Annotated in this window: 52 protein-coding genes and 2 tRNA genes (2 of these 54 cut by a window edge); 22 read left to right on the top strand and 32 right to left on the bottom strand. The window is 44.1% G+C overall.

The genetic code is table 11. The features are described 5' to 3' along the window. From EII32_RS00525 to EII32_RS00450, 16 genes are all read right to left on the bottom strand, one after another. On the bottom strand, window positions 1–32 hold the 5' end (the start) of the coding sequence (locus EII32_RS00525) for a tetratricopeptide repeat protein (protein ID WP_233582267.1). Its footprint begins 661 nt before the window's first position; only the first 32 of its 693 coding nucleotides appear in the window; the start codon lies at window positions 30–32; the stop codon falls past the left edge of the window. Next, window positions 29–1072 carry a vWA domain-containing protein gene (locus tag EII32_RS00520; protein WP_125233508.1) on the bottom strand — a complete coding sequence of 348 codons (1044 nt, stop codon included), beginning with the start codon at window positions 1070–1072 and terminating at the stop codon, window positions 29–31. Before EII32_RS00520 ends, EII32_RS00525 begins: the two co-directional genes overlap by 4 nt. Before the next feature lie 11 nt (window positions 1073–1083). Continuing rightward, the gene (locus tag EII32_RS00515; RefSeq protein ID WP_125233507.1) at window positions 1084–2082 is read right to left on the bottom strand and encodes a vWA domain-containing protein; all 999 of its coding nucleotides are present in this window, start codon (window positions 2080–2082) and stop codon (window positions 1084–1086) included. Further along, on the bottom strand, window positions 2070–3134 hold the full coding sequence (locus EII32_RS00510; RefSeq protein WP_125233603.1) for a BatD family protein: 1065 nt from the start codon (window positions 3132–3134) through the stop codon (window positions 2070–2072). The genes EII32_RS00515 and EII32_RS00510 overlap by 13 nt, the downstream gene beginning before the upstream one ends. An 80-nt stretch (window positions 3135–3214) precedes the next feature. Beyond that, entirely contained in the window at window positions 3215–4084 is an 870-nt protein-coding gene (locus EII32_RS00505; protein WP_125233506.1) for a DUF58 domain-containing protein, read from the bottom strand. Between the two features lie 164 nt (window positions 4085–4248). After that, window positions 4249–5244, bottom strand: coding sequence for an AAA family ATPase (locus EII32_RS00500; RefSeq protein WP_125233505.1), 996 nt, complete (start codon window positions 5242–5244; stop codon window positions 4249–4251). Window positions 5245–5445: 201 nt separating this feature from the next. Then, a complete protein-coding gene (locus tag EII32_RS00495) occupies window positions 5446–6819 on the bottom strand; it encodes an HU family DNA-binding protein (RefSeq protein WP_125233504.1) in 1374 nt (457 codons plus the stop codon). Then, on the bottom strand, window positions 6812–7105 hold the full coding sequence (locus tag EII32_RS00490; RefSeq protein WP_125233503.1) for an HU family DNA-binding protein: 294 nt from the start codon (window positions 7103–7105) through the stop codon (window positions 6812–6814). Before EII32_RS00490 ends, EII32_RS00495 begins: the two co-directional genes overlap by 8 nt. 46 nt (window positions 7106–7151) lie before the next feature. Then, window positions 7152–8453, bottom strand: a complete 1302-nt coding sequence (rimO, locus tag EII32_RS00485; RefSeq protein ID WP_125233502.1) for a 30S ribosomal protein S12 methylthiotransferase RimO — start codon at window positions 8451–8453, stop codon at window positions 7152–7154. A gap of 25 nt (window positions 8454–8478) precedes the next feature. Next, the gene (gene ftsY, locus EII32_RS00480; RefSeq protein ID WP_125233501.1) at window positions 8479–9435 is read right to left on the bottom strand and encodes a signal recognition particle-docking protein FtsY; all 957 of its coding nucleotides are present in this window, start codon (window positions 9433–9435) and stop codon (window positions 8479–8481) included. A gap of 140 nt (window positions 9436–9575) precedes the next feature. Next, window positions 9576–9734, bottom strand: coding sequence for a DUF4295 domain-containing protein (locus EII32_RS00475; protein ID WP_091818262.1), 159 nt, complete (start codon window positions 9732–9734; stop codon window positions 9576–9578). Between the two features lie 16 nt (window positions 9735–9750). Further along, window positions 9751–9939 (bottom strand): 50S ribosomal protein L33, encoded by a 189-nt coding sequence (rpmG, locus tag EII32_RS00470; protein WP_125233500.1) that lies wholly within the window; start codon window positions 9937–9939, stop codon window positions 9751–9753. 5 nt (window positions 9940–9944) lie between these two features. Continuing rightward, on the bottom strand, window positions 9945–10208 hold the full coding sequence (gene rpmB / locus EII32_RS00465) for a 50S ribosomal protein L28 (RefSeq protein WP_125233499.1): 264 nt from the start codon (window positions 10206–10208) through the stop codon (window positions 9945–9947). 143 nt (window positions 10209–10351) lie between these two features. Continuing rightward, window positions 10352–12469, bottom strand: a complete 2118-nt coding sequence (locus EII32_RS00460) for a T9SS type A sorting domain-containing protein (RefSeq protein ID WP_125233498.1) — start codon at window positions 12467–12469, stop codon at window positions 10352–10354. Window positions 12470–12478: 9 nt separating this feature from the next. Beyond that, window positions 12479–14614: a T9SS type A sorting domain-containing protein gene (locus EII32_RS00455; protein ID WP_125233497.1), complete on the bottom strand. Its 2136-nt coding sequence runs from the start codon at window positions 14612–14614 to the stop codon at window positions 12479–12481. A 105-nt stretch (window positions 14615–14719) separates the two neighbouring features. Beyond that, complete coding sequence (locus EII32_RS00450; RefSeq protein WP_125233496.1) at window positions 14720–15526, bottom strand: MBL fold metallo-hydrolase; 807 nt, start codon at window positions 15524–15526, stop codon at window positions 14720–14722. 121 nt (window positions 15527–15647) lie between these two features. Between EII32_RS00450 and EII32_RS00445 the strand changes: the two genes are divergently transcribed. Further along, the gene (locus EII32_RS00445) at window positions 15648–16112 is read left to right on the top strand and encodes a hypothetical protein (RefSeq protein WP_125233495.1); all 465 of its coding nucleotides are present in this window, start codon (window positions 15648–15650) and stop codon (window positions 16110–16112) included. Here the strand turns inward: EII32_RS00445 and EII32_RS00440 are convergent. Genes EII32_RS00440 through lepA form a run of 3 tightly spaced genes read right to left on the bottom strand, consistent with a single transcriptional unit; the run spans window position 16066 to window position 20726 of the window. Next, window positions 16066–18288, bottom strand: a complete 2223-nt coding sequence (locus EII32_RS00440; protein WP_125233494.1) for a BamA/TamA family outer membrane protein — start codon at window positions 18286–18288, stop codon at window positions 16066–16068. The two genes, EII32_RS00445 and EII32_RS00440, sit on opposite strands and share 47 nt — an antisense overlap. A 7-nt stretch (window positions 18289–18295) precedes the next feature. Next, on the bottom strand, window positions 18296–18898 hold the full coding sequence (locus EII32_RS00435; protein WP_125233493.1) for a Crp/Fnr family transcriptional regulator: 603 nt from the start codon (window positions 18896–18898) through the stop codon (window positions 18296–18298). Window positions 18899–18944: 46 nt separating this feature from the next. Further along, entirely contained in the window at window positions 18945–20726 is a 1782-nt protein-coding gene (lepA, locus tag EII32_RS00430) for a translation elongation factor 4 (RefSeq protein ID WP_125233492.1), read from the bottom strand. Window positions 20727–20836: 110 nt separating this feature from the next. Between lepA and EII32_RS00425 the strand changes: the two genes are divergently transcribed. Further along, window positions 20837–21223, top strand: coding sequence for a hypothetical protein (locus EII32_RS00425; RefSeq protein WP_125233491.1), 387 nt, complete (start codon window positions 20837–20839; stop codon window positions 21221–21223). Window positions 21224–21393: 170 nt separating this feature from the next. Here EII32_RS00425 and EII32_RS00420 read toward each other — a convergent pair whose 3' ends face one another. From EII32_RS00420 to EII32_RS00390, 7 genes are all read right to left on the bottom strand, one after another. Then, window positions 21394–22119 carry a YebC/PmpR family DNA-binding transcriptional regulator gene (locus EII32_RS00420; protein WP_125233490.1) on the bottom strand — a complete coding sequence of 242 codons (726 nt, stop codon included), beginning with the start codon at window positions 22117–22119 and terminating at the stop codon, window positions 21394–21396. A gap of 40 nt (window positions 22120–22159) precedes the next feature. Further along, complete coding sequence (pheT, locus tag EII32_RS00415; RefSeq protein WP_125233489.1) at window positions 22160–24622, bottom strand: phenylalanine--tRNA ligase subunit beta; 2463 nt, start codon at window positions 24620–24622, stop codon at window positions 22160–22162. 105 nt (window positions 24623–24727) lie between these two features. Further along, entirely contained in the window at window positions 24728–25351 is a 624-nt protein-coding gene (locus EII32_RS00410) for a TetR/AcrR family transcriptional regulator (RefSeq protein ID WP_125233488.1), read from the bottom strand. A gap of 48 nt (window positions 25352–25399) precedes the next feature. After that, complete coding sequence (locus EII32_RS00405; RefSeq protein ID WP_125233487.1) at window positions 25400–26110, bottom strand: DUF2461 domain-containing protein; 711 nt, start codon at window positions 26108–26110, stop codon at window positions 25400–25402. A gap of 28 nt (window positions 26111–26138) precedes the next feature. Further along, complete coding sequence (gene nth, locus EII32_RS00400; RefSeq protein ID WP_125233486.1) at window positions 26139–26774, bottom strand: endonuclease III; 636 nt, start codon at window positions 26772–26774, stop codon at window positions 26139–26141. 215 nt (window positions 26775–26989) lie between these two features. After that, window positions 26990–27595: an OmpH family outer membrane protein gene (locus tag EII32_RS00395; protein WP_125233485.1), complete on the bottom strand. Its 606-nt coding sequence runs from the start codon at window positions 27593–27595 to the stop codon at window positions 26990–26992. Window positions 27596–27599: 4 nt separating this feature from the next. After that, entirely contained in the window at window positions 27600–27821 is a 222-nt protein-coding gene (locus EII32_RS00390; protein ID WP_125233484.1) for a hypothetical protein, read from the bottom strand. Window positions 27822–27915: 94 nt separating this feature from the next. Here EII32_RS00390 and EII32_RS00385 point away from each other — a divergent pair, with 94 nt between their 5' ends. Both EII32_RS00385 and htpG read left to right on the top strand, forming a co-directional pair. Then, complete coding sequence (locus tag EII32_RS00385; RefSeq protein WP_125233483.1) at window positions 27916–29370, top strand: aminoacyl-histidine dipeptidase; 1455 nt, start codon at window positions 27916–27918, stop codon at window positions 29368–29370. 165 nt (window positions 29371–29535) lie between these two features. Then, window positions 29536–31590, top strand: a complete 2055-nt coding sequence (htpG, locus tag EII32_RS00380; protein ID WP_125233482.1) for a molecular chaperone HtpG — start codon at window positions 29536–29538, stop codon at window positions 31588–31590. Window positions 31591–31900: 310 nt separating this feature from the next. On the opposite strand, the gene EII32_RS00375 is transcribed toward htpG, so the two are convergent. After that, window positions 31901–31974 (bottom strand) — tRNA-Arg (locus tag EII32_RS00375). A 595-nt stretch (window positions 31975–32569) separates the two neighbouring features. On the opposite strand from EII32_RS00375, the gene EII32_RS00370 reads away from it, so the two are divergent. The 4 genes from EII32_RS00370 to EII32_RS00355 all read left to right on the top strand — a co-directional run bounded on the left by EII32_RS00370 (window position 32570) and on the right by EII32_RS00355 (window position 34564). Then, a complete protein-coding gene (locus EII32_RS00370; protein WP_125233481.1) occupies window positions 32570–32854 on the top strand; it encodes a hypothetical protein in 285 nt (94 codons plus the stop codon). Window positions 32855–32977: 123 nt separating this feature from the next. Beyond that, entirely contained in the window at window positions 32978–33316 is a 339-nt protein-coding gene (locus EII32_RS12805; RefSeq protein ID WP_158611091.1) for an HNH endonuclease signature motif containing protein, read from the top strand. A gap of 6 nt (window positions 33317–33322) precedes the next feature. After that, window positions 33323–34360 (top strand): HpaII family restriction endonuclease, encoded by a 1038-nt coding sequence (locus tag EII32_RS00360; protein ID WP_125233480.1) that lies wholly within the window; start codon window positions 33323–33325, stop codon window positions 34358–34360. A 128-nt stretch (window positions 34361–34488) separates the two neighbouring features. Beyond that, window positions 34489–34564: transfer RNA gene (locus tag EII32_RS00355), tRNA-Pro, on the top strand. 182 nt (window positions 34565–34746) lie between these two features. Here EII32_RS00355 and EII32_RS00350 read toward each other — a convergent pair. The 3 genes from EII32_RS00350 to EII32_RS00340 all read right to left on the bottom strand — a co-directional run bounded on the left by EII32_RS00350 (window position 34747) and on the right by EII32_RS00340 (window position 41401). Then, on the bottom strand, window positions 34747–35934 hold the full coding sequence (locus EII32_RS00350; protein WP_158611090.1) for a clostripain-related cysteine peptidase: 1188 nt from the start codon (window positions 35932–35934) through the stop codon (window positions 34747–34749). A gap of 124 nt (window positions 35935–36058) precedes the next feature. After that, window positions 36059–38797 carry a valine--tRNA ligase gene (locus EII32_RS00345; RefSeq protein ID WP_125233478.1) on the bottom strand — a complete coding sequence of 913 codons (2739 nt, stop codon included), beginning with the start codon at window positions 38795–38797 and terminating at the stop codon, window positions 36059–36061. Window positions 38798–39478: 681 nt separating this feature from the next. Then, on the bottom strand, window positions 39479–41401 hold the full coding sequence (locus tag EII32_RS00340; protein ID WP_158611089.1) for an outer membrane beta-barrel protein: 1923 nt from the start codon (window positions 41399–41401) through the stop codon (window positions 39479–39481). An 847-nt stretch (window positions 41402–42248) separates the two neighbouring features. Between EII32_RS00340 and mazG the strand changes: the two genes are divergently transcribed. The 8 genes from mazG to EII32_RS00300 all read left to right on the top strand — a co-directional run bounded on the left by mazG (window position 42249) and on the right by EII32_RS00300 (window position 47929). Beyond that, on the top strand, window positions 42249–43076 hold the full coding sequence (gene mazG, locus EII32_RS00335) for a nucleoside triphosphate pyrophosphohydrolase (RefSeq protein ID WP_125233476.1): 828 nt from the start codon (window positions 42249–42251) through the stop codon (window positions 43074–43076). 4 nt (window positions 43077–43080) lie between these two features. Continuing rightward, a complete protein-coding gene (locus EII32_RS00330; protein WP_125233475.1) occupies window positions 43081–43644 on the top strand; it encodes a hypothetical protein in 564 nt (187 codons plus the stop codon). 9 nt (window positions 43645–43653) lie between these two features. Further along, a complete protein-coding gene (locus EII32_RS00325; RefSeq protein WP_125233474.1) occupies window positions 43654–44568 on the top strand; it encodes a ribonuclease Z in 915 nt (304 codons plus the stop codon). A 71-nt stretch (window positions 44569–44639) separates the two neighbouring features. Further along, a complete protein-coding gene (locus tag EII32_RS00320; RefSeq protein ID WP_125233473.1) occupies window positions 44640–44948 on the top strand; it encodes a T9SS type A sorting domain-containing protein in 309 nt (102 codons plus the stop codon). 70 nt (window positions 44949–45018) lie between these two features. After that, complete coding sequence (locus EII32_RS00315; protein ID WP_158611088.1) at window positions 45019–46518, top strand: L,D-transpeptidase family protein; 1500 nt, start codon at window positions 45019–45021, stop codon at window positions 46516–46518. A gap of 12 nt (window positions 46519–46530) precedes the next feature. Next, window positions 46531–47091, top strand: coding sequence for an RNA polymerase sigma factor (locus tag EII32_RS00310; RefSeq protein WP_125233471.1), 561 nt, complete (start codon window positions 46531–46533; stop codon window positions 47089–47091). A 12-nt stretch (window positions 47092–47103) separates the two neighbouring features. Then, on the top strand, window positions 47104–47469 hold the full coding sequence (locus EII32_RS00305; protein ID WP_125233470.1) for a hypothetical protein: 366 nt from the start codon (window positions 47104–47106) through the stop codon (window positions 47467–47469). 16 nt (window positions 47470–47485) lie between these two features. Beyond that, the gene (locus tag EII32_RS00300; protein ID WP_125233469.1) at window positions 47486–47929 is read left to right on the top strand and encodes a hypothetical protein; all 444 of its coding nucleotides are present in this window, start codon (window positions 47486–47488) and stop codon (window positions 47927–47929) included. A gap of 81 nt (window positions 47930–48010) precedes the next feature. Here the strand turns inward: EII32_RS00300 and EII32_RS00295 are convergent, their stop codons facing one another. Together EII32_RS00295 and EII32_RS00290 are read right to left on the bottom strand one after the other, a co-directional pair. Next, window positions 48011–48631, bottom strand: a complete 621-nt coding sequence (locus EII32_RS00295) for a trimeric intracellular cation channel family protein (protein ID WP_125233468.1) — start codon at window positions 48629–48631, stop codon at window positions 48011–48013. A gap of 18 nt (window positions 48632–48649) precedes the next feature. Then, on the bottom strand, window positions 48650–49927 hold the full coding sequence (locus tag EII32_RS00290) for a replication-associated recombination protein A (protein ID WP_125233467.1): 1278 nt from the start codon (window positions 49925–49927) through the stop codon (window positions 48650–48652). 468 nt (window positions 49928–50395) lie between these two features. Between EII32_RS00290 and EII32_RS00285 the strand changes: the two genes are divergently transcribed. The 6 genes from EII32_RS00285 to EII32_RS00260 all read left to right on the top strand — a co-directional run. Continuing rightward, on the top strand, window positions 50396–52102 hold the full coding sequence (locus tag EII32_RS00285) for a glutamine--tRNA ligase/YqeY domain fusion protein (protein WP_125233466.1): 1707 nt from the start codon (window positions 50396–50398) through the stop codon (window positions 52100–52102). A gap of 15 nt (window positions 52103–52117) precedes the next feature. Continuing rightward, complete coding sequence (locus EII32_RS00280) at window positions 52118–53485, top strand: tetratricopeptide repeat protein (RefSeq protein ID WP_125233465.1); 1368 nt, start codon at window positions 52118–52120, stop codon at window positions 53483–53485. Window positions 53486–53502: 17 nt separating this feature from the next. Next, complete coding sequence (locus tag EII32_RS00275) at window positions 53503–54150, top strand: DedA family protein (protein ID WP_125233464.1); 648 nt, start codon at window positions 53503–53505, stop codon at window positions 54148–54150. Between the two features lie 36 nt (window positions 54151–54186). Continuing rightward, the gene (locus tag EII32_RS00270) at window positions 54187–55443 is read left to right on the top strand and encodes a cofactor-independent phosphoglycerate mutase (RefSeq protein WP_125233463.1); all 1257 of its coding nucleotides are present in this window, start codon (window positions 54187–54189) and stop codon (window positions 55441–55443) included. A 462-nt stretch (window positions 55444–55905) separates the two neighbouring features. After that, the gene (locus tag EII32_RS00265) at window positions 55906–56511 is read left to right on the top strand and encodes a riboflavin synthase (RefSeq protein ID WP_125233462.1); all 606 of its coding nucleotides are present in this window, start codon (window positions 55906–55908) and stop codon (window positions 56509–56511) included. A gap of 116 nt (window positions 56512–56627) precedes the next feature. After that, a protein-coding gene (locus EII32_RS00260) for a TolC family protein (RefSeq protein ID WP_125233461.1) crosses the window boundary here: on the top strand, window positions 56628–57671 show its 5' portion. 288 nt of this gene lie beyond the right edge of the window; 1044 of the gene's 1332 nt are visible here — the first part of the coding sequence; its start codon is at window positions 56628–56630; its stop codon lies beyond the right edge, outside the window.

Below are 57671 nucleotides of genomic sequence, written 5' to 3'. Positions count from 1 at the left end.
AATAGCATTAAAATGAATATCTTTCTCATCATCTGTTGTTCCCTAAATTCGTTTTTCTCTTAAACAGCCTTATGTTTCTAAGCATCGGATTTCGACTTTCCATGATGCACACCTCTGCTATCAAAAGCAGCAGAACTATTATGGCGACGGCACGGAACTGTTCGTCATACTCACTGTAAATAACACTGTCAAACTCTCCTTTCTGTAGTTTTGCCAGTGCAGCATTGAGTTTCTCTTGTGCCACATTGGTGTTATCCACATGAATATATCCTCCCCCGCCTGCTTCGGCTATACGCCTGCACATATCCTCGTTGAGTGCTGAAATTACATCGGAGCCGGTATCGTCTTTGACATATCCGCCTTGATCGTCGGGTATAAGTGAACCTTTCGAAGACCCCACGCCAAGCACAAAAACATTCATTCCTTTCTTCTTGGCAGCCGCGGCAGCCTCTTCCGCACCGCCCTCATGGTCCTCTCCGTCGGTAATAATTATTATTGCACGACCGATATTCTCTGCTTTGGTAAAACTGCTCGACGCTATCCTTAATGCCTCACCGATGTTGGTACCCTGCGATGCGATAAGGTTCGGTTCGGTATTCTGCATGAACATCTTTGCCGAAACATAGTCGCTCGTTATCGGCAGTTGGATAAAGGCATCTCCGGCAAACACCACCAATCCCACTTTATCGTTAGTGAAGTTATCCACCATGTTCTCTATCAGCATCTTACTCTTTTCGAGTCGCGATGGCATCACGTCCTTCGCCCGCATTGAGTTGCTAATGTCGAGGGCTATCACCGCCTCTATTCCGTTACGTTTATCGTTGCTTATCTTTGCCCCCAACTGCGGTCGTGCAAGCATGATTATAATCATTGCCAATGCCGTCTGCAATATCCAAAACTTTACCGTGCGCCTTATCTTGGATACGTTGGGCATGAGTTGAGCAAGAAGAACTGCATCGCCGAACTTTGCAAGTTTCTTCTTTCTGCTCCGCATCATAAACCATCTGACGGCAGCCATTATCGGAACGATAACCAAAAGGTATAAATATATGGGGGCTTCGAATCTGAACATCTGTTTTATTTTTACGGAATGCGGCGGAATATCGTAAGTCGGAAAAGCATCTCGAGCAACAATGCCAACAGTGCAGCCAATGCGAACGGCTGGTACATGTCGTAGTGTCGCGAGAATTTCTTCACGTCCATGCGCGTCTTTTCCAATTTGTCTATATCCTTATAAATCTGTTTCAACTCGGTGTTATTCGTGGCACGATAGAAATGCCCGTTCGCGGTGGCGGCTATTTTACTAAGCGTATTGGTGTCAATGTCTGCCTTGGCGTTGACATACTTGGTTATACCTCCCACCTGTACAGGATACGGAGCAACAGTCTTTGCACCCACGGCAACCGTATATACACGAATGCCGAGACTTCTGGCGATATTCGCCGCCGTCAACGGAGAGATGTCGCCCATGTTGTTGCTGCCGTCGGTAAGCAAGATAACGACCTTGCTCTTGGTCTTGCTCTCTTTCAACCTGCCCACGGCATTGGCAAGTCCCATTCCTATTGCAGTACCGTCTGCAATCAGCCCACGCGCCGCAATGTCCGTCCTTACGTTTTGCAGCAAGTTCAGAAGCGATGTGTGGTCGGTCGTCATAGGGCACTGCGTGAAAGCCTCTCCGGCAAAAACCGTAAGTCCGATATTATCATCGGGTCGATCGGAAATAAATTCCGTGGCCACTTCTTTTGCTGCTTCGATGCGGTTAGGTTTGAGGTCTTCTGCGAGCATACTCGTCGAAACGTCCATCGCAAGCATTATGTCAATACCCTCCACCGTACGGCTTCCCCACGATGTATTTGTCTGCGGACGGGCAAGTATTATTACAACCAATACGAAAGTGAGCACGCGCAACGCATCGGGCAGCCACATCAGCCTCATCTTTATGCTCTTTGCGGCATACCGATAGGCATTTGTGTCGCTCATCTTAATTGTCGGCTCGCTCTTCTTGCGGTAAAGCACATACCACAGGAAATATGGCACGAGCAGCAGCAACAGCAAGAAGCACTCTTTATTTAGAAACTCCATATCTCAATTTCATACGACAACAATACTGCCGCGTTATATATTATATACACCAATATCCCAACGCACACACCGGCAAGAATGCCTATCGACCATTTCAGCACCCGCCGCCTGCGCATGCCATGCACCTCCTCGGTTGTGAGTTTCGGCTCAACGCGTTCCACTTGCGGTTGGTCTTCTTTCTTGGTAGTGTTTATGAAATGTATGGCATTCACGAGATTTTCGTCGTTCTCGTTGGCAAGAGTAGAATGCTTGGCAAACTTGACGAGGTCTGCGGTATCGAACAGTTCGCCCAGTTCTTTTATCATTTCGCTGTCGCCGTTGGCCTCCAGTCCCGATATAATTTCGGAACTGGTCATCTCCATTGCACAGAATCCGAACCTCTCTTCTATATACTTACGGAGTGTTTCCGTAAGTTTGGTGTAGTATTCTTTCTGGTTTTCCGAGGATGCAAGGTTGTCTGCCTTGATGCGTTCAATCTCGCTCATGGCCTTCTTATGAGGCGGTATGCGTTTTACGAATCTTACTTTTGCCATGACGGGCTTATTCTCCCTGAGCCGGGTGTACAGATAATACAGCACTACGGTAAGCACGGAAAGCAGCACGCCCAACCAGAAAAGCATACTCCAATCTTCCCATTTGAAAGGGTTGTTCTGCACATCTTTGGGCGGATAGAAGTTTTCCGGATGCAGTGTGTCTACCTCTACCGTAAACACTTTCAAGGCAAGTTCGCGACTTTTGTAATCTTTGCCGTCAACATTTACGTTCATCGGCGGAAGATAATATATGTTCTCGTCAAAAGACGTCAGGGTATATATCCTTGACACTTTCAGCATGCCGTCCCCAAACCTCAATGTGTCTGCAACGCTCTGTTCAAGGACTTCCACGCCCGGTGTGATGTGTTGCTGCGGCTTGAATTCGGGAAGTACGAGTTTCATTCCCTGTCTTATCGTAACGTCGAGGGTAATATGTGCCTGCTGCCCGATATATATCGAAGCAGAGTCTATACTCGATTTAACCTCAACTTGAGCAAACACGGGCAAAGCACTAATCATCAATACGATTACTGCAAATATCTTTCCTGTCACTGTTAACACTTTATATATCAAAGCCAATTCTATAATTCATTATACATCTACCCTCGCATGGCAAACAGTTGCATGAGAGATTTAACATAATCATCGGTCGTTGAGACAGACACGTTATCCACTCTGCTCTTGACAAATGTCTCGTTCAGTTTGCGCTGTCGCTTCAACCAATAGGCATGATGGGCAGCCCGCAGTTTCTTGCTGCCGGTGTCTATATACATCTCGTGCCCAGTCTCGGCATCGAGTACTTTCATAATGCCTACGTCGGGGAGTTCCCTTGCCCGCCGGTCATACACCTGAATGGCAACAACGTCGTGCTTGCGGTTGCAAATGGTTAGGGCATTTCCGAAATCGCTACGGTCGTAGAAATCGCTCATGAGGAATGCGGTACAGCGGCGTTTCGTTACACTCGTGAGAAACTCCACGGCATTCTTAAGGTTTGTTTTCTTGCTTGATGCTTTGAAATCAAGCAACTCACGGATAATATACAATATGTGCTTGCGACCTTTTTTGGGGGGGATATACTTTTCTATTTTGTCAGAAAAGAACACCACGCCAATCTTGTCGTTGTTCTGTATCGCGCTGAACGCAAGCGTGGCGGCAATCTCAGTTACCATGTCACGCTTCATACATTTATCCGTTCCGAAATCGAGCGAGCCGCTAACGTCTATCAACAGCATAACGGTTAATTCCCGTTCTTCCTCATATACTTTGACATACGGACGATGGAAACGAGCGGTTACATTCCAGTCGATGTCGCGCACATCATCGCCGAACTGATATTCACGAACCTCACTGAATGCCATGCCGCGCCCTTTGAATGCCGAATGGTACTGACCCGCAAATATGTTGCGGCTCAATCCACGCGTCTTTATTTCTATCTTGCGAACCCTTTTCAGTATGTCCTGCGTCTCCATTTAATCTGTTTTGTCTGCATTAAACATAAATTACATTACAACCTGCTTTTCAAATTCGGCAGGATTGCTCGACAAATTCGGCGAAATTACCAAGTAAAATCGGTGAAATTGGTTTGCAAATTCGGCGAAATCACTTATCATCATCCCGTAAGAAACGTTACGAACTACGGCACTTCAATCTTGTTTATGATACTGCTCACAATTTCCTCGCCGGTAACATTGCTTGCCTCCGCCTCGTAACTAAGTCCGATGCGGTGTCGGAGTACATCGTGTGCAACGGCACGCACATCTTCCGGAACGACATATCCTCTGCGTTTTATGAAAGCAAAGGCGCGGGCGGCCTTGGCAAGGTTTATCGAGGCACGGGGCGAACCGCCGAAAGTTATCATGTCTTTCAACGACGTGAGACCGTACCTGTCAGGATAACGCGTTGCAAAAACGATGTCTGCGATATACTGTTCTATCTTTTCGTCGATATACACCATTCTTACCACTTCGCGGGCATTGAGTATCTCGCCGGCGGAAATAACGGGTGTTACCGTTGGTAACGCACCTTGCAGATTTTCGCGAATGATGAGTTTCTCTTCGCTGATCGTCGGATAGTCGATTATCACTTTCAGCATGAAACGGTCAACCTGTGCCTCGGGCAGCGGATATGTCCCTTCCTGCTCTATGGGGTTCTGCGTTGCCATGACGAGGAAAGGGTCAGGCAGGGCAAACGTATCACTGCCGATGGTTATCATGTGTTCCTGCATCGCTTCGAGCAATGCGCTCTGTACCTTTGCCGGAGCACGGTTTATCTCGTCTGCCAATACGAAATTGGCAAACACCGGTCCTTTCTTTACATGGAAATTCTCGTCTTTCTGCGAATAGATGAGTGTGCCAACGACATCTGCCGGAAGCAGGTCGGGAGTAAACTGTATGCGACTGTAATCGGCATTGATTAACTGTGCCAATGTCTTTATTGCAAGTGTCTTTGCCAGCCCGGGTACACCTTCAAGCAATATGTGACCGTCGCTGAGAAGTCCTATCAGCAGGGAGTCTATCAAGTGTTTCTGCCCCACAATCACACGATCCATTCCCGAGGTAAGGGAAGTAATAAACGAACTTTGTTGCTCGATACGGATGTTAAGTTCGCGTATATCAAATGCTTCTGACATAGTTTTTCTCTATTTTTGTTTGTTTTCTTTATTTAACCGCAAAAGTAATACATTCGCCTTTCATAGTCGAAAAAACGCGACTAAAAAGTATTAAAAAAGTTTCTCAAAACTTACTTTTAAGAAACTTTATGCTTATTGTCATTATAAAACTGCGCTCCGCACCCTTGAAGCCGTTGCCTGCAAAGGTTCGGAGCGTATTTTTCATTTTCTCGTTTTCTTCTTCAATTTCAGTTTGGGTATCTTCAATTTCTGCCCTTCCGTCAGTGTTGTCGTTCCGTTATGCACCTCGATGTAGCATGCCATGTCTTTGCCGAGCCACACTTTGGCAACAGATGTCATTGTTTGTCCTTTTTTCACGGTTATCACTCTGTCTGTTCCCACAATGTCGTATGCACCGTACTTCACGAGTCTTCTTGATGATTCGAGTGCTTTTTCGGATGCTTTGGGAGCAACCACATGTTTTTCCGGCTTTTTCTTTTCTGCCTCCGGCTTAGGTTTGGGCATTGTTTCCGCCGCCTTCCTTGCCTTTTCTTCTTTCTCTTTCAATGCAGATGCCGCCACCGAGTCTTCAATCTCTTTATTACGTTTTGACTGCTTCACGGTGTCTTCCTTTGCAGTGGAATCTGCGACATGCTTATCAACGGTTTGCGAGTCAACGGTCATAACTTGACTGACTATCATTTGTTCTCGAATCTCAGATTCTCTTTTGTTCGAGAAATCAAATAAATAATACGAAAGAGAACCAAACAACGCAATTAGGACAATGACAATAATCCAACGTTTCCAAGCATTGTAATCATTGTGATTTGAAAAGTTTCCCATATCTTTTTCTTGTTTTTCATATTGTCTTTCAGGGGATATAGAGTCTGCATCAGACTCTTCTTCTGTTATTTCACACTCGTTTTCCACCGGTTGCCCGTCGGTAACGGTAGTATCTTCGGTGTCTTTTTCGTCTAAATTGTGGAGGTTCTCACTTTTCATGTCGGTTTTGTCTGCGACATCGGTACAATCTGTTTCCGTTGATGTCGTTCTCTCATCGCTACCGGCATCTACGTTCATAATGTTACAAACCGGAACGGCATCACTGAAAGACTCGTCAGACACAGAAATGGCTTCATCGCTGTCTTCCGGCATTTTTTTGTCATCAAATACTTCTTCCTGCAATGCGTTATCCGGAACCTCGTCTTTGACAACATTTTCTTCGCGTGTGACATCTTCGTCTGATAATGAGGACTCAAAATCGGAAAAATCGACACCGTCGTTGAGCGAAACTGTCTCAAACTGCGAAAAAGGCTTGTTTACCAAGTCTTTCATCATTGCGTCGGGAGTAAACGTGATTTTTTCACGACCGTCGATGATAATCTCTTCGCCGGTGTTCACGTCAACACTTTTGCGTTGCTTTACCTCTATTACCTTGAAAGTTCCAAGCCCCTTTATTTTCAACAATTTATCCTTGTGCAGCCCGTCGTTTACGGTGTTCAGTACTGCCGACAAGAAATCTTGCGCCTTGTCAATACTTATACCTTTACGCTCGGCGAGCCGTGAGGCCATTTCTTGAAATGTCACCTTAGCCATTGGCTGCCCCTCCGTTTTTTAGTTTCTCCTTCACCGAAGCAACGGGTTTGAACCCTAACACCAATTTAGGCGGCACGAGCATACGCTGTTTGGTCGCCGGGTTTATCACGACACGCTCCATACGCTTCTTTACCTCAAACGTTCCGAAGTTCGGCATTTGCACTGAGCCGCCCTCTTGGAATATGTCTCCCATGATGTCTATTGTCTTGTTCATGGTTGACTGGGCTTCATCTTGCGTCATTCCCAACCTCTGTGCAAGTTGTTGTATGAAGTCTTTATTGTTCATATAGATAAGGTTTTTCTTTTTTCAAAGGAATAATACGTCCGGCATTTCAAAACACCGTGGTGGCATAAAGGTCAAATTCCTCGGAACCGGTTATCATAACATCGTAGAAATTTCCTTTACGAAGCACGCGTTCGTCTGCCTTTATGAGTACCTCGGGGTCAACCTCCGGCGAACTGAACTCTGTCCTCCCGATGTAGTAATCACCTTCTTTGCGGTCTATTATCACCTTCATTACCGTGCCAACCTTCTCCTCTTCGAGTTCGGCACTTATCGATTGCTGTAGCAACATCAGTTCGGATAGGCGTTTCTCTTTTGTTTCATCGGGAACATCATCTTTGTAGTGAATTGCTCCATAAGTCCCTTCTTCCTCCGAATAGGCAAAAGCCCCCATACGCTCGAAACGTGCCATGCGCGTAAATTCCATGAGTTCGCGGAAATCTTCGTCTGTCTCACCGGGAAAACCGACTAACAACGTGGTTCTGATTGCTATTCCGGGAACTTCTTTACGAATCCTTTCTATGAGCCGGTATGTTTCCTCCTTGGTGATATGTCGGTGCATGGCGGTAAGCATGTTGTCGGAGATGTGCTGCAATGCGATGTCAAGGTATTTGCAAACATTCTTTTTCTCGCGCATGACATCTAACAACTCGTAGGGAAATTGAGCAGGATATGCGTAATGAAGTCTTATCCATTCAACACCGTCTATGTCTGATATGTCGCTTACGAGTTCGGCAATGTGTGCCTTGCCGTCAATATCCTTACCGTAGAACGTAAGTTCCTGGGCTATTATTTGGAACTCCTTGACTCCCTGACTGACAAGCGATTTAATCTCGTCTGTTATCTCTTGCATCGGACGGCTCTTGTGCCTGCCGGTCATTATTGGTATCGCACAGTATGCGCAATGGCGGTCGCAGCCCTCGCTTATCTTCACATAAGCGTAGTGACCGGGTGTGGTAAGCGTGCGCCCTGAATATTGTTCGGGGATTTCTACCATGCCGAGGTCGGATATTAATTGCTTGTAGTCGAACTTGCCATAAAACTTATCAACCTCCGGAAGTTCTTCTTCGAGTTCTTTCTTATAACGCTGCGACAGACAACCCATTACGAAAAGTTTGTTCAGTTTGCCCTTTTTCTTGCGTTCGGCATACTCCAAAATGGTATTTATGCTTTCTTCCTTGGCATCGCCTATGAAACCACAAGTGTTTATTACGGCTATCTCGCCACATGGTCTCTTGCTGTCATGCGAGCAGGAATATCCGTTCAATTCAAACTGCTTCATAAGGATTTCGCTGTCAACGAGATTCTTTGAGCAGCCGAGCGTTACTATGTCAACATGATTTTGCTTCAAAACTGTATCTTACCTTTCTTGATATTCATTTCGAATTAAATAAGGAATCCACGAATTGTCGTCTGTTAAACAACTGCAGGTCTTCCATTCCTTCTCCCAGTCCGATGTATTTCACCGGCACTTTCAGTTGGTCGCTGATACCGATTACTACCCCGCCCTTTGCCGTACCGTCAAGTTTTGTTATGGCGAGACTCGTTATCTGCGTAACGGCAGCAAACTGCTTTGCTTGCTCGAAAGCGTTTTGACCGGTGCTTCCGTCCAACACAAGCATTACCTCATCGGGCGCATTTGGCACCACTTTTTTCATTACTTCCTTGATTTTCTTTAATTCGTTCATCAGTCCCACTTTGTTGTGGAGACGCCCTGCGGTGTCTATCAGAACCACATCGGCTCCGTTTGCCTTTGCCGAACTCAAAGTGTCAAATGCCACGGAGGCAGGGTCGCTGCCCATTTGCTGCTTTATTACCGTACAGCCTACGCGTTCGCCCCATATACATAACTGCTCGACGGCTGCGGCACGGAATGTGTCGGCGGCACCAAGATAAACTTTTTTGCCGGCACTCTTAAACTGATGTGCAAGTTTGCCAATTGTCGTTGTTTTGCCAACACCGTTCACACCAACAACGAGAATAACATACGGAGTATGATCGGAGGGTAGATCCCAGTTGTCGTTGTCATCGGTATTGTTTTCAGCAAGAAGGTTTGCTATCTCCTCGCGAAGGATATTGTTAAGTTCGGATGTTGATACATACTTGTCACGAGACACTCTTTCTTCAATCTTCCGTATTACTTTCAATGTTGTCTCTACACCGACATCACTCGTTATCAGTACCTCTTCAAGGTTGTCTAATACGTCATCATCAACCTTTGACTTGCCCGCAACAGCTCTTGCCAATTTTGAGAATACGCTCTCCTTGGTCTTCTCGAGTCCTTTGTCGAGTGTTTCTTTCTTCTTCTTGTTGAATAAACCGAAAATTCCCATGTCGTATGTTTTTGCCTACAAAATTACATAAAATCTTTTATTAGAGCAAATATGGACAATCTTTTGTGTAAAAAACAAAAAAAACGAGCCGCAAACATTAACAATGCTGCGGCTCATTTCAATAGTATATATTAAGAAAATTAATTCTTGAAGAAGTCTTTGACAGCCTCGTTAGGAACCATCTGCTCATCAAAGATGTAAGCACCGGTTTTCGGGCTTTTTACCATCTTGATAACCTTTGAATATGCACGCCCGTCCTTAGAACCTTCGTGGAGGGTGGCGACAGTTTTCTTTGCCATTTCGCTTCTATTTTAATTATTTAATTTCCTTATGTATGGTCATACGCTTAAGAAGGGGATTGTATTTCTTAATCTCCAAACGCTCCGGCGTATTCTTACGATTTTTGGTCGTGACATAGCGACTCGTTCCGGGAAGACCGCTATTCTTCATCTCTGTACATTCAAGTATGACCTGAACCCTATTGCCTTTTGCTTTCTTTGCCATGATACTTATACTCCTATAACTTTAATGTCTTTCCAGTCGCAGTATCCCTTGGCAACGGCCTTTTTAAGAGCTGCGTCAAGACCCACTTTGTTAATAAGGCGCAAACCTGCCGCACTTATCTTAAGGCGTATCCAGCAGTTTTCCTCTACATAGTAGAATTTCTTGCTGAACAGGTTTACATCAAAGGTACGCTTGGTGCGGTGCTTTGAGTGGGAAACATTGTTGCCAATCTGCGCCTTCTTTCCCGTAATTTGACAAATCTTCGACATTGCTATCTACTTTTCTTGATTTTTGATACTTATTCCAAACAGGGTGCAAAATTACTAACTTTTTCCCGATTAACAAAATATTTCTTTTATTAATATTGGTAATTAAGTTTTTTTTTGAGTTCGCTTAATTGGCAAAATGCTTATCAGACGGTTATTTTCTTTAGAAATACGTGTCCGTCATCTGTTGTTGCTTTGACAATATAAATACCGCTGGGCATTTCCCCTGTTTCTACAACGGCTGCATAAGAGGTTTTCACGCATCTTCCGTCAAGACTGTATATTGCCACGGAAACGGGTTGTGAGGATATGATGCGACCATCAAAATATACGATGTCATTACATTCGCTTTTGTCTATTTCGTTCAATCCGCTCGTGTTCCCTTTAACAAAGAAAGCCGGCATCAGCGTCTGTGTGTGGGTATTGCCAACTGCATCATCAAGTTTTATGCGCAAGTCGTACCATTTTCCTTTGCCATTGACAGATGCCAACGATGCTCTATAGAAATATCCGAAACCCGGCATAAAGAAATTTTCAGGCACGACGTTGACTTGCAATGTCATCCAAGTGTCTGCTTCATGCTCCGAATATGACACCTCTATATTATTTATTGGTTTGCAATCATAGTAGCGCATATATGCGTAATTGTCGTCATGATGATACTGCATGTCACCTGCAACGAACTCAAGCATGCCGCTACCGACATCGTCAATACGGTCGGTTATTTGACCTTCGGATGTGATGAAACGCAACATCTGTATAGAAGGGGCTGTTATGTCATCACCTTTTGTCTTGTGACGCAGCACGGTGACATTCTTACCTGTCATGCCATCAACCTTCACATTCTCCTGAGTAAAGGTGTGAATTTTAAAATCTCCGTCTGTATTTTCACTTTTAACCACAGTCTTCCGGTCGGATTCATATATTTCTCCGTAACGTCCGAGATAGGTAAGAAGTTTGGTACTTTTTCCGTTGTAATCTTTTGATTTCACAGATAATAACGGACAACTGTTCCCGTATATATACCGACTTGACGTTCCATAAAGTTTCCATGACAGAGCGGGATTCCCGGGATAAACAACCGGTGTTCCGCCACCCACGGGTACAATAAATCCGTCGGTAATATCGTAGCCGTAGTCAATAAAATGCAAGCCGGTTTTAGAATTTCCGGCAACCGGAAGTCCTATAATATGATGGTATTGCTTATTTGCCTCAACATAAATATCACCCATCATGGGATTGACCATTACGTTAAATCCGCCATTCTCGTTTTCGGGCAGATCTATATAGAAAACTGTTTCGTGATTTGGCAAGATCATGTTCTTGTTCTCCGATTTGCTGCTAAGCAACCATTTTCCATTGTATGTACACCATACGCGACAGCCATATATATGTGCATTTGCATTTTCATCTCCTGCCGGAGTGGGAACGAATTTCTGCTTGTAGCATTGTAAATCTTCCGGTTTGCTTGAGATGGTGGCAGAAGCATTAAGCGGAGTCTCAAACTTGAAGAAATAGGTTGCATTATTGATCTTAGAGCGCATGTTGGCTGTATGTAACAAAGTAAAACGATCGCTTACCGTATTAACATAATAATCTACATCATAACCTTTCACTCGATACGGTCCTCCTATTATAGTATGAACAACTCCCATTCCTTTTAGAGAAAAGAATGTGTAACTGCGATAACTGTTGACATTACCGGCAACAGCCACGGTACCATTCTCGTATTGGTCTAAAGTGAGAGGTGTGCCATTCTCGTCAAAAAAATTAAAATTGAACGGAACATTTGCCTCGTCTTTTACAAATGTTATCGTTACGCCATCAGTAATTTCGACATTCTCTTTGAACACTGTATAAGTTCCCGTGGGCTTACCTTTGAACATGGCATGCATATCATAAGTTCCGGCTGGCATCTGACATGTGAATGTAGATTTTGTTCCGGACTTATCAACAACTATCACTCCTTGTGTATCGTTGTAGACCGTTATGCCGAGAGGAGCAACTTTATTTGTATCATAATCATATACAAACGTAACCGTAACGGTCTGTTCTCCGGCATTATTTCGGGTGTATGACGGAGAATATACCATTACTCCCTCCGATGTATTGAAATGCTGATAGTCAATGTTTTGTGGCAAAGACAATTCCGTCTTACAGCCACCATTGTCAATGGAATATTCTGTTGATGTATCAACCACAAGTTGTGCCGACATGCAAATCGGCAGGGTTAACCCAATCAATATAGAAATTATCGTTTTCATGGTATCGTTTTAAATTAATATTTTAGAAGTTATTTGCTCAATGCCGGAAGTGAAAACTTTAACTACATACACACCACGAGGTAAACTGCCTATGTATATTTCACCATCGGTACCGGTGGAAACCAAACGACCATCGACCGACAAGAGTTGCATTGTTGCGTTCTCAAATCCTTTCACGACAACCATATCGCCAACAAGTTTGACATGTGACTGCAATGATTGCATCTCATCAATACCGGCAAGAGTTCCGTCAATGCAAAATGCCGGACTGATTGTCTGCGTTTGGTTATTGCCGGACGGGTCGGTGAACGTTACCGTCAAGTCATACCATTGTTTTTCCATGCTTGCAGGAATGTTCTCAAGTGATCCGCGGAAGAAATGCCCGAAGCCCGGCATGAAATACAAATCTCGAATCTCTTCCATGGGAATAGCGAGTGTATTGTTCTTCCCAAAAGGACTACATGTAACCTTAATGGTTGCAGAACCACAAGTATAATATCCGGAGTAACTATCCGACACAGGGTTATAAGAGAAATCACCACCGGCAATCTCGACAACACCGTCTGCCGGATTGGCAAAGCAATCTGTAATATTTCCGTTTTTATCCTTAAACTGAAGCATCTGCATTGTAGGCGGTATATGGTCGCTTTCATTTTGCATCATTACAAGTTCGGTTTTGTTTTTACCTTCAAGCCCATCTACGTTAACGTTATCGTTTTCAATGATTATTTTATATACATCGGAACTAACTTGCTGTTCGCTCTGTTCAACAAGCATGTGGTCGGCATCGCGCAATTCGCCATATCGTCCAATATAACTCGGAATGATATTCAAATATTCTTTTCCATTAATAATATCGGGAACTATACGCAGTGAATTTACCGGACAACTTGCTCCATAAACCACGTTGGATGCAGTCTTGTCTGTAAACGAGAATTTGGGATGACCGGGATAAAGTTGTGAGCGGACATTATTCTCGGGAGCATTATAACCGCCGTTTTCCTCATATCCGGAATTAACGAACAACAATCCGTCTCTATCTCCCATTACTTGCTGTCCCCTGATGAAATTGAACGTTTTGTACTCATAATCTCCATACGTCTCAATTTTCATGTAGTCGCCCATGAGTGGTTTAACGAGAACATTGAACATGTCTTCCGAGTTATCATCATCTTTTGGCAGGTCAAGGAAGAATTTCGTAGTTAGGTCGGAAGACGGCATGTCCGGGATATATGATTGTTGTCCAATCATGGCATCACCTTTATATACTCCCGAGAAATAGTAGCCGGGCACATGGTTCTCCGTTTTTTCCTTCCATTCCGGTGTTGTCTCGAATTTTTGATTATATGCAATGTATCGTGCGGGGTTGTTGGTAATTATCGTGTCTTTGGTAAAATCCTCAAGTACATACTTGTTAAACCAGTACACTTCTCCCTTGGACACCATACGCGCCTCGCATAATTTATAGCGTTCGCTCAAGTGGTTGATGTAGAAATCTGTCTCATGTCCCTTAAACTTATATCCACCTCCGATAATTGCAGCAACATTACCGAATCCTTTCAATATAAAGAACGACAAAGAGGAGTAGTCATCAATTGTGCCTTCTTCAACAATTTGATAAGAATTATTATATACCGGCATGTGCATGCTGTTGCCATCTTGGTCAACTGTACGGAAAGAGATTCCCGTCTTTGCTTCACTCTGCGACAACGTGAAAGTGGCATCTGCATCTATTTTAACATTCTCCTTAAACACATAATAAAGTTCACTATATGATGACATATAACTTGCAAACATATCGTATGTACCCTTTGGCACTACTTGTGTAACGGTCTTCGTCTTACCGTCATAATCAACGTGGAACATGCCATTTTCCTTATTATACACCGATATACCTATCGGGGTAAAGGCAGCGGAGCTTTCATAATTGATTGTCAGGTTCACAGTCTCCGCCCCTTGTTGCCGGGGTTGTGGTTTTGGAGAACAGAATATAAAATCACCATTCTTTCCCATAGTATGGTTGTTTACACTGAGCAAGTTGCGTGAAGGATGATTTACACGTTCAATTGGAATCGTGTCAACAATTGTTGCCGATGCGATTACCGAAATTGACAAAGCGGCAATAAGAGTAAAAAAATGTTTCATAATAAAAAGGTTTAATAGTAAAAAAAGTGGTTTTAAATAGTTAAATAAGATTAGAGCACAAAGATATTACAATATTTTATAACTTGCAATTTTTCAATCAAATTTTTATAAAGTCAACTCGCAAACATCACTTGGTGTCTTGCGCTTCAAGACATCGAGTGCGAAGTCTACCTCCGGTATTATTCCATAATTTCTCAATATCATATCAACGGTCTTACGTGCGAGTTCCGGATGGTTGTTCTCTTCGCTCAAATGGCAGAGCCACACATGTTTCAAACTTTCTGTGCAACATAATGCCAAGGCCTCGGCACACGCTTTGTTGGACAGATGCCCGGTATCGCCCGCAACCCTGACTTTCAAATGTTGCGGATAAGACCCCGTTTTCAACATTTCCTCATCATGGTTTGCCTCTATGACAAGATAATCGGCATTTGAAATATATTCCTTCATCTCGTCGGTAACATGGCCGACATCAGTCATAAGACAAAACTTAACTCCCCCGGTCTCAACCATGAAACCGACATTATCGGCGCTGTCATGCGGAATACCAAAGGCTGTCACAATAAAATCACCGATGCAAACGGGTTCCCTTTTAAGGATATATTTCACATTGGCACCGTTTATTTTATTTCTTACGCAGTAATTACGCTCAATTCCGGCATGCACTTCGCGCGTTGCATATACCGGAACTTTCAAATCATTACTAAGGCTTCCTACACTCTTTACATGGTCGGCATGATCGTGCGTAATCAGTATATTATGTATTTTCGAAATGGGAATTCCGAAATTCGCAAAACTCTTTTTCAATAATCTAACACCGACTCCCGCGTCAATCAGGAGACCATCCGTATCGGTAAAAAGATAATAACAATTACCACTGCTTCCACTGCCGAATGAAATAAATTTCAGCATTTACGTGTATATTTTGATACAAAAGTACTTAAATTCAGTCAAATTACAAAAGTTTTTCCATAACTTTGCAGTGATTTAATCTTTTAATATTTTTTTTAAACTTTCAAAAGACTAATAAAACATGACAATGAAAGGATGGATACAATTTATTATTGCAATGGCAACGGCAGGCATCATGGTTTCCTGCGATTTTGCGCAAGCAATAAATCCATCGAGTGCGGAAGGTGTGGCTGAAAGTTTTTCGAAAGAATACTTCAACCTAAGATACCGGAATGCGGCAAAATATTGTACCAAAGACAGCGAACCGTGGTTGAGGTTTGCAACGAGCCAAATAAGCAACGAAGACATTGAAATTTTGAAAACCGCCACAGACGAGGCAGAAATCGAAATAGAAAAAGTGGAGGGTGGCGACAACGAGAGCACCGTTACGGTGACAGTGAGCAACTATTTTGAGACCGATACCATCGGAAAATGCGGACATTTCACATCTCGTGGAACGTTCAGACTGAAACTCGTAAAGGAAAACAATGCATGGAAAGTCAGAATGGCAAACCTACCGCGAAATGAAAAGCAAAATCCCGTTTGAGATTCGGATTTAATATGGCATAATGCTCCTTGCTTGTTTCGTATGCGGGGTTGATTGCTTTCATTCCAAAATCGAAACGCATTATGAAATATCCGAAGTTTAGACGCAGTCCGATACCGTATGCCACTGCAATCTGTTTATAGAAATCTTTTAAGACAAACATACCGCCAGGTTGCTCCTGATAGTTGCGCAACGTCCATATATTCCCTGCGTCCAAGAATACCGCCCCGTCTATTTTCCAGAAAAGGAAAGTACGGTATTCGGCATTCAAGTCGAGTTTCATGTCTCCTGTTTGGTTTATGAAATCTATCGAGCCGTTCGTACCCTTGAATTTCCCCGGTCCCAAACCACGCACATTCCATCCGCGTACAGAGTTTGCCCCACCGCTGAAATACCTCTTCTCGAACGGCAGAACTTTGCTGTTCCCGTAAGGATATGCAATGCCCAACGAGGCATGCAGTGCGAGTGTGTTATGCTTGTCAAACTGATATATGCGTAAATAATCGATGTCGAATTTCACATACTGCGCATAAGCAATATTGAACAAAGTGTATTGTCCGTTGCCGTTCTTCTTACTTTTTGCAATATGCGACACGGCATTCAGCAGGTTTCCGGAAGTCTCGAAATTCGCCCTGAACGCCCGTATGCCGTTGTTATAATTAACCCCGAAACCTATTTTGGCCAAGAACATGTCTTCGTAATTATACTTTAATATGGCATTGCGACTCCCGACGTTATCAAGATATTCTCTCTTGAACGTTGAAGAAATCCACGGCATATATATATAATTAAGGTCTAACAAGTCTAACCGGTATGCGGCATGATGCCCCACGTCATTCCATTTATACCTCCATGCAGCCGAGAAGACGCGTCTGTGGAACTCCGGACGGTTCTGCATGTCAAAACTTACAGACAGTTCACTCTTTGCAAGCGAGTTTCTTCTGAACGACCACGAAAGAAACGGTGCAAGGAAATGCGGGAACTCAAGTTTCGTCTCAAGTCCGAACTCGGTGTAATTATGGTTTTGGTATCCTTCAAGACCTGTTATTGCCTCGTATGCTCCGCGCAATTCCACACTAAATTGTTCCGACCCTCGGAACAAGTTCCTGTTAGTCCAAGTTACCGAAGCCGCCGCTCCGAGATTGCCAGCCGTGTTTGTTCCCTCCGGTTGAAAACTCAAACTGTTCGTTTTTCTGCGACTTGTGTGTATCACACAATCGAGCAAGGAGGTATCACTGCGCTCCGTGAAACGGATATTGGTATATCCTAATGCTCCGAGTTTGGCAAAATTATTGTAAGTTCGTTGCAAATCCTTGGCACGATACGGCCATCCCTTCTTGATAATGGTATTGTCGTCCAGCACTCTCTTTCGCAAGTGCGTGTCTTCCTCCCCTATACCTACATGCCTTACCGAGCCGATGAAATATCTCGGATGCAGCGTTTCTTCTGCATTATTGTCCGGTTTATATCGCAACAGACGAAGAACCACGTCAACCTCCCTCGTGCTATTAGTCGAGTCGGCAGTAAAACGTATAAAGTCTATGTTGAATTTATAGAACCCGGAATTATGCAACTCTCGCGCAATGCGTTTCCTTTCGTTGTTCAGGTTGGCTACGGTAAATTGCATTCCGCGGTGTATTCCCCGGTTTACGGAGTCTTCAAGACCGAGAAGTTTTTCCACCACGGGGTCTTCTATGTCATACTCCACGTTCCTTATATAGAAAGGTTCGCCCGGCAGAAGGTTGTATTCCAGTTTTACCTTTTTGCCTTTATATTTCTTTTCCAGCACAACGGCAGCATTCATATACCCCATGTTTTGCATGGCGGTTACAAGGTCGCGACACGACAACCGTGCCTGTATGCTGTCGTATATAACAGGCTTCTCACCAATGTTTTTCAGCGTTCGGTTAATCCATTTCGTCGTGTCTCTGCCCGCGAGAGAATAAGTGTGCAGCGGCACTTTGAATATCGAGAACCATTTAGAGTTTGCTTTTTGGCGAACATACTGCTTCAACATTTCTACGTCCATGTCCTTGTTGTCGCTCTTTATCTCCACCTTTGAAAGCAGATAACCGTCCTCCGGCACAAACTTTTGCACCGAACAACCCACAAGAACAAGTGCCGCGAGGCACACGGTCAACAGGTAAATGGATACTCCGATTCGCCGTTTGTTCATGTAAATGTCAGTCAAGCAACGTGCTTGAACGCACACGACTAAGAGTCTCGGGGGTCATTTGCAAATAACTTGCGATATACACGAGCGGAGCACGCAGTGTAACTTGATTTTGAAGTTTGCACATCTTGCGATAACGATCCTGTGCAGATTCGAAACGAACGAGGTCGGCATGTATCTGCGAAAGTATCAGGCTCTCTTCCAATATCTTACGATAGAGTATCTGCATATTGACATTATGCAGGGCAACCTCCTCGAGACGGGCTTTCGGCAGGGCGTATATAATTGTCGTTTCGAGTGCTTCCATCTGTAGTTTGGTTGGTTCCTCGCGGAAGAGACTCTCTATACACATCACGATGTTTCCCTCAACCGCCATGTGTTCGGTAAGTTGCTTTCCATTCTTGAAATAGAACTGCCTCACCAATCCTTTTTCTATATAATATATATTGGTGCAGGTTTCGCCCTCTTTCAATATCATCTCGCCCTTGGCAAACTTCATCGGTACCAACACGCTCTGCAAAATATCGAGTTCATCGTGCGTCATGGTACTATACTTACGGGCAAGTTCCCTCGCAATGTCCCTTGTTTTGTTCGTCAAATCCCTGGTTGCCATAAATCACTTTGCTTTAAAGAATGTAGGTAAAAACTGTCACCTCCGCTCAATCCAGTTTAAGAACTGCAAGGAAAGCTTTCTGCGGCACCTCAACGTTTCCTATCTGTTTCATGCGTTTCTTGCCTTTCTTCTGTTTCTCAAGCAATTTTCGTTTGCGGCTCACATCTCCTCCGTAACATTTTGCCGTAACGTCTTTACGCACCTGCTTCACAGTCTCCCTTGCTATTATCTTTGCCCCGATGGCAGCCTGAATGGCAATGTCGAATTGCTGTCGCGGTATCAGTTCTTTCAGTTTCTCACACATGCGGCGACCGAATCCCACGGCATTGTCCTGATGGGTAAGCGTTGACAGTGCGTCAACCGGCTCGCCGTTGAGCAGAATGTCGAGTTTAATCAGTCTCGACGGGCGGAAACTGTCGATGTGATAGTCGAACGAGGCATACCCCTTAGATATACTTTTCAACTTGTCGTAGAAATCGATTACTATCTCGCCGAGCGGCAGCATGAAATGCAGTTCCACCCGATTGCCGCTCACATATTCCTGATTTATCAGTTCTCCTCGTTTGTCGAGACACAGTTTCATTATCGGACCGATATAGTTGCTGTCGGTTATTATCGAAGCCTTTATATACGGTTCTTCGATATGTTCTATCATGGTAGGTTCCGGCAATCCTCCCGGGTTGTGTACCTCCGTCGCCTCTCCCTGTTTTGTATATACCATGTACGACACGTTCGGCACGGTGGTTATCACGTCCATGTTAAACTCTCGGTCGAGTCTTTCCTGCACAATCTCCATGTGCAGCAGACCAAGGAAGCCGCAACGGAAACCAAATCCCAACGCAACCGACGACTCCGGGAAGAACGTAAGCGAGGCATCGTTGAGTTGCAGTTTCTCGAGCGAGGCACGCAGGTTTTCGTATTCAGACGGGTCTATGGGATATACACCGGCAAACACCATCGGTTTTACCTCCTGAAATCCGGCAATGGCAGCATCACAGGGGCGTGCCGTATGTGTTATGGTATCGCCCACTTTTACCTCTTTGGCATCCTTTATTCCGCTTATTATATACCCCACCTCGCCCGTGTTAAGTCCGTTGCGCGGTATCATGTCCATCTTAAGCACTCCCACCTCGTCGGCATCATATTCCATTCCGGTGTTGAAGAATTTCACTTTGTCGCCCTTGTGTATCGAGCCGTTTAATATCTTGAAATACGCTATGATGCCGCGGAACGAGTTGAACACCGAGTCGAATATCAAAGCTTGCAGCGGTGCGTCCGGTTCTCCAACGGGATGTGGAATGCGTTCCACCACAGCCCGCAGTATGTCGTCTATGCCGTTGCCCGTCTTTCCGCTCGCACGTATAATTCCCGAACGGTCGCAACCTATGAGTTCCACTATCTCGTCTTCCACCTCGTCCGGCATGGCACTCGGCATGTCGATTTTGTTTATCACGGGGATTATCTCCAAATCTTGGTCGATTGCCATGTAAAGGTTACTTATGGTTTGTGCCTGTACTCCCTGCGTGGCATCTACCACGAGCAGTGCTCCCTCGCATGCGGCGATACTGCGACTTACCTCGTACGAGAAATCCACGTGTCCCGGGGTGTCAATCAGGTTCAGGACATATTTCTGTCCGTCAAGTTCGTACTCCATCTGTATGGCGTGACTCTTGATGGTTATGCCCCTCTCCTTCTCCAAATCCATGTTGTCAAGCATCTGCCCATCGGTAATCTGTATTGTTTTAGTACGTTCGAGGAGACGATCGGCTATGGTGCTTTTACCATGGTCTATATGTGCTATGATACAAAAGTTTCTTATATGTTGCATGTGTATTTACCCAAAATTATTCGCAAAGTTACAAAAAAATGACTTTTTTCTGCTATTATTTTCATTATTTTTAAGTATTTCGCAAGAAATTCATTATTTTTGTACCCATTATGAAGAAGTTAATGTTATTTGCATCAATCATCTTGCTTGCCTCGTGCCACGAGAACCTCGAGGACAGAGCGGCACGCGAGGTAAAGGAATACACCGAGAAGAAATGCCCCGCGGCAATCGACGAATTTACCATAATAGACAGCATAACGTTCGATAAAGCCACAAAGACCGTACACTCTTATTTCTCATTGCGTTCCAAAGCGGACAGCATGGGAATATTGAACGATGGCAATGCGCGTCCGGCTCTAATCGACGAACTTAAGCGCAACACCAACAATCGTATATATAAGGATGCGGGATTCAACTTTGCCTACACCTACTACTCGGCGAGCCGCAAGGGAAAGGTGCTGTACGAGACGAAACTTACGACAAAAGATTACGAATAGTTACCATGCGGAAAACCGCATGACATTCTCCGAAAGAATATCAAACGGAGAACAAAACCGCCGAATTTGCTAATCAAATTCAGCGGTTTTGCCTACCAATTTCGGCAGAATTGCATTTCAATCCTGCCGAAATTGCCTTTAAAGCAGGCACGGGTTATAAAACGAGAGCATTACTCCGGTTTCATATTGGTATATACCGTCTGAACATCGTCGAAATCCTCAAGTTTCTCAACCATTTTGTCTATCGTCTCGCGTTGTTCCGGAGTAACTTCTTTCAAATCGTTCGGTATATAGGTAAACTCGGCTCCCGTCACCTCAAATCCGTTCTCCTCGAGATGTTTCTGTATATCACCGAAACTCTTCGGGTCGCCGTATATCGTTATGCTGTCTTCCTCCTCGTCCTCGTCGAACTCGTCTTCAACGCCGTAGTCTATCAGGTCGAGTATCAATTCGTCCATGTCTATGCCTTCCTTTTTCTTGAAAGTGAACACGCTCTTATGGTCGAAAAGGAAACTCAGCGAACCTGTTGTGCCAAGGTTTCCACTGAATTTGTTGAACACCGAGCGCACGTCGCCCACGGTACGCGTGGTGTTGTCGGTCAGCGTGTCAACGAAAACCGCCACTCCGTACGGTCCGTATCCCTCGTATGTCACTTCCTTGTAGTCGCTTTGGTCTTTCCCCATTGCGTTTTTTATGGCGCGTTCCACGTTTTCTTTCGGCATGTTCTCGCGCCTTGCATTGGCTATTATGGCGCGCAATGCGGGATTGTTATCGGCATCGGGACCTCCGGCTTTCACAGCTATTGAAATCTGTTTGCCAATCTTGGTAAACGTCTTTGCCATGTGCCCCCATCTCTTCATTTTTGTTGCCTTACGGTATTCAAATGCTCTTCCCATGATTATATGTTTTTATTTATTTACTTTCAGAATGCTGCATTTATCTCAGTTCTGCTCCAATCTGCTTTCTGAGATTGGCCACAATCTTGTTCATCACTCCGTCTATCTGTTTGTCGTTGAGAGTTTTTTGTTCGTCCTGCAATATGAAATTAACGGCATAACTCTTCTTGCCTTCCGGCAGATTCTTGCCCTCATATACATCGAAGAGTTCCACCTTGCGCAGTATTTTTCTCTCACTTTGATATGCCACACGCTCTATCTCGACAAATTCCACGTTGTTGTCGATTAGCAGTGCGAGGTCGCGGCTCACCGCCGGGTATTTGCTTATCTCGCGATACTCCACCTTATGCTTGCTTATCGTCTTCATGAGTGCGGTCCAGTTGAGTTCGGCATAATATACTTCTTGGTCTATCCCGACCGATTTAAGCAGCGTCTTGTCAACGAGTCCCATCTCAACGAGGAGTTTCCCTCCGCGATTTTCGATGGCGGTCGCCTTTGCGAAGATGTCGTTCCGGCTCTCCTTGAACACAAGCATTCCGAACGGTACGCCGATGCGCGTGAGAATATTCATTACGTATGCCTTGAGTTCGAAGAACGTTGACTGCTCGTCTGCATGCGCCCACGAACCGCTGACACGCTTTCCCGTCACCCAGAGAGCAATCATGTTTTCCTCGAGATATGCTGCCAGCGGGTTGTCGGGGTTATGTTTCTCCGGTAAGAATGTATATACGTTGCCTCGTTCGAAAAATTTAAGGTTGGGGTTTCTGCGGTTGATGTTATATTCGATGCTCTCTAATCCGCCGAACAACAGTGTTTGGCGCATCACGTTCAGGTCGGAACTCAGGGGGTTCATCATCCTTACGAGGTTTTCTGCAGGGAAACTCTTCAAACCGTCATAGTACGCGCTCTTGGTAAACGAGTTGTTGAGTATCTCGTTGAATCCGCAACCGAGAAGTTGTTCTCCCACCAAATTGGCAAGCATGTGCTTTTTGTCCTCATCACCCTTTATGACAAGCGAGGACTTGAGTTGTGTCGGTATCTCAACGTTGTTATATCCATATATTCGCAATATGTCCTCAACCACATCGCATGCACGTTGAACATCCACGCGATATGCCGGTATCTCAAGTTTCAACCCGTCGGCATTTTTCTCAAGGATTTTCATTTCGAGCGATGTTACAATGCTCTTTATCGTCTCTGTCGGAATTTCTTTGCCCACGAGACGGTTGACATACGAATACTCCAAATGTACCTTTGCGTTCTCTATTTTCTCCGGGTAAACGTCTTTTATCCGCATCGTCACCTTTCCTCCCGCAAGTTCCCTGCATAGTATTGCAGCCTGTTTAAGCGCGTAGATTACTCCTTCCGGGTCGATGCCTCGCTCGAATCGGAACGACGCATCGGTGCTCAATCCGTGCCGGCGTGCGCTTTTTCGTATCCACGTAGGGTTGAAATACGCACTCTCGAGAACCACGCTGTGCGTAGTGTCATACGTTCCCGAGCCTTTTCCTCCGAACACTCCGGCTATGCACATAGGCTCTTCTGCGTTGCAGATGGCAAGATCGCGCTCCGAGAGTATTCTCTCTTCGCCATCGAGTGTCACAAAAGGTGTACCTTCGGGCATCGATTTCACCACGATTTTCCTGCCCGTTACCATGTCGGCATCAAAGCAATGCAACGGCTGACCGTATGCCATCATTACATAATTGGTTATGTCAACGATGTTGTTTATCGGTCTGACACCTATCGTGGAAAGCCTTGTTTTGAGCCATTCGGGACTTTCCTTTACCTCGCAGTCCGATATGCTGACACAGGCATAACGCTTGCATGCTTCCGTGTTATGTATCTCAACGTCTATCGGCAACGATTCATCATCAATGACAAAATTCTCGTCCGCGGGGCGGTGCAGCGATGTTTCGTATCCGTTCTGCTTCAACCACGCATACAAGTCGCGAGCCACTCCCCAATGCGACAGTGCGTCGGCACGATTGGCTGTTATATCAATCTCGATAAGCCAGTCGCTCTCAAGATTGTAGTATTCTGCCGCCGGCATTCCCACTTTTGCATCTTCGGGGAGTACGATTATGCCGTCGTGACTGTTGCCCACACCTATTTCGTCCTCGGCACATATCATGCCGTTCGATTCTACACCGCGCAGTTTCGATTTCTTTATCTTAAACTCCTTGTCTCCGTCATACAACACGCAGCCGAGGTCGGCCACGATAACTTTCTGTCCTGCGGCAACGTTTGGGGCACCACACACTATCTGTTGTGCCTCGCCACGTCCGAGGTCTACCGTGGTGACATGCAGGTGGTCGGAGTCGGGGTGCATCTCGCATGTCAGCACCTTGCCGACAAACAACCCTTTCAGTCCGCCCCGTATGCACGGCACTTCTTCGAGTGCGTCAACTTCGAGACCTTCACTCGTAAGGGCATCACAGACCTCTTGTGGCGAAAGGCTGAAGTCAACATATTCCTTCAGCCATTTATAAGATATGTTCATTATTATCTGTAGATTTTATTTTCTCGTTTCAAAACGCTGCAAAGGTAGTTATTTTTTTTCAAACCAAAAAGCATAACATGAAAAAAGGCATCTATGCCGAATCATTTACGGTTCGTGGAAAATTTCATTGACACGCTCTATGCCCTTGGGGGTGCAGAAACCGCGTATCAACACAATCCAGAAGTTCCGGAATATCTCTTGTATGCTGTGTCGCATATACAGTTTGTTCTCCATTATATAGTTCATCGAGGCTTCGCCGAGTTTTATTACTATTTCGTAGTTAAGTCCGCTGACGAAATATCCATGCTCCACTCCTCTGTCTATGAATGCCATGGAATTTTTTGCCTCTTCTTCTCTTGAGGAATGCAGAAAGTCAATTACTTTCTTGTATTTGTGCAGGTCGGAGAAATAACTTGGGTTTATCTCTCCGAGGGCTTTCATCTTCATGTTGAAGAACTCTATGACTATGTCCATCTCGTTATCGGCACGGTCGGCGTATTCCCGCATGTGTTCCTTTGCTCGCGAGTAGTCATCGCGAACACACTCCAACAGCAGTGCTTCCTTGTTATCATATATCTCATACAGCGTTCGTTTTGAGATTTGCATTGCGTTGGCTATGTCGTCCATCTTCACAGACTTTATTCCTTTTTTCTTGAACATCGACATTGCCATGTGCAAAATCTTGTATCGCAGTTCTTTTTTGTAGTCCGTAATGTTGTTAGTTTGCATGTTCGTCTTTCTTTTCAGTGTTTTTTATCATCAGAACGTTGACTTATTCTATTCGTAATCCCCGATAACATCATTGGTAAAGTCCATCATCGGTTTTGCCGTTTGAAACACCTTTGCCATCTCGTCGAGCCAACCGTCTCCGTCGAAGAAAGTGTCGGGTACGCGCTTCCAACAGCAATAGTCTTTCATTTTAAGATATTCTATGTGCTCATAGTCGCGCGGAAAACCCTTCGGAGCGATTGACAACATGGTAAGTCCGAATCCTTTTGGCGATGCCACACCGTCTTTCCATTCGCCGTCGCCCGGTTTTCCGAAGAAGTTCAGGAACTTTCTGCTCTCCACTATGTCCCGCCAACGGTCTATGTTTGCCATTATCTCATTGCGACAGGCGGTGAGTACGTTTGTGGGCAACCAGTAACTTCCGCAGGCAAGCAGACAGTTGCCCGGCTCCAAATGGATGTAATATCCTCCGCTTATCGACTTTCTGCCTCGCAAACAGACAAATGCACCGAGGTGTTTCTTGTACGGCGACTTGTCGGGCGAGAAGCGCGTGTCACGGTAGAAGCGATATACGGAATCTTTTACGGTTATGTGTGCTATGGTGGCATCAAACTCTGCGATGCGCAATATAGCCTTGGCAATCCCTTCTTCAAAGTCTGCTCTTATGACATCATACTCTCCGCGGTGTTCCTGAAACCACGGGCGGTTGTTGTTCTCGGCTATATCTTTGAGATATTGCAGTATCCTTCTCGATTGCATATCGTGTTTATTTTATTGTTAGTAAATGTCATACCCCCACTTTGGGACAGAACTCGTCGAACGGACATTCTCCGCATTTCGGCTTTCTGCTTTGGCATACATATCTGCCATGGAGCAGCAACCAATGATGTGCATCTGCCCGAACGTCGGCAGGTATGTTTTTCTTAAGCGTCAGTTCCACTTTCAACGGGGTGTCGTCTTTTGCCGGAACAAGTCCGAGACGGCGGCTCACGCGGAACACATGAGTGTCAACGGCAATCGCCGAACGACCGAAACCCACGGCTTGTACCACGTTGGCGGTCTTACGCCCCACCCCCGGCAGTTTGACGAGGTCTGTCATCTCAGCGGGAACTTCCCCGCCGAAATCGCTCACTATCATACGCGACAACCCTACAAGATGTTGCGCCTTAGAGTTGGGATAACTCACGCTGGCAATAAATTCCAACACATCTTCCGGCTCTGCCGCACTCATGGTAACAGCATCGGGGTAACGACGGAACAACTCCGGAGTAACCTGATTGATGCGTTTGTCGGTACACTGGGCACTGAGAACAGTCGAAACAAGCAATTGGAACACGCTTCCGAAATTAAGTTCTGTGGAAACGTGCGGCATTTTCTTGGAATAATACTCAAGAACAAAGTCATAACGTGCCTTTCTATTCATTTTGTTGAGCAGTGCAAATTAAGGATTGAATGACGAAAAATGAACGACAAGAGGAAGAGCCGATGGAACTTTCAGTGTTTTGCCCCAAAAGCATATCCTTACTAATCCGACCGAAGCGGCGAACGGTGAGTAAACGTATATTGAAACGAATTAGGAGTTACGAAGCATGCGAAAGCATTCTTCTAACCCCTAAATCATTATCCCGCGGTTCGGGATTATTTCTTATCCCCGGCCTTGGCGGCCTCCGACGGTTTCGCGGCGGGCTTGTAAGCCTTGTTGAGTCCGGCAACAACCTCTTTTGTTATGTTGAGCGATTTGTCGCTGTAAAGCACGTTGTCGCCCGCCTTGCTGAGAATAATCGAATATTTCTTATCCTTGTTGTATTCGGCAAGGAAATGTTGAACGCTGTCACGCAAAGCCTTGCTGTATTTCTCAGACTCCGTCTGCAATTCGGTGGCAAGACGTTGCTGGAGTTGCTGGAGATCAAGTTGTTGCTTCTGAAGACTCGCGTTCAGAGCCTGTGCCTGTTGCTGTGTGTATTTGTTTGCCTGAAGATTCTGCTGGAACTGAGCGGCTTGATTCTGCAAAGCCTGCCCTTTCTGGTTCAGCGTATTGTCGGCATTCTTGCTTTTTTTCTCGAACTCCGCCTTGAAATCCTTGCAGAAATTGTATGTAGAGTCGAGTTCCTCTATATCAACGTATGCAATCTTCAATTCCGAACTCTGCGGCGCAACGGCTTTCTGTTCGCTGCCGTTTCCGCCGTTGTTGCATGATGTCATTACCGCTGCCGCAGCCATGACAAGAAAAAATGTCTTCTTCATTCTCTTATTTTTTTATTCTGTTTCTTATTTCTTCTGCAATGTCCGAATTACGGCGTGCTTCCCTGTCCTGATCAATTACACAGTGTATTCCCAATTTGCGCATTGCCGCATTGTCGTGAATATGCTGCGACTCGAACCTGCCTTTTTTCTTAAAAAGCACCTTAACACTTAATAATGCCAAACAAATAGCAATTATTAACACTGTTAATACGATAGTTTCAATCATTTATTATTACTTTTGCAAATGAAAGCACACATTAATGTTTGCGGCTGCAAAGATAATGATATTTTTTGTAAAACACACAAATTTATATTGAATAATGAAGAAGAGTGAGTTAAAACCCGCTTGCGTATTCGAGCAATTCGCAAAAATCAATCAGATTCCACGCCCCTCAAAGCGCGAGGAAAAGATTATTGAGTATCTTAAAAAGTTCGGTGAAGAACGCGGTCTTGAAACCGTAGTAGATGAAACCGGCAACGTAATCATTCGCAAGGGTGCAACACCCGGCTACGAGAAGAAGAAGACTGTTATTCTGCAAAGCCACATGGACATGGTATGCGAGAAACTTGTAGATATTGACTTCGACTTCGACAACGACCCAATTCAGACATACGTCGACGGCGAATGGCTCGCTGCAAAAGGTACCACACTCGGTGCCGACGACGGTATCGGATGCGCCATCGAAATGGCAATACTCGACAGCAACGACATAGAACACGGTCCGCTGGAGTGCGTTTTCACACGCGACGAGGAAACGGGACTTACCGGTGCCGAAGGTATGAAACCGGGCTTTATGACCGGCGACATGCTCATCAACCTCGACTCCGAGGACGAAGGGCAGATTTTTGTTTCCTGCGCAGGAGGAAAAAGCACCACAGCAACATTCCGTTTCGAGAAAGAAGACGCTCCCGAGGGTCTTTTCTTCCTCAAGGCTTCGCTAAAAGGACTGGTGGGAGGACACTCCGGAGACGACATCAACAAGAAGCGCGCCAATGCTCTTAAGATAATCGCACGTTTCCTGTATATCGTTCAGGAAAAGTACGGACTGCACCTCGCAAGTTACAACGCAGGCAAACTGCACAATGCGATACCGCGCGACGGAGTGGCAGTATTCGGCGTAAAGGCAAGCGTTAAAGAAAACGTAAAGGCCGATTGGAACGTATTCGCGACAGAAGTGGCAGAGGAATACCACGTTACGGAGAAGTCGATGCAGTTCTTGCTGGAGAGTGCAGAGAGCGAGAAAGTGCTGCCGGAAGAGACATCTACACGTATTATCCGCGCATTGCAGGCTGTTGACAACGGCGTGTTCGCAATGTGTCAGGACGAGGCTCTCGCATGGATGGTGGAGACATCGAACAACGTTGCCAGCATAGAGACAACCGACAAAAACGCGGTTATAGTGACTTCGCAGCGAAGCAACGTTATGAGCGCGCTCGAAAATCAATCAGCCACGATAAAGGCTTTGTTCCAACTCGCGGGCGCAGAGGTTGTTCAAGGCGACGGCTATCCGGCATGGAAAATGAATCCGGACAGCAAACTTACCGCCGTTGCAGTAGAAAAGTACAAGGAACTCTTCGGAAAAGAACCGAAAGTGCTGGGCATTCACGCCGGATTGGAATGTGGTTTGTTCTCCGAGAAATACCCGAACCTCGACATGGTTTCGTTCGGACCGACACTCCGCGGAGTACACTCGCCCGACGAACGTCTGCACATACCGTCCGTACAAATGGTGTGGGATCATCTGCTCGCAATACTCAAGAGCATACCCGAATAAAAACATCTGCATAACAAACTGACAACAAAAAAGTTCCCTGTCTGAACCAATCGTGCTCGGACAGGGAACTTTCGTTTTCATAAAAAGTCGTGAGACGGCACGCCACAGTTTGGCACGACTTTTGCAAAAGGAACTTGTGGAAATCAATTTATAAAGTATAAGATAATGCAAAAAGGAAACATTGGGGTTACTACAGAGAACATTTTCCCCGTGATAAAAAAGTTCTTGTATTCAGATCATGAGATATTCCTTCGCGAGATGGTAAGCAACGCAGTTGATGCCACGCAGAAATTGAAGACATTGGCAGACAAAGGAGACTTCAAGGGAAAACTCGGAGAACTCGCCGTCAAAGTGCAACTCGATGCCGAAAAGGGTACACTCACAATAAGCGACCGGGGGATCGGAATGACCGAAGATGAGATTGACAAGTACATCAATCAGATAGCATTCTCGGGCGTTACCGACTTCCTCGACAAATACAAGGACTCCGCAAATGCCATCATCGGACACTTCGGACTCGGTTTCTACTCGGCATTCATGGTGGCCAAAAAGGTGGAAATAATAACGAAGAGCCACAAAGAAGGAGCAAAAGCGGTAAAATGGTCGTGCGACGGGTCGCCGGAGTTTACAATCGAAGAGACCGAAAAAGAGGACAGAGGATCGGACATAGTACTACATATTGACGACGACTGCAAGGAATATCTTGAGAAACAGCAAATCGAACAACTGCTGCAGAAATACTGCAAGTTCATGCCCGTGACAATAGCATTTGGCAAAGAGACGGAGTGGAAAGACGGTAAGCAGGTGGACACAGACAAGGATCATATAATAAATAATGTGGAACCGCTGTGGACAAAAACACCAAGTACGCTGAAAGACGAAGACTACAAGAATTTCTACCGTACACTGTATCCCATGCAAGACGAACCGTTGTTCTGGATACACTTGAATGTTGACTACCCGTTCCACCTCACGGGAATACTTTATTTCCCGCGAATAAAAAGCAACATCGAAATACAGCGCAACAAAATTCAACTTTACTGCAACCAAGTTTTCGTGACAGACCAAGTGGAAGGAATCGTACCCGATTTCCTCACACTGTTGCACGGAGTTATCGACTCGCCGGACATTCCGCTAAACGTGAGCCGCAGTTATCTGCAAAGCGACCGCGACGTGAAGAAAATTTCAACTTACATCACAAAGAAAGTGGCCGACCGACTCGCATCGATATTCAAGAACGACCGCAAGGAATACGAGGAAAAATGGGACGATCTCAAAATTTTCATCAACTACGGAATGCTGTCGCAAGAAGATTTCTACGACCGCGCAAAAGATTTCGCACTGCTGAAAGACGTAGAGGGGAAATACTATACGTTCGAGGAATACCGCACGCTGATAAAAGACACACAGACAGACAAGGATGGAAACCTCGTGTATCTCTATGCAAACAATAAAGAGGAACAATATACATATATCGAGGCGGCAAGACAGAAAGGTTACAGCATAATACTGATGGACGGACAACTCGACACTCCGGCAGTTTCAATGCTCGAGCAGAAATTCGAGAAGAGTCGCTTTACACGAGTGGATTCAGACATCATTGACCGACTCATAGTAAAGGAGGACACGCCAAAACAGACACTCGACAACGACACTGCTGACAATTTGTCACAGGCTTTCCGGTCACAAATGCCGGCACTTGACAAGACGGAATTCTATGTAGAAGTGCAGGCTCTGGGAGAGAACGAACAGCCACTGCTCATCACGCAGAGCGAGTATATGCGACGCATGAAAGACATTTCGCGATACCAACAGGGAATGGCGTTCTATGCCGAGATGCCAGACACATACAGTCTCGTGCTGAACAGCGACCACCCGCTGATAAAGAAAGTTATCGATGACGAGAAAGAAAAAACCGCCGACGAACTGAAACCGGTGCTGAGCGAAATAAAGGGACTGAAAGCACGCCTCGCGGCACTGCGACAAGAACAGGACAAAAAGAAATCCGACGAAATATCGCAGGAAGAGAAAGACGATGTCAACAACACGCAGAAAGAAATAGATGAACAGCAGTCAAAAAAACAGCAAATCATTGCCGAATACGCGAAAGGGAACGATATTCTGCACCAATTAATAGACCTCGCGCTATTACAGAATGGTATGCTGAAAGGGGCGGCTCTTGACAAGTTCCTAAAACGCAGCGTTGATCTCATAAAGTAGAAAAGAACGTTTTTACCTGCAACACGGAAAAACAAAAACAAGAACCTCTCCCACCCTGACGAAAAACAAACTATCGCAGGACGGGAGAGGATTTTTTATATTTGAGTTATACACTGCATGCTTACCAATTCTGCCTAATTTGGTAAACAATTCCGCCTAATTTGACAAGCAAAACAGCCCAATTTGGTAAACAAAACCATCCTTTTCAAAATGATGATTCTAATAAAAAGGCTCTCCCTTAATCATAAGGAAACGCCTCATTCGCTTATTACAAAAATAAAACGAGACCGGCATTGCCAATCTCGTTTTGTGACTCCGGCGGGATTCAAACCCACAACCTTCTGATCCGTAGTCAGATGCTCTATTCAGTTGAGCTACGGAGCCTCATTCCTGAAATGCGAATGCAAAGGTACAATGTTTTTCGGAAACTGCAAAACATTTCATTACTTTTTTTGAGAAAAGTATAAAAAAACAATTAAACCGTTGTCCAAAGTTCATTGCAGACACCACCTTACAAGCATTTTTACAAACAAAACGGTTAAGCCGATACCGACTAAAAGAAACGAAACAACAAAAGACAAATCTAACTTTTCACCCTCAAAAACTCGAAAACTTTACAAATACCATTCATTACATATCGCAGTCTCCGGTTGACTCTTTATAAAATATAAAGTCGATGCGAAATCAAGAAAAAGAATTTAAATTGTCAACTGAAGATTTTTTATAACTTTGTAGAAATCGTTGCATTTGATATTATTATTGGCAATATACCACATATATTTGAATAAAAATGATTACCTTTGTATTTTGGATATGGTAATATTAATTACATGAATAGGAAATCAATATCTGACAATAAAATATCTATTACAACAAAAAAATGGTTGTAGTGGAGAATATTTTCCCATGCAAATGTATAAACCTCATTCATTGAATGAACATAAAGTATAATATTGTTCAAAAACAAATGATAAATTATATGAATAACTGGACACGAGAAGAAACAATTATAGCATTTAATGTATATTGTAAAATACCTTTTAGAAATAGTAGCAAAACACATCCGCTAATAATTAAATATGCAAATATTCTTGGTCGCTCTCCAAGTGCTTTGTGTATGAAAATAGGTAATATCGGAAGATTAGATCCTGACTTAAAGAAACAAGGTATAACAGGATTAATTCATGGAGCTAATATTGAAAAAGAAGTATGGAAAGAGTTTTATAGAAATCCGGAACATCTTGCATTTGAAAGTGAGAGATAGATTGCTAAATTTTCCAAGCAAAACATAGAAACTACAACAGATATTATAACCGAAGATTTACCACAAGGAAAAGAACGTGAACTACTCATCAGACAACGGGTAAACCAATCTTTTTTTAGATCTGTGTGTTCTTATAATTTCAAATGTTGTATTTCTGGAATAAATAATCCTGAATTATTAGAAGCATGTCACATTGTAGAATGGTCTAAGGATATTCTTAATAGAACAAATCCTAAAAATGGTCTTTGTATGAATACTTTTTTTCATAAAGCATACGATAGATATTTATTGGCTATTACCCCAGATTTATCCATAATTATATCTGACGAATTATTCAAAAGTGCAACTGAAACGACTTTCTTTAAATATCTGAAAGAACTTAACGGAAAAAAATATTATTACCAAATAAATTTCTCCCTCAAAAAGAATTATTGGAAATTCATTACAATCAATATAAATTAAAAAAATATGATAGAATATTTTAAAGAAATATTTGATAACAAACTAAACTTAAATAAAATCCAAGATTTGTTCTATCCCATCATAATGATTCTTCGTCAAGAAAAAGAGGGTTGTCTCAACTATGAACTTCAAGATAAACACGTTGTAATTCAAACACTTGACGGAGAAGAATTATTAAGGATTCCTGCATCAGTATTTTTGACAGAGGCAGAAAAGCTATTAAAAGTCATAAATGAAAATCACGGGGCATTTGCCATACCTCAAATTGAAATCTTTATGAATAGCATTTATTGTCATTCATTGAAAGCCAAATCGTCGGATAAAACCGATATTAAAATTATTTTACATGACTGTAGGACTAAAATAAACTCGGAAATGGGTTTCAGTATAAAATCACAACTTGGAGGAAATTCCACTCTGTTAAATGCAAGCAAAGCAACCAACTTTAATTTCAAAATTGAGGGTGTATCCCTTTCTGATAAAGAAATTGCAGACATCAACTCCATTAATCATACACGAAAAAAAGTAATTGATAGATTCAATGCAATTAAGGGAAAAGGTGGAATATTGGTGTTTGACAAATTGGATAATCCTATATTTCACAACAATCTTATCATGCTTGACGGAGATTTGCCGGACATCATTGCCAATTTACTTTTAGAACAATTAAATTCCGGCATTTCCACATTGCAAGAATTAACAAAAAAACTTACCAAAAGTAATCCCTTGAATTATGACATGACTCAGGGATTGCCATTCTACATGTATAAAATCAAACACCTTTTAACTTCGGTTGCATTGGGCATGATGCCTGCCAGTGTTTGGAATGGGCAATTTGATGCCAATGGAGGTTATTTGGTAGTAAAGAAAAATGGTGAGATTTTGTGCTATCATTTTTATGATCGTAACAGGTTTGAAGATTATCTCTTTTCCAATGCTTATTTGGAGCGTTCAAGTACTTCTCGTTATGAATATGCCTCTATAATCAAAGAGAATGATGGAACCCTTTCTTTTAAACTTAATTTCCAAGTAAGATTAAATTAGTACTTATTTACTATACTACAAAAACACATACCAATTACATTTGTAAGTTGGCTTCTAAAAAACAAAAATGGAGAATAAAATTTGGAGTTAAAGAAAATAATGCTTACCTTTGCACCCGCAAAAAGTAACGAGGTGTAGCGCAGTTGGTAGCGTTCCTGGTTTGGGACCAGGCTGTCGCAGGTTCGAGTCCTGTCACCTCGACCAAGGAGAACAGCTTTTTTTAATAACGTTCTCCTTATTATTATATATAATTGGGGATTGCCAAATATCCTGCCACTACGAATCATTTGATTAATCGGAGTCATCTTAAACTCCCTGAACACTACAATTGTCTCCTAAGAACTTTGATTGTTCGGGGAGAAAGGTTTCGCCCGACTGTTTCTCTCTCAATTATGAGTGGCTCTCCACCATTCCGTTACGGTCTTTGACTCTGCTGCCTTGTTTGTCGAAGGGTCACTGATTGAAATTCCGGAGTATGTTGTTATCGGTGTTTCCGCATTGTTATATACGGAATAGAAAGTCTTTGTTGCGGCTTTCGCAGGCACCAACCTTGCAAGCGATTGCGTGAAGCGGGAATACAGCATTTGGTCTCCTTTGCACAGATACCTGACATAATGTTCCATGTCGAAGAATATATGCTTGCTTAGTCCGTCATAAATCTGTATCTTGTCAAGCAATCTTTCATCGAACGAATGTGTCGTGTTGATGTCTTTCATTACCGCCGCCATGTTTTCGAGTTCTTCGCAACAGATTGCCGAAATTGTTCCGCAAGGGTACTTGTATCCATTGTAAAAAGTAAAAAACTCGTTGCATGCCACTTTCCAATCCATTGTCATTACTGCCTTTCCCATCATGTCGTACGGCATTCCGTATAACATAATCTCGGTTGGCGAGGCTATTATGAAATCGGTGTTTCGTCTCAATTCGTATGCCGTCTCTATGTTTGCCATGTAGCAGTCGTCAAAAAGAATATAATCGAGATGTACGTCTGCCATGTCAATAGCCCGTGACAATTCGGCAATGTCGGTTTGATACTCTTTGTCGCTTGAATGTCCGAAGAAACGCGTCTGTTTCCATTCGTCCACAACCATTCCGTATCGTGGTTTTACGAATGGAGCGAAATGTTCGATTTTTGTTCCTTTCGGTATCCACGCCATACCGTGACATCCTATAATCATTGCATAGTGCGGTGTTTTTGCAAATTCCTTTATATCACATATTATACCGGCAATACCATTTGGCGTGGCATATTCGTTCCCTGAAAACAAATACCTTTTCAGCGTGTCATGCACGCATTTTTTATTTTTGTATGTTATTTCTGTAAGCGATGCCTCTTGTTTGTTTTCAGACATGAACACAAATACTCGTCTGCCTTGAGTGCCTTTCATGTTTACGATTGCCTGTTCCAATCCTTTTATGTTATTATGAAACGCATTAATCATATTGTCATCAGTCCATGGCAGATACATTATAACGGTTTGTACTTTTTTAATCTCTGTTTCTTCATTTGACTTATCGTCGTGACAAGAAGCAAAGACTGTTATGAGCAATAACAGCAATATGATTTTTTTCATAACAACAAAGATATTACACATAGATATGGATTACCATCGTAAAAAATAAAATTATATTGTGAAGCAACGTTTTGGCAGGTCGAGAAATCTCAACCTGACAACGCCAATTTTATAAAACCCACCTTTAAATTTTCTTTTTAAGTTCGGCTATTGAAAGTTTCAAGGAGGCGATTTTTTCCTCCGAGTCGCTCTGTTTCTTGCGTTCCAATGCCACTACTGCCGCCGGTGCGTTTGCCACAAATCTCTCGTTGGAAAGTTTCTTCGTCACTCCTGCAAGGAAGCCTTCGAGATGTTTCAGTTGCGCTTCCTGTTTCTCTATCTCTGCGGCAACGTCTATCATATCTCCCAGCGGTACGGCATATTCGTGTGTTCCCACCATGAACTGCGAGGCATCGGCCTGCTTTTCTGCCACCGCTTCTATGCCTTTCAAATTTGCCATTTTTATCACCACGGGAGCATATTCTGCATAAGCGTCTCCGCCAACGGTCTGCAACATCATCTGCTCCTTGTTGGGAATATTCTTTTGATTTCGCACGGTACGCACCCCCGACACTATCTGTTTCACGGTCTCCATATCTGCCACGAGACACTTGTCTCCATCGGCGACATTACCCACAGCAAGTTGTTCTCGCATTATGCTGTCTCCATCGGCATGTTCGTATATGTGCTGCCATAGTTCTTCTGTTATGAACGGCATGAACGGGTGCAACATCTTTAGCAATGTTTCGAAGAACCCGAGTGTTGCTTCGAATGTCTTACGGTCTATTGGTTTCTGATATTCGGGCTTAACCATTTCAAGATACCAACTTGAGAACTCGTCCCAAAAGAGTCTGTATACGGTCATCAATGCCTCCGAGATGCGGTATTTTGAGAACCGGTCGTTTAGTTCCTCGTTTGCAGTGCGGAGCATTGCCTCGAACCATTTCACGGCAATCTTGTTTGCTTCCGGTTGCTCAATGTCTGCCGTTTCCCATCCCCTAACGAGTCGGAAAGCATTCCATATCTTGTTGTTGAAGTTGCGTCCCTGCTCGCACAGACTTTCATCGAACAAGATATCGTTGCCTGCCGGTGCGGAGAGCATCATTCCCATGCGCACCCCGTCGGCTCCGTACTTGTCTATCAGTTCTATCGGATCGGGGGAGTTTCCAAGACTTTTCGACATCTTTCGTCCAAGTTTGTCTCGTACTATACCCGTAAAATACACGTTCTTAAACGGGAACTTGCCCATGTATTCCTCGCCCGCCATTATCATGCGTGCCACCCAGAAAAATATTATGTCGGGAGCCGTCACAAGATCGCTTGTCGGATAGTAGTATTTTATCTCTTCGTTTCCGGGGTTGTTTATTCCGTCGAAGAGCGAGATGGGCCATAACCATGAACTGAACCAAGTGTCGAGTGCATCCTCGTCTTGATGCAGGTCGGCAAGTTGCAGGTTTTCGTTGCCACTTTCCCTGCGTGCCATTTCGAGAGCCTTTTCCGGAGAGTCAGCCACCACGAAATGCTCTTCCTGCACATCATTTTTGTCGGAATGTGTGTCGTCGGACACAGTGTAATAGTATGCCGGAATGCGATGTCCCCACCACAACTGTCTTGATATGCACCAATCTTGTATGTTTTCGAGCCAGTTTTTGTACGTGTTGACATATTTCAACGGGTAAAAGTGCATCTCTCCGTTGAGTACCGGTGGCAACGCGATGTCGGCAAAGTGCTGCATGCGGAGAAACCACTGCAACGACAGGCGCGGTTCTATTGCAGTGTCGGGATTACGCTCCGAATATCCCACTTTGTTGGTGTACTCCTCTACACGTTCCATAAGCCCGGCATTTTCTATATCCTTAACAATCTGCTTGCGACAATCGAAACGATCCATACCTACATACATCGGTGATTGGTCTGATATTGTGCCGTCGGCATTGAATATATCAATAGTCTCAAGGTTATGCGTCTTGCCCAGCATGTTGTCATTGGCATCGTGTGCCGGTGTTACTTTCAGACAGCCCGTTCCAAACTCAATATCCACATACCTGTCTTCTATTACCGGTATTACTCTGCCCACGAGCGGTACAACGACTTTCTTACCCTTCAGCCATTGATTCTTCGGGTCTTTCGGGTTTATACACATTGCGGTGTCTCCCATTATCGTTTCGGGGCGCGTCGTTGCGACTACGGCATAGTATCCGCGTTCGTCTTTGTATATTACGTTTCCTTCCGTCTCGGCATTTTCGTCAATGCTTCTGCTGCACGCTTCATCGACATAGTATTTAAGATGATACAGTTTTGACTGTTCTTCCTTATATATAACCTCCTCGTTACTGAGCGCGGTAAGAGCCTTCGGATCCCAGTTTACCATGCGCAGGCCACGATATATAAGTCCTTTTTCGTACAAATCGATAAATACGCGTGTCACACTCTCCGAGCGTTTCTCGTCCATTGTAAACGCCGTACGATCCCAATCGCATGAGGCACCGAGCCTGCGCAACTGCTTCAGGATAATCCCTCCATGCTCGTTAGTCCAATGCCATGCGTGCTTTAGAAACTCGTCGCGCGACAGGTCGTGTTTTTTTATCCCCCGTTCGGCAAGTCTCTTTACCACCTTCGCTTCCGTAGCAATCGAGGCATGGTCGGTTCCCGGCACCCAGCATGCGTTCTTCCCCTCCATTCGTGCCCTCCGCACCAATATGTCTTGTATCGTGTTGTTCAACATGTGCCCCATGTGCAGCACACCGGTAACGTTCGGCGGCGGTATTACTACCGTGTATGGTTCGCGCCCGTCGGGTTTTGAACAGAAGAGCTTGTTGTCAAGCCAATATTGATACCATTTCGACTCCACCTCGTGCGGATCGTACTTCGTTGCTAATTCCATTTGTTATATTGTTTTATTTCGTTATCTTCATTATTGTATAAAAACGCTGCAAAGTTACAAAAAAAAAAGCAACATGCAACATAAGTAAGTGTACGAAATTAATCCGTTCCTACGACAATTGCAATTTCACGAATAATGACAGTGTTGTGCAGTATGAGGACAACAAAGACAATTCGTCCTGTCGGAATCCCCCATATAACAATAGTCATATACGGATAATTGTCCGGATTGAAAACAGTCAAGTGTCATAAACGCTGCCTCTTGGACTAATGAGTATGTATTATGGCGTACTTACCACTTCGTCTATCATTTTTTATCGGGCACAGTTGTATTCCTCTTAAGAGACTTTTGAATAATTAAAGTCTCCATATAAGGAACATAAAGCCAAGATAAAAACTGAAAATTAAAACAACAAAACAGATCTTATACAATGATACTTACTAACTTTGTACTTGCTGGTTGACTCTGCAATATCGCCTAAATTACCGACCAATTTCGGCGGTTTTACTCACTAATTTCGCCGAAATTGCCAAACAGTTTATACCTAATGACAAACATGTTCGTTATCAACAAGTAACATAACGTATGTCAACAAAAACATATACATATATAAATACTATGCATAATTATTTTTAAAGACCTCTGCAGAAGTAATTGCTTTTGCTGAGGTCTTGACACATCCTACTTTGTTATCATATCCTCATTGTCAATGGTTTCCCCAACACTTCTGCCTCTGAATTGCTTTCCAAAATGATATACCACGGAGATAGACAGCCGCGACGTCGCAAGATGACAGGTCGAAGTCTGACGAATACCCTTGAAATCACATTCCACACGTCTTTTCCTCGCAAGCCCGAACATGTCTATATATTGCAACGATATGTTGAGATGATTCCGAAAAAGAGCCTTCGTAAGAAGAATGTTTAACATAGGTCTTACATAAGTGACTGTGTTGAATGTTATGTCCCTGCTTGTGTAATCCATTGAAAGGTTCAGAAACCATTCTTTGGGCATCATGTAAGACAAGTTGCCTGAACAAATGAATGCCCAGCCTTTGTTTTCGCCATTCAATGCCTTATCTTTCAAATACGGTTTGATTTTGAATGCCTTGTACATTGTCCCCACACTCAGGTTCAGGTTAAGTTTGTTTGACAGGAAAGGCTTGTTGAATGCAACATCCATCCTGTAATTATGTCCATGCCCCGTGTTCTCATATGTTGACGTGTTGTAGTCATCCAGATAAATCTGTCCTATAAAATTATCAGTGTTTTCGTATGACATAACAGCGGTGAGGTAACTATCCTTTATTTGTCTGCTATAATTTACCGAATACCTGTCGGTGTATTTCGATTTCAGTTTTGAGTTTCCCTTAAACCGCGTCATATCATTTATGTAATACACATCAGGATTGAGATAGTCTATGCCGGGACGCTCGATACTTCTTGTGTATGTTGCGGAGAGAGAGCCCTTTCCACTTCCGTAATTCACGGTGCATGACGGGAGGAACGAGAACTTTCTCTGCGCGTTGCCGTTTTCAAACTTATGTCCGTCCCAGTCACCGCGCAGCAATACAAACATGCTCCATTTGTCATTGAGCAAGATATTATCCTTTATATAAAACTGTTGCACATCGCTGATATACGTTTTGTCCGAAGACGTGAGCGTAGAGTTTCTATATATGCTTTTATATCCGGCAGCGACAGAATGATACTTGTTGAACAGTGAAACACTGTCTGCCTCATACATCAAATCACCTGTATATTCGTTCATTCGCCCGATATACCTTGTCACAGGCATGGTTGATCTGTTTTCGCTTTTATAATTGAAATACCGTGCTTTGATATAAAACCGTTCACCGGCGTTAATGTCGTGCCTTATCACCATATTGGCAAAATTGCTGAAATAGGACTCTTCCACCTCTTTCTCCGGTTGAGTGACACCATATAATTGCCATGATATGTCTGCAGGACTTTTATACCCGAACATTGAATACGACAGAGATGACATCCAGCGCGGAGAAAAGAACATGTTTAATCTGCATAAACCACCGTATTGTTTCAAGTGATTATGATTGTCGGATAAAAACACATCCTCATCATTTCTATTTCTTTTATATTGACTGTTTTGACGGTCATTCACATAAGAAACCCATGTGGTTACTTCTATCTTTTTGGAACGATATTTGAACAAAGGATTGACTCCAAATCCGGTATTCAGTAAATTCGTCCCCATGTCAATCTCTCCGCTGTATTGCGCATTGAGACTCTTTTTAAGCACAACATTGATTTCTCCGGAATATTTGTCATCGTTGAGACTCACCCTGTGCAGTTCCACCTTATAGATATCTTTCGCATCAATTTTCGACAATTCTTCATCAGGCACCTCCATGCCGTTCACAAATAGTTTAGCCTTCTTTTGTTTTCCCGTAAACATGAAAGAACCACCAGAATAAACAATATTAGGAATTCGTCTTAGTGCGATGTCTGCCTTTGCAGATTTCAGCAATCCCTTTGTGAAGTCTGTCTTGAAAGTCACTTTCTCCGCATTTCCCTTGGAGATTGTCTTATACCCGACAACTTCAACCTCGTCAAGGGCTTTTGGCATCAAAGTTATCTCGGAATCAACGGAGGAGGAAAAATCAACGATGGTGTCCAAAGGCATATACATATTACTCCTGACAGAAATAAAGGCTCTCGTACAAGTGTCACACTCCGATAATTGATATTTCAGAATGCCATTCTCATCTGTGAAGCCTTCAATTTCTCTTTCACAAATGTTCAATTTCAGCCTTACTCCAATGACAGACAGGTTCTCTAAGTCCGTGACACGAATTTTCCATGTTTTAACATTCTGTGGAAAGGCAAAAACAGATATGACAAAAAATACAAAACTTGATAAGAATCTAAAAACCGTAGTGTAACGAATTTTGGATTGCACGAAATAATTTTTCATTGTAATGTTATTTCTCTCTATTTTTCAATCAGCGCATTGTCATTACATTTAACTCGGCAGAAACCGGTTCCATAACATATCCTTTAGAATTGTGAGTTGGTTGCACGGCATTCGTTGTTGAATCATAATCCGGTGTCGTTACTTTCACTTAAAGCATTAAGGAAACCACTGTCAACATGACAGTACAACATGCAAAAAGGATCAATTTCACATCCATGATTTTATGATTTAAGATTTTTGCCCAATAATTTGTTTTTAAAGACAGTTCGGCTTATTCCTTAAAGTCTTTCTTTTTCCGTCCGCAATATTATACATATATTTCTTATCTGCCAAATATTTTGCAATGTTTTTTGAATCTGCATACCAAATTCATCTTCAAATTATCTCGATGTGTTGCAGGCAATTGTTTGTGGACACCTGATTAAATTGAATAAATTTCATCGGTGAAGTTGTTGTATGTCAGATTTATTTGTTACTTTTGCATCAAAATAACGTAAAGATGCATACAAGGGAAGAAAAACTTGAGGCCTTCGGAAGATTGCTCGATGTTCTTGACAGACTGAGGAAAGACTGCCCGTGGGATCGCAAGCAGACTAACGAAAGTCTGCGTCCGAACACCATAGAAGAGACTTTCGAACTGTGCGATGCACTGCTGAAGGACGACACTAAGAATATATGCAAAGAACTTGGAGATGTTATAATGCATGTAATGTTCTATGCAAAAATCGGAGAAGAGCAGGGAAAGTTCGACATGGCCGACGTGTGCAACAAAGAGTCTGACAAACTGATATTCCGCCACCCGCATGTATATGGAGAGGCGGAGTCGCTGAAACACTCGGCTCTGATACATGCCGAGAACGGCAAAGAGTTGAACACCGAACAGGTACTCGAAAACTGGGAACAGATAAAACTCCGCGAAAAAGACGGCAATACGGGCGTTCTATCCGGAGTTCCCGATGCTTTGCCATCAATTATAAAGGCATACCGAATACAAGACAAGGCACGCAACATCGGGTTCGACTGGGAAGACAGGCAAGACGTATGGAACAAGGTGCGCGAGGAATTGGGAGAACTGGAAGAGGAATTGAAAAACGGAGACGAAGAGAAAGCGACACGGGAATTCGGCGATTTCCTTTTCTCGGTAATCAATGCTGCACGTCTCTATCATATAAATCCGGACAACGCGTTGGAGCATACCAACCGGAAGTTCATACAGAGGTTCAACTATATTGAAGAACATTCTATAAAGGAAGGCAAACCTTTGACGGAAATGACCTTGGAAGAAATGGACAGACTTTGGAACGAAGCAAAGAAAACAGAGAAATAAGAATATGAAAAAATTATTGTCATTATGCATTGCCGCCATTGCGGTTGTGATGATTGCCGGTTGCGACGGCGGTAAAACGAAGAATATTCTCGGTAGTGGCGACTCTCTAATGATTGACAGCACTGCCGAACAGGATAGTTCGTTGTACGGGCGTTGCGGAGAGGATTGCGCCATGAACACGCTGCAACTCATATCGGACAAAGGGGATACAATCTATCTCGGATATGACCCGGATGCCGAAGTGTCGCCGGTGCGTGGAGGAATTGCCGTGGGAGACAGGGTGGCCGTGACACTCGGAAAAGACGAATACGGACAAGCAATAGCGGAAAGCGTTATAAACCTTACCACGTTGCTCGGCACATGGCAGAGTCTTGACCGCAAGTTTGAGATAAAAGAAGGGGGAATTGTTGAGACTATCGTAAACGAGCAGAAACCTTATACCTCGTGGAAAATCGTAAACAGCAAACTCGTTCTGAGTACAGACACTTTTAAAATCTACGAACTTGGTGCCGATTCGTTATACCTTGAGAACAAAGTAGGCATCTTTGCTTATAAAAGAGTGAAATAACATAATACCATGACTCCTTTCAAGGTATATATACTCGGGTGTGGAAGCGCGCTTCCGACACCACGGCATTATGCCTCATCGCAAATCGTGGAACTGCGAGGCAAAAAGTTCATGGTTGACTGTGGCGAGGGGACACAGATGCAGTTGCGCCGTTTGAGGATAGGTTTCAACAGTATAAGAGCCGTTTTCATATCTCACATACACGGGGATCATTGCTTCGGACTTATCGGGATGATCAGCACGTTCGGTCTTCAGGGACGCACTGCCGCACTACACGTTTACGCCCCCGAGGAACTTGGGCAGATGTTGTCATCGCAACTGAAACTGTTCTGCACGCATCTTGATTACGAAGTTTTGTTCCATGGCGTAAACCCGTTCGTGCAAAACACTGTATATGAAGACAACAGTTTGTCGGTAGAAACAATTCCATTGGAACACCGCATACCATGCTGCGGATACCTCTTCCGCGAGAAACCGACACTGCCGCATATCCGCCGGGACATGATTGACTATCTTAATATTCCGATAAGCCAAATAAATAACATAAAATCGGGAGCCGACTGGGTGTGCGAAGACGGTACGGTTGTACCCAACAAACGACTCGTGTCTCCATCCGATCCGACACGGTCGTATGCTTATTGCTCCGACACCAGATATATTCCCACATTGCACGAACGTCTGAAAGGCACAGACCTGCTATATCATGAGAGTACATACGGTGACGACAATGCAAAGATGGCAGAGACCTATTACCACAGTACGGCTCGACAGGCTGCACTCGTGGCACGTGATGCCGGAGTAAAACGGCTGTTACTTGGGCATTACAGTTCGAGGTATGAGAACGAAGAAATCCTGCTTGAACAGGCAAAAGAGGTTTTCCCCGAAACCTTTCTGACAAATGAAAAAGCGATTTTCGATGTTTAATTTCCAATAAATATTTGCATATTTCGAAAAAAAAGGCTATATTTGCAACGATTAATCAACATGATGCGCAAATGATAAAGAATATACTAATTTTCTCGATAGCCTCGGTATTGATGTCTGCAATGCCGGCAATAAGTCGTGCGGAAACGGCCATAGAGATTATAGACAATGAATATCAGAGTGTTACAATCTCCGTACAAGAGTCGACACTGCATATTACCGGTGCAAACGGACAGACAGTACAGATATATAACGTTGCCGGAGTAATGGTTAAGAGCATAAAGGTAGAAGGAAACGACAGACGTTATGAACTGAACCTTAACAAAGGTTGCTACATCGTCAAAGTGGGTAAGACTGTAAGGAAAATATCGATAAAATAAGACTTACAAACTAAATTAATAACAACCAAAGATTTTGCAAAAACAGATTACTGTCTGTTTCATTATGCTTATGGCATTATTGTCATGCACAGATGGAGACAGGCAGGCATATCAGGATATTACACCCGAGGCACTTTCTGCAATGAAAGTGTCGGAGTTTGAATTGAACTCAGATGATATACGTGGGCAAATAGGTCGGTTGATAAAGAGTGAAAACTCTTCATCGGCCGCTGTAAGATATGTGCGCAATTATTATTCAGACGGTAACAAACTTATATGGATAGACCGTCACGGCATGGATTCGCGTGCAGACACTTTGCTGTCTTTTATTTCCCAAATTGTGGAAACAGGTTTCAAAGAAGAACTTTTCAGGGTAGAACAGATAAGAGAAGATATAAGACGAGTTAGAGAACTCGACTTCGACAATTCGTCAAATAGTATAAACAAGGTGTTCGCCCGATTGGAATACAACTTGTCAAGGGCATTAATGAGGTACTCGTCGGGGCAGAATTTCGGTTTCGTAAACCCTTCGGTCATACTGAACAGCGATTTGGTGAACGACAGCAACTCTACACGAATGGTGTATAAACACCAGTTCGACATCCGTATTGAACATCCCACAGAATCGTTCTACAAGAAAGTCATTGAGGTGACAAGCAACGGAAACTTGGGTAATTTCTTGCGTGAAATACAACCGAAAAGAAAACTTTATAAACAGTTGCGGGAATATCTTAACAACAAGAAACTTTCGGAAAACGAGTGGTTAACCACAATGTGCAACATGGAACGATGCAGATGGAACGAGAAAATAACAGAGGAAGACTGCGAGAAATATGTTCTCGTTAATGTTCCTTCGTTCATGCTTAATGCCGTGAATGGAGACAGCACACTCACAATGAAAGTATGCTGCGGAGCAATTAGCACCAAGACACCGCTGCTTACGAGCGAGATAATGAGAATCGAACTTAACCCGATGTGGAACGTTCCTTATTCGATAGCAAAAGGAATAGCGGGAAGTCACCAGTATATGCAGCGCAACAACATGTTCATATACGACAAAAAAAAGGGAAGATTGCCAGTGAGCGAAGCCTCACACGAAATGATACTGAACGGACAGCAGCGCATAATACAAGAGGGAGGACCGGGCAATTCGCTCGGGCGTATCATCTTCAGGTTTGAGAACAACTTCTCTGTATATCTACACCACACGTCGACCCCGTGGGTCTTCAATAGCGAAAACCGTGCCATCTCGCATGGTTGCGTACGTGTGGAAAAACCATACGAACTCGCCGTTTTCCTAATGAAAGAGAAAGACATGAACCTTGCACAAAAGATTAAATACTCCATGACATACAGAGTACAGAAAGACAATGAAGGAAAAAATATTGGCTCTGCGGTAAAGAAAGACAGCATAATAAGGAATGTAAAGGTTGTGCCAAACATACCGGTATTCATTACATATTACACCATTTATCCTGACAAAAACGGCAATTTGACAACCTATAGCGACGTATATGGATACGACAAGCGCATCATAAAGCAACTGAAACAATATGTTAGGCACAAATAACAAGGACAGAAAATGACAAGTGAAGATAGCGACCTTATTGCACAACTGTCCGAGCAAAGCACGCGTAGAGAGGCATTTGCAACAGTGGTAAGACTGTACGGCGAACGCATATATTGGCAAATAAGGCGCATCGTACTCACTCACGACGATGCCGATGATGTACTTCAGAACACTTTTATGAAAGCATGGTCGGCGTTGGACAGTTTCAAAGGCACGTCACAAATATCAACATGGCTTTACCGCATAGCAATTAATGAGGCTCTCGACCACATGCGACGCTCAAGAAAAAACATAAGTACCGATGCCGAAAATTCTGTTGCAAACAGACTAATCGCAGACGATTATTTCAACGGCGATGCGGCAGAGGCGTTGTTGCAGGAGGCTGTTGCCACACTGCCCGACGTACAGCGAACAGTGTTCACGATGAGATACTATGACGAGATGAAATACAGCGACATAAGCGATATTCTCGGCACATCGGAGGGAGCCTTAAAGGCTTCGTACCATATTGCAGTAAAGAAAATATCACAATACGTTTTAAACTATCGTAACAACCTCTCGTCTAAAAACTAAAAAAGATAAAACATGATTGTAGACGACAAACTCGAAAATACTTTTGGCAGAAAAAATCCTTTCCGAGTACCCGATGATTATTTCACATTGCTTGAAAACCGAATCATGGATAGCCTGCCAGACATGGCACTTTCGCATACAAATAGCACAAAGAAACTCCATATATGGAAACGTATGCGTATATATGTTGCGACGGCGGCATGTGTCGGCGGCATATTGGCAGGATACATCATATATAAAGATTCGAGAGCGTCCACTACACTGCCCTCCAATAATGCCGACATAGTTGCAAATACTAATGATTACAACATCGAAAAGGCAGTTGACTATGTTATGATGAACAACGACGATTTCTACTCATATCTCACAAGCGAATAAAAGTTTTACACAAGAAATGAAACGACATCTTATAATATCATTCATGCTGTTTGTTTCTTTACAAACAATAAACGCACAGCGATGCAATAACATAAAAAACTTCGACCCTGCCAAATTTAAGGCAGACATGGAGCAATTCATTACCAACGAGGCATGCCTTACACCACAGGAGGCATCTGCTTTTTTTCCCATATTCAATGAGATGATACGTAATGAAAGGATGTTGTACGACCGTATTTCTGCACTTCGCAGAATAAAGCCTGCAACCGAACAAGGATGTGCGGATGCTGTAAGGAAACGCGACATGCTCGAAATACAGATAAAAGAATTGCAACAGCAGTATCACAACCGTTTCTTGAAACTGCTACCGGCAAGCAAGGTTTATGACATACTGAGGGCGCAGCACCGCTTCAACCGCCGAATGTTTAAGAAAGGAATGTGCGGTAACAAAAGACAATGATTTTTGCACACAACAACAGAAACAATAAAGATATTCGCGTAAATACGAAACATTTACAAGTTTAGTTTCGGGCAAAAACATTCATCTTTCCAAATCCTCTGCCTTGAGATGCGGAAGGCTTATATGATATTTCACGGCAAGCACTCTTATAATTACTACACACAAGAAGCACACTATCGCACATACGGCATCTGCCACCCCGGCAAACGACAGCAGTTGGAACATTATCCCGCCAACAATGCTTGCAAGCGCATAAATCTCTTTTCTGAATATCAGCGGTACCTCGTTTATCAACACATCGCGTACCACTCCGCCTGCCGCTCCGGTAATGCAACCCATTATGATGGCAACCCAGAAAGGAAAACCGCTCATAAGCGTTTTTTGTATTCCGGCCACCGTGAAGAATGCCAATCCGAAAGTGTCGAATATGAACCAAGTATTATTAAGACGCACAAGATATTTCTTGAACGTCAGTACCACCAAGAGTGCCACTCCCGTACATATTATATATATGCTCTTCGTCATCCAGAACGGTGTGGCATCTATCATAACATCGCGCAACGTTCCACCACCTATGGCAGTGGCCAATCCGACGACATATCCGCCGAACCAATCGAACTCTTTTGCCGCGGCAAGTCGCACTCCGGATATTGCCGCCGCGAATGTTCCCAAAAACTCGATTATCAGTATGAACGTTTCCATTTCGCAAAAACAACTCCCTTAAGATTTATATCGTTCGCCCCAACATTGCAACATTCGCTGGTATTGCTTTTCCTCCGATGGCGAATGTTGTGCATACCACAAGCGTTCGTTGCATATTTCATCGGGCATAAACTGCTGCACCACGAAATTTCCCGGATGGTCGTGGGCATACTTGTATCCGTCGCCGTATCCCAATTCTTCCATCAGTTTGGTGGGTGCATTGCGCAAGTGGAGCGGCACCGGCAAGTTTCCCGTCCGCCTAACCACATCAATTGCTTTATCTATTGCCCTGTATGTCGAATTACTCTTCTGCGATGTTGCAAGATATACGGCACACTCGGCAAGCGGTATCCTCCCCTCTGGCCAACCTATTTTCATCACGGTATCGAATGCCGCGTTGGCAAGCAGCAGGGCATTGGGATTTGCCAAACCTATGTCTTCTGCCGCGCTTATTACCATGCGTCGTGCTATGAACTGCGGATCCTCTCCGCCTTCTATCATTCGAGCCATCCAATATAATGCGGCATCGGGGTCGCTTCCACGAATACTTTTGATGAATGCGGAAACAATGTCATAATGCATCTCGCCCTCCTTGTCGTATGCGAGCGGGTTTTGCTGAAGGCGGTCAACCACCACCTTATCGGTAATTACAATGTCTTCGTCATCCGAAGATGCCTCCACAACAAGTTCGAGAATATTTAGGAGTTTACGCGCATCGCCGCCACTGTAACGCATCATAGCCCCCGTCTCACGCAATTCGATGTTCCGTTTCGTCATTTCCACATCGTTTTCCACGGCATGTTTCAACAAACGCAGCATATCGTCTTTGTCGAGAGGTTTGAGTACATAAATTTGACAGCGTGATAGCAACGGACGTATCACCTCGAACGAAGGATTCTCCGTGGTCGCGCCAATAAGCGTAACAACGCCTTTCTCCACCGCTCCGAGCAGCGAATCCTGCTGACTTTTGCTGAAACGGTGTATCTCATCAATAAACAGAATTGGACTTGCAGTATTGAAAAAACGCTCGTTCTTTGCCTTTTCTATAATCTCCCTGACATCTTTCACTCCGCTTGTCACGGCACTCAGGGTGTGAAAAGGCGTCTTCAATCTGTTGGCTATTATCTGTGCGAGGGTAGTCTTTCCCACCCCCGGCGGTCCCCATAATATAAAAGAAGATATTCGTCCCGCATCTATCATCTGACGCAGGACAGCCCCCTCTCCCACCAAATGTCTCTGCCCGATGTAGTCGTCGAGCGAGCGTGGGCGCATCCTTTCTGCCAACGGTTCTGCCATATATACATGCAAAATTATGAAATAAAAACGTAAAAAAAGAAACAAGACGATTGTTTTTTATGGGAAACAACTTCAAAATGTAATTTTAGTCAATTTTACAAGCCATTACGAGAGTTCGACATAAGGAACCGTGTTAAGTTTTTATTTAATAAGCACTTATAAATTCAATAACCAAAACCTATGCAAAAACAAATAATTCCGCATAATACTGTCCGGATATATTTTTCATATTGACATTCGTTCTGTTACTCTTTGATAACAAGCATGTTTGCCATTAGATACAAACTGTTTGGCAATTTCGGCGAAATTGCAGATATAAATGTAAACATTCAAATCAACACAGAGCCTGAACCATCAAAAATTTATTTGCATCATTATATCTGTTATAAGAAATAAAATGTGTAACTTTGCAACGTTTTATGCGGCATTATGTCGCCAAAAAAATAGAAATAGAAAAGAATATAATATATGACAATGCTACAAGAGAACTCCAAAGAGGAAAAGAAAAGCCTGAGTTTCGTGGAACAATCAGTGGAACAAGACCTTGCCGAAGGGAAGAACGGAGGCAGAATACAGACACGTTTCCCGCCGGAACCGAACGGATACTTGCACATAGGGCACGCAAAGGCGATATGTATGGATTTTGGCGTGGCAGAAAAATATAACGGTGTATGCAACCTAAGATTCGATGACACCAACCCGTCGAAAGAAGATACGGAATACGTTGACTCGATACTGCATGACATAGAATGGCTCGGATTCAAATGGGGAAACCTGTATTACGCTTCCGACTATTTCGACAAACTGTGGAACTTTGCCGTATGGATGATTGAAAACGGCAAGGCATACGTTGACGAACAGACGAGCGAACAGATTGCCGCACAGAAAGGAACACCCACAACGGCAGGCACACCCTCGCCGTACAGAGACCGACCGGCAGACGAGAATCTGAGATTGTTCAAACTTATGAACACCCCGGAGGTGGAAGAAGGAAAGATGGTACTTAGGGCGAAACTTGACATGACAAATCCTAACATGCACTTCCGAGACCCGATAATGTACCGCACAATACATACCCCGCACCACCGCACCGGAACAAAGTGGCACGCATACCCGATGTACGATTTCGCACATGGGCAGAGCGACTATTTCGAGGGGGTGACACACTCTATATGCACACTCGAATTCGTGCCGCACAGACCACTCTACGACCATTTCGTAGATGAACTGCAAGCAATGGAGAATCAACGCGGTTACAGACCGCGACAGATTGAGTTCAACCGCCTTAACCTTACATACACAGTGATGTCGAAGCGCAAGTTGAAGGCTCTCGTGGACGAACATCTTGTTACGGGATGGGACGACCCGCGAATGCCCACAGTGTGCGGAATGCGCCGAAGGGGATACTCTCCGGAGAGCATACGCAAATTCATTGACTCGATAGGATACACTAAATTCGACGCACTTAACGACATGGCATTGCTTGAGGCTGCCGTACGCGAAGACCTAAATGCAAAGGCTCTGAGGGTAAGTGCGGTGATAAATCCCGTAAAGCTCGTGATAACGAACTATCCGGAAGACATGACAGAAGAGATGACAGCCGTAAACAATCCTGAAAACGAGGCCGAAGGTACACACGAAATAACTTTCAGTCGTAACCTGTGGATAGAACGTGAGGACTTCATGGAAGACGCGCCAAAGAAATTCTTCCGACTTGCGCCCGGCAAAGAGGTGCGACTAAAGAACGCATATATAGCGAAATGCACCGGTTGCAAGAAAGACAACGACGGAAACATTACCGAGATATATGCAGAGTACGACCCTCAGAGCAAGAGCGGAATGGATGGGGCAAACCGAAAAGTAAAAGGAACGCTGCACTGGGTAAGTGCCGACCACTGCGTAAAGGCAGAGGTAAGACAGTATGACAGACTTTTCAACGTGGAGAACCCGAGTGCCGACGAACGCGATTTCCGCGAACTGCTAAACCCGAAATCACTCAGCATAATAAGCGAATGTTATGTAGAATCGTTCGCTGCAGAACGAAAAGCAGGAGAATACCTGCAATTCCAACGAATAGGATATTTCATGGCCGACATCGACTCCAAGCCGGAACAACCGATATTCAACAAAACGGTCGGACTGAAAGACACTTGGGCAAAGATGAGCAAGACATAAAAAAGAGACCGGCAAATGACAGAAAACTATTACGACAACGAGGAGTTCAGGGAAATTCTAAACTCTTACGAAGAGTCGGAGAAGATGGGAAGGAGCCGTTTCTTCGACTCTGACGACTTGCTCGACATTGCAGACTATTACTGCATTCACGGCAAAGTGGCAAAGGCAAGGGCTATGGTAGATGACGTGATAGAGACATTTACCGACGCAGACGATGCACTGCTGATGAAATCACGCATGCAACTAACCTACGACCACGACCCTGACGGGGCGGAAAAGACAATGGATTGTGTTGCCGACAAGGATAACATAGACTATATTTACATCAAGGCCGAGATTATGCTTACACGCAAACAAGACAACGAGGCGGAAAAATTGTTGCAACAGGTATATAGCCGGGAGGAAGAGGAAAAGGAAGAGATTGCCGAAGAAGTGGCCAGAATATACGCCGACTACAACTGTCTCGGAATGGCGGAGGCGTGGCTCGAAAAGAGCGGAAACAAGGAAAGCGACCAGAAAAAGGAAATAAAGGCAATGATTCTCATAAACAAAGGGAAACTGGAAGAGAGTCAGGAAATACTCAACCAACTGATTGACAACGACCCGTATGAGACAGCCTACTGGAACCTGCTTGCCAAGGCACAACTGATGAGCGGCAACATCGAAGACTCCATAATAAGCAGCGAATACAGTCTCGCAATCAATCCCAACGACGATGAGGCCGTGCTCAACAAAGGAAGCGCACTATACCAACTGGGCAACTATGATGAGGCAATACGATATTTCAAGCATTTCACCGCACTGCGCCCGGACGAGGAGGGGGGAGAGATGATGCTCGGGATTGCAATGATTGCGCAAAACAGACTGCAAGAGGGAGTGGAACATCTTAAAGAAGCGGAAAAGAAAATATCCATCGACTCAAGAAATGTAGGAGACATATACAGAGAACTCACCGTGGCACTGTGTCATCTCGGCCACTACGACGAGGCTCTCGCCTATCTCGACAGAAGTGAAAAGGCAGAATGGAGTCATACCGACAGAGATGTAATGCGAGGACTGGTATTAATGTCGAAAGGCGAATACGAGAAAGGACAGAAATGCTACGAGAAAGCTCTGAAAGATTCGGGCTACTCAGCGCAAACATATCTCAAAATCGGAATGGCACTCTATGAGAGCCGGCTATACGTCTCGGCATACCTCACAACAAAATCGCTGCTCGATATATGTGGCGACGAACTGCCCGAAGCGTATGCCTACCACGCATTGTTCTGCCTCTACACAGACAATGAAAAGGAGTATATGGAATACAGAAAAATTGCTTTCGAAAAGACACCTCACACAGCCGAGATGCTGCTCGGAAATATAAAACCGGAAAAAGAATAATATAAAAAACTTTAATCATGGATTGGATAGAACCATTGATAACATCATTTCTTGAGAATATGAACTACCCACTCATATTCTTCCTTATGATGCTTGAGAGCACCGTGGTACCCGTACCGTCGGAATTGGTAGTGTCGCCGGCGGCATATCATGCTGCGGGAGGCGAACTTGACATGACGCTCGTTATACTGTTCTCAACACTCGGTGCCGACCTTGGCGCATCGATAAACTATGTCGCCGGATATTATCTCGGACGACCAATAATATACAAGTTCGCAAACAGCCACCTCGGACGACTGTGCCTGCTAAACCAACAGAAGGTGGAAAAGAGCGAGAAATATTTCTATGACCATGGTATGTTAGCCACCATCACGGGAAGACTAATACCCGGAATACGTCACCTTATATCGATACCGGCAGGACTGGCAAAGATGAATTACTGGAAATTCCTGCTTTACACCACCATAGGTGCCGGGATATGGAACTGCATTCTTGCCGCATTGGGCTGGTACCTGCACACCATTGTACCCGAAGACCAACTGCATGACAAACTCATAGAATACGGAGACTATATCAAATGGGGCATTCTGACACTTGTCATTATCGGCATTGCATATTTCGTGATAAAGAAATTGATTGAAAGAAGAAAGGCAGGGAATATATAGTACATTTGTACCGAAGCAAGCCGGCAAACATCACAGATGAAATATATCATCATCGTAGGCGACGGAATGGCAGACCACCCGGTTGAAAGACTTGGAGGGAAAACACCGTTGCAATATGCCGACAAGCCATTCATGGACATTATAGCAAGGAAGGGACGCACGGGGAGACTGATAACCGTTCCACAAGGATTACCGCCGGGAAGCGAGGTGGCAAATACTGCCATACTGGGATACGACCCGCGCGAAGTGTATGAAGGACGCGGACCGTTGGAGGCGGCAGGCACGGGGTACGATATGACAACAGCCGACATGGTGTTGAGATGCAACATAATAACTGTTGACAATGGAAGAATTACCTCTCACAACGGAGAAAACATCGACCAAAAACATGCAAGTGAAATTATACGACACCTCAACGAACGACTTGCCGAAGACAGGGTAAGGCTCGTTGAGGGAATGCAATACCGACATCTGTTGATAATAAAGGGCGGAAACAAACACATATCATGCCGCCCACCGCACGAACACATCGGGGAGAAATTGGAGAAAATCCTCGTTACGGACGAAGATCGCCGGACAGACAGACATGATTTTTATATCGATGAAAAAGGGAATAAACACGAAAGAATGACGGGACGGCAGACTGCCGAACTGCTGAACAATATAATATATGAATCGCAGACCATTCTGAAGAATTTCTCACGAGGCAAGAAAAAATACGGAATATGGCCGTGGAGCGGAGGCTATCGGCCGAACATGCCAACACTGTCAAGCATATATCCGCAGATAAAGTCGGGAAGCGTTATAAGCGCGGTTGACCTCGTGCGGGGAATAGGTCGCCATGCCGGACTCGACATTGTAAAGGTTAAAGGAGCAACGGGACATGCCGACACGAACTATGAGGGCAAAGCTGAGTCCGCAATAAACGCGTTGAAACACCGTGACTTGGTATTCGTACATGTGGAAGCGACCGATGAGGTTTCACACAACGGAAACCTCAAAATGAAACTGCAAGCAATAAACGATCTCGACCGACGACTAATAGCACCCATTTACAAACATCTGGAACAATGGAACGAACACGTGACAATGACCATACTGCCCGACCACCTCACTCCGGTAGAAATGCGCATACATGTAAACGAGCCTGTGCCGTTTGCCATATATCATAAAGGCATTGAACCGGACTGCGTGCAAACCTATGACGAAGAAAGTGTAAAGAACGGCGCATACGGAACAATGCCGGCAAAACAATTCATGGAAACACTGCTGACAACAGACAAAAACATGTAAGATGAAGTAACAGAAGAAGTATACTTTGGTATGCAATTCCACACAAATTGCTTTCCGTATATTCCACATAAAAAGCACCGTTGCTTTTTTGTAATCATAAAGACAAACATAACTTGAAATATTTCTTTGAATAAATCTTAAAATATTTGGAAATAATGGGATAATATACTAATTTTGCATTTGTAAAGGAGAACAGATTGGTCGTATCGTATAGATAGGGATACTCATCAAATAAATACAGAAAACCGAGAAGATTTCTTTTGTTAATGGCGGGCCACATAAAGTTCACTCGTGAACCTAAGCCGTAGGGCCGGTGGATTACAAAGACGGAGAGCTCTCAAATCATTTCAACTCGGAGTTTCATCACTTCATCGGTACGACCTTTCTTTTTGTTGAGCATTAATTTATGAGAAATGAACCATGAGCGATGCACAACAATATTACAATCAATGTAAATATATTATGTTCAGCGGTATAATAGAAGCATTCGCCACCGTTGTGGCAATAGAGAAAGAGAAAGAAAACGTTCATTTTACACTTACATGTCCGTTTGCAGATGAGTTGAAAATCGACCAAAGCGTGGCTCACAACGGGGTTTGTCTAACCGTAGTTAAAATAGAGGAGGACAAATATGTCGTTACGGCAATGAAAGAAACACTCGACCGCTCGAACCTCGGGCTGCTAAAACCGGGCGACAAGGTAAATGTGGAACGCTCGATGATGATAAACGGCAGGCTTGACGGACACATCGTACAGGGACATGTGGACTCCACCGCAGAATGTATAACCGTTGAGGATGCGCAGGGAAGCACCTATTTCACTTTCCGCCACGAAAGTACTGCAGATATGGTGGGCAAAGGCTATTTCACGGTAGATAAAGGCAGCGTGACGGTAAACGGCGTATCGCTTACGGTATGCAACCCGACAAAAGACACATTCCAAGTGGCAATAATTCCATACACAATGGAAAACACCAATTTCTGCGACATACGAGTGGGAACGACGGTAAACATTGAGTTCGACATACTGGGAAAATACATTGCACGAATGAAAAACCTTGAAGGTTGAGAGTACTCTCTGTTTTCAGGATTTTACAGGTGGTTATTATAAATTAAGTTACTCGCAAGATAAAACTTTTTTATGATGGCAATTTATACCTCCCCCATACATCAATTTAAATATCAATGAGACTAACATTTTTTGCACTGCTTATCTTTGGCATTGTCTCTGCAACATCTGCGCAAGAGACGAAGAAATGGACTATGCAGGAATGTATTGACTATGCTTTACAAAACAACATACAAATAAAGAAAAGCAAGATAAAGAAACTGAGTGTGCACGAAGACGTATTGCAATCGCAAGCAGAAATGTTGCCGTCGCTCACCGCACATACTTCACAAAACATGACTTACAGACCCTGGCCGGAGACGGGAAGCGCGACTGTTGCCAACGGGTATGTACAAACCTCAATAGATAAAGTTTTCTACAACGGCTCTTACGGCATAAATGCCAATTGGACAGTATGGAACGGCAAAAGGAATACCAATACCATAAAACAGAACAAGATAAACGAGGAGATGGCGGAACTCGACTCTGCCATAACGGCAAACAACATTCATGAACAAATAGTACAACTGTATGTGCAGATTGTGTATAGCAACGAGGCCATAAGCGTGAACAAAGATAACCTTGAGACATGCAGGGCTAACGAGGAACGCGGAAAGACAATGGTAGATGTGGGAAAAATGAGCAAGGCAGACCTCGCACAACTCACGGCACAACGAGCGCAGGCAGAATATAACGTGGTGGAGGCTGAGACGAACGTAAGAAACTACAAACGTCAACTCAAACAACTGCTGCAACTTACCGATACAACTTTCGATGTGGAAATACCTGAGACCACGGACGAAATGGCATTGGAAGAAATTCCTGCCCTGAACAACATATATCAGAAAGCACTGGCAAGCCGACCGGAAATAAAGAATGCCATACTCGGCATAAACAGCAGCGACATAAGCATTCGTCTCGCAAAAGCACAACGAATGCCGTCGGTAAGTCTTAACGCGAGTTTCATTACAAACACCACGTCGATGAGCGACAACGGGTGGGGTATGCAGATGAAGAACAATTTCAACCTCGGAGCAGGAGTAACGGTAAGCATACCGATTTCAGACAACAGACAGACAAGGACTGCCATAAACAAAGCCCTTCTGCAACAGCAAGACTAT

It is taken from the genome of Prevotella sp. OH937_COT-195 (assembly GCF_003932845.1).
In the GTDB taxonomy this organism is placed as follows: domain Bacteria; phylum Bacteroidota; class Bacteroidia; order Bacteroidales; family Bacteroidaceae; genus Prevotella.
This window is presented reverse-complemented; position numbering and strand designations above follow the sequence as displayed.

Bases quoted from the DNA above. Each gene is read 5' to 3' on its own strand.
- EII32_RS00345 (WP_125233478.1), bottom strand. From the start codon at position 38,797: ATGGAATTAGCAACGAAGTACGATCCGCACGAGGTGGAGTCGAAATGG.
- EII32_RS00395 (WP_125233485.1), bottom strand. From the start codon at position 27,595: ATGAAGAAGACATTTTTTCTTGTCATGGCTGCGGCAGCGGTAATGACA.
- EII32_RS00440 (WP_125233494.1), bottom strand. From the start codon at position 18,288: ATGAACAAACGGCGAATCGGAGTATCCATTTACCTGTTGACCGTGTGC.
- ftsY (WP_125233501.1), bottom strand. From the start codon at position 9,435: ATGGGAATTTTCGGTTTATTCAACAAGAAGAAGAAAGAAACACTCGAC.
- EII32_RS00325 (WP_125233474.1), top strand. From the start codon at position 43,654: ATGACTCCTTTCAAGGTATATATACTCGGGTGTGGAAGCGCGCTTCCG.
- EII32_RS00500 (WP_125233505.1), bottom strand. From the start codon at position 5,244: ATGTCAGAAGCATTTGATATACGCGAACTTAACATCCGTATCGAGCAA.
- EII32_RS00310 (WP_125233471.1), top strand. From the start codon at position 46,531: ATGACAAGTGAAGATAGCGACCTTATTGCACAACTGTCCGAGCAAAGC.
- EII32_RS00265 (WP_125233462.1), top strand. From the start codon at position 55,906: ATGTTCAGCGGTATAATAGAAGCATTCGCCACCGTTGTGGCAATAGAG.
- EII32_RS00300 (WP_125233469.1), top strand. From the start codon at position 47,486: ATGAAACGACATCTTATAATATCATTCATGCTGTTTGTTTCTTTACAA.
- EII32_RS00450 (WP_125233496.1), bottom strand. From the start codon at position 15,526: ATGCTGAAATTTATTTCATTCGGCAGTGGAAGCAGTGGTAATTGTTAT.
- EII32_RS00295 (WP_125233468.1), bottom strand. From the start codon at position 48,631: ATGGAAACGTTCATACTGATAATCGAGTTTTTGGGAACATTCGCGGCG.
- mazG (WP_125233476.1), top strand. From the start codon at position 42,249: ATGCATACAAGGGAAGAAAAACTTGAGGCCTTCGGAAGATTGCTCGAT.
- EII32_RS00505 (WP_125233506.1), bottom strand. From the start codon at position 4,084: ATGGAGACGCAGGACATACTGAAAAGGGTTCGCAAGATAGAAATAAAG.
- EII32_RS00495 (WP_125233504.1), bottom strand. From the start codon at position 6,819: ATGGCTAAGGTGACATTTCAAGAAATGGCCTCACGGCTCGCCGAGCGT.
- EII32_RS00445 (WP_125233495.1), top strand. From the start codon at position 15,648: ATGACAATGAAAGGATGGATACAATTTATTATTGCAATGGCAACGGCA.
- EII32_RS00320 (WP_125233473.1), top strand. From the start codon at position 44,640: ATGATAAAGAATATACTAATTTTCTCGATAGCCTCGGTATTGATGTCT.
- EII32_RS00315 (WP_158611088.1), top strand. From the start codon at position 45,019: ATGGCATTATTGTCATGCACAGATGGAGACAGGCAGGCATATCAGGAT.
- EII32_RS00290 (WP_125233467.1), bottom strand. From the start codon at position 49,927: ATGGCAGAACCGTTGGCAGAAAGGATGCGCCCACGCTCGCTCGACGAC.
- pheT (WP_125233489.1), bottom strand. From the start codon at position 24,622: ATGAACATATCTTATAAATGGCTGAAGGAATATGTTGACTTCAGCCTT.
- EII32_RS00360 (WP_125233480.1), top strand. From the start codon at position 33,323: ATGATAGAATATTTTAAAGAAATATTTGATAACAAACTAAACTTAAAT.
- EII32_RS00515 (WP_125233507.1), bottom strand. From the start codon at position 2,082: ATGGAGTTTCTAAATAAAGAGTGCTTCTTGCTGTTGCTGCTGCTCGTG.
- EII32_RS00405 (WP_125233487.1), bottom strand. From the start codon at position 26,110: ATGCAATCGAGAAGGATACTGCAATATCTCAAAGATATAGCCGAGAAC.
- EII32_RS00340 (WP_158611089.1), bottom strand. From the start codon at position 41,401: ATGCCAAAAGCCCTTGACGAGGTTGAAGTTGTCGGGTATAAGACAATC.
- EII32_RS00330 (WP_125233475.1), top strand. From the start codon at position 43,081: ATGAAAAAATTATTGTCATTATGCATTGCCGCCATTGCGGTTGTGATG.
- EII32_RS00305 (WP_125233470.1), top strand. From the start codon at position 47,104: ATGATTGTAGACGACAAACTCGAAAATACTTTTGGCAGAAAAAATCCT.
- EII32_RS00435 (WP_125233493.1), bottom strand. From the start codon at position 18,898: ATGGCAACCAGGGATTTGACGAACAAAACAAGGGACATTGCGAGGGAA.
- EII32_RS00390 (WP_125233484.1), bottom strand. From the start codon at position 27,821: ATGATTGAAACTATCGTATTAACAGTGTTAATAATTGCTATTTGTTTG.
- EII32_RS00280 (WP_125233465.1), top strand. From the start codon at position 52,118: ATGACAGAAAACTATTACGACAACGAGGAGTTCAGGGAAATTCTAAAC.
- EII32_RS00420 (WP_125233490.1), bottom strand. From the start codon at position 22,119: ATGGGAAGAGCATTTGAATACCGTAAGGCAACAAAAATGAAGAGATGG.
- EII32_RS00370 (WP_125233481.1), top strand. From the start codon at position 32,570: ATGAATAACTGGACACGAGAAGAAACAATTATAGCATTTAATGTATAT.
- htpG (WP_125233482.1), top strand. From the start codon at position 29,536: ATGCAAAAAGGAAACATTGGGGTTACTACAGAGAACATTTTCCCCGTG.
- EII32_RS00350 (WP_158611090.1), bottom strand. From the start codon at position 35,934: ATGAAAAAAATCATATTGCTGTTATTGCTCATAACAGTCTTTGCTTCT.
- EII32_RS00270 (WP_125233463.1), top strand. From the start codon at position 54,187: ATGAAATATATCATCATCGTAGGCGACGGAATGGCAGACCACCCGGTT.
- rpmB (WP_125233499.1), bottom strand. From the start codon at position 10,208: ATGTCGAAGATTTGTCAAATTACGGGAAAGAAGGCGCAGATTGGCAAC.
- rpmG (WP_125233500.1), bottom strand. From the start codon at position 9,939: ATGGCAAAGAAAGCAAAAGGCAATAGGGTTCAGGTCATACTTGAATGT.
- nth (WP_125233486.1), bottom strand. From the start codon at position 26,774: ATGAATAGAAAGGCACGTTATGACTTTGTTCTTGAGTATTATTCCAAG.
- EII32_RS00425 (WP_125233491.1), top strand. From the start codon at position 20,837: ATGAAGAAGTTAATGTTATTTGCATCAATCATCTTGCTTGCCTCGTGC.
- EII32_RS00275 (WP_125233464.1), top strand. From the start codon at position 53,503: ATGGATTGGATAGAACCATTGATAACATCATTTCTTGAGAATATGAAC.
- EII32_RS00385 (WP_125233483.1), top strand. From the start codon at position 27,916: ATGAAGAAGAGTGAGTTAAAACCCGCTTGCGTATTCGAGCAATTCGCA.
- EII32_RS00510 (WP_125233603.1), bottom strand. From the start codon at position 3,134: ATGATTAGTGCTTTGCCCGTGTTTGCTCAAGTTGAGGTTAAATCGAGT.
- lepA (WP_125233492.1), bottom strand. From the start codon at position 20,726: ATGCAACATATAAGAAACTTTTGTATCATAGCACATATAGACCATGGT.
- EII32_RS00410 (WP_125233488.1), bottom strand. From the start codon at position 25,351: ATGCAAACTAACAACATTACGGACTACAAAAAAGAACTGCGATACAAG.
- EII32_RS00520 (WP_125233508.1), bottom strand. From the start codon at position 1,072: ATGTTCAGATTCGAAGCCCCCATATATTTATACCTTTTGGTTATCGTT.
- EII32_RS00490 (WP_125233503.1), bottom strand. From the start codon at position 7,105: ATGAACAATAAAGACTTCATACAACAACTTGCACAGAGGTTGGGAATG.
- EII32_RS00475 (WP_091818262.1), bottom strand. From the start codon at position 9,734: ATGGCAAAGAAAACTGTCGCCACCCTCCACGAAGGTTCTAAGGACGGG.
- EII32_RS00460 (WP_125233498.1), bottom strand. From the start codon at position 12,469: ATGAAAACGATAATTTCTATATTGATTGGGTTAACCCTGCCGATTTGC.
- EII32_RS00455 (WP_125233497.1), bottom strand. From the start codon at position 14,614: ATGAAACATTTTTTTACTCTTATTGCCGCTTTGTCAATTTCGGTAATC.
- EII32_RS00285 (WP_125233466.1), top strand. From the start codon at position 50,396: ATGACAATGCTACAAGAGAACTCCAAAGAGGAAAAGAAAAGCCTGAGT.